At 66.1% G+C, this 55957-nt stretch carries 53 protein-coding genes and 5 pseudogenes (1 of these 58 cut by a window edge); 34 read left to right on the top strand and 24 right to left on the bottom strand.

Annotated features, from left to right (window positions below; translation table 11 throughout):
- The 6 genes from ASG92_RS08310 to ASG92_RS08285 all read left to right on the top strand — a co-directional run.
- Window positions 1–243: the final stretch of a LacI family DNA-binding transcriptional regulator gene (locus tag ASG92_RS08310; RefSeq protein ID WP_056626738.1), read on the top strand. The gene continues 753 nt to the left of window position 1, outside the view; the window shows 243 of its 996 coding nt (coding positions 754–996); the start codon falls outside the window, past its left edge; the stop codon is at window positions 241–243.
- A gap of 65 nt (window positions 244–308) precedes the next feature.
- Window positions 309–1610 (top strand): sugar ABC transporter substrate-binding protein, encoded by a 1302-nt coding sequence (locus ASG92_RS08305; RefSeq protein WP_056626736.1) that lies wholly within the window; start codon window positions 309–311, stop codon window positions 1608–1610.
- On the top strand, window positions 1607–2575 hold the full coding sequence (locus ASG92_RS08300) for a sugar ABC transporter permease (RefSeq protein WP_056626734.1): 969 nt from the start codon (window positions 1607–1609) through the stop codon (window positions 2573–2575). The genes ASG92_RS08305 and ASG92_RS08300 overlap by 4 nt, the downstream gene beginning before the upstream one ends.
- Window positions 2576–2657: 82 nt before the next feature.
- The gene (locus tag ASG92_RS08295) at window positions 2658–3455 is read left to right on the top strand and encodes a carbohydrate ABC transporter permease (protein WP_056626732.1); all 798 of its coding nucleotides are present in this window, start codon (window positions 2658–2660) and stop codon (window positions 3453–3455) included.
- 25 nt (window positions 3456–3480) lie between these two features.
- Entirely contained in the window at window positions 3481–4845 is a 1365-nt protein-coding gene (locus ASG92_RS08290; protein ID WP_056626730.1) for a glycoside hydrolase family 172 protein, read from the top strand.
- 25 nt (window positions 4846–4870) lie between these two features.
- A complete protein-coding gene (locus tag ASG92_RS08285) occupies window positions 4871–6229 on the top strand; it encodes a glycoside hydrolase family 32 protein (protein WP_056626729.1) in 1359 nt (452 codons plus the stop codon).
- On the opposite strand, the gene ASG92_RS08280 is transcribed toward ASG92_RS08285, so the two are convergent.
- From ASG92_RS08280 to ASG92_RS29670, 3 genes are all read right to left on the bottom strand, one after another.
- Entirely contained in the window at window positions 6192–7130 is a 939-nt protein-coding gene (locus tag ASG92_RS08280) for a 5'-3' exonuclease (RefSeq protein ID WP_200951915.1), read from the bottom strand. The genes ASG92_RS08285 and ASG92_RS08280 overlap by 38 nt on opposite strands.
- A 284-nt stretch (window positions 7131–7414) precedes the next feature.
- Window positions 7415–8377, bottom strand: a complete 963-nt coding sequence (locus ASG92_RS08275) for a LysR family transcriptional regulator (protein ID WP_082579381.1) — start codon at window positions 8375–8377, stop codon at window positions 7415–7417.
- A 115-nt stretch (window positions 8378–8492) separates the two neighbouring features.
- Window positions 8493–8738 (bottom strand): hypothetical protein, encoded by a 246-nt coding sequence (locus ASG92_RS29670; protein WP_240987053.1) that lies wholly within the window; start codon window positions 8736–8738, stop codon window positions 8493–8495.
- On the opposite strand from ASG92_RS29670, the gene ASG92_RS08270 reads away from it, so the two are divergent.
- On the top strand, window positions 8737–9348 hold the full coding sequence (locus ASG92_RS08270; RefSeq protein ID WP_240987052.1) for an EamA family transporter: 612 nt from the start codon (window positions 8737–8739) through the stop codon (window positions 9346–9348). The two genes, ASG92_RS29670 and ASG92_RS08270, sit on opposite strands and share 2 nt — an antisense overlap.
- A gap of 46 nt (window positions 9349–9394) precedes the next feature.
- On the opposite strand, the gene ASG92_RS08265 is transcribed toward ASG92_RS08270, so the two are convergent.
- Entirely contained in the window at window positions 9395–10630 is a 1236-nt protein-coding gene (locus tag ASG92_RS08265; RefSeq protein ID WP_082579380.1) for an ROK family transcriptional regulator, read from the bottom strand.
- Between the two features lie 146 nt (window positions 10631–10776).
- Between ASG92_RS08265 and ASG92_RS08260 the strand changes: the two genes are divergently transcribed.
- The 6 genes from ASG92_RS08260 (at window position 10777) to ASG92_RS08235 (ending at window position 17468) form a co-directional block, all read left to right on the top strand.
- Window positions 10777–11799, top strand: a complete 1023-nt coding sequence (locus ASG92_RS08260; protein ID WP_056626725.1) for a substrate-binding domain-containing protein — start codon at window positions 10777–10779, stop codon at window positions 11797–11799.
- 11 nt (window positions 11800–11810) lie between these two features.
- The gene (locus ASG92_RS08255; protein ID WP_082579379.1) at window positions 11811–12851 is read left to right on the top strand and encodes an ABC transporter permease; all 1041 of its coding nucleotides are present in this window, start codon (window positions 11811–11813) and stop codon (window positions 12849–12851) included.
- A complete protein-coding gene (locus ASG92_RS08250; RefSeq protein ID WP_056626723.1) occupies window positions 12848–13606 on the top strand; it encodes an ATP-binding cassette domain-containing protein in 759 nt (252 codons plus the stop codon). The genes ASG92_RS08255 and ASG92_RS08250 overlap by 4 nt, the downstream gene beginning before the upstream one ends.
- Before the next feature lie 35 nt (window positions 13607–13641).
- Window positions 13642–14517: a sugar phosphate isomerase/epimerase family protein gene (locus ASG92_RS08245; protein ID WP_056626721.1), complete on the top strand. Its 876-nt coding sequence runs from the start codon at window positions 13642–13644 to the stop codon at window positions 14515–14517.
- Window positions 14514–15170 carry a nucleoside/nucleotide kinase family protein gene (locus ASG92_RS08240; protein WP_056626720.1) on the top strand — a complete coding sequence of 219 codons (657 nt, stop codon included), beginning with the start codon at window positions 14514–14516 and terminating at the stop codon, window positions 15168–15170. Before ASG92_RS08245 ends, ASG92_RS08240 begins: the two co-directional genes overlap by 4 nt.
- Before the next feature lie 138 nt (window positions 15171–15308).
- Window positions 15309–17468: a transglycosylase domain-containing protein gene (locus tag ASG92_RS08235; protein ID WP_056626718.1), complete on the top strand. Its 2160-nt coding sequence runs from the start codon at window positions 15309–15311 to the stop codon at window positions 17466–17468.
- Window positions 17469–17504: 36 nt separating this feature from the next.
- Here the strand turns inward: ASG92_RS08235 and ASG92_RS08230 are convergent, their stop codons facing one another.
- From ASG92_RS08230 to ASG92_RS08215, 4 genes are all read right to left on the bottom strand, one after another.
- On the bottom strand, window positions 17505–18446 hold the full coding sequence (locus ASG92_RS08230; protein ID WP_056626716.1) for an NAD(P)-dependent oxidoreductase: 942 nt from the start codon (window positions 18444–18446) through the stop codon (window positions 17505–17507).
- A 4-nt stretch (window positions 18447–18450) separates the two neighbouring features.
- A complete protein-coding gene (locus tag ASG92_RS08225) occupies window positions 18451–20370 on the bottom strand; it encodes a TRAP transporter large permease subunit (protein WP_056626714.1) in 1920 nt (639 codons plus the stop codon).
- Between the two features lie 84 nt (window positions 20371–20454).
- Window positions 20455–21477, bottom strand: coding sequence for a DctP family TRAP transporter solute-binding subunit (locus ASG92_RS08220; RefSeq protein WP_056626713.1), 1023 nt, complete (start codon window positions 21475–21477; stop codon window positions 20455–20457).
- Between the two features lie 93 nt (window positions 21478–21570).
- Window positions 21571–22923: a Gfo/Idh/MocA family oxidoreductase gene (locus ASG92_RS08215; protein ID WP_056626711.1), complete on the bottom strand. Its 1353-nt coding sequence runs from the start codon at window positions 22921–22923 to the stop codon at window positions 21571–21573.
- A 210-nt stretch (window positions 22924–23133) separates the two neighbouring features.
- On the opposite strand from ASG92_RS08215, the gene ASG92_RS08210 reads away from it, so the two are divergent.
- The gene (locus ASG92_RS08210; RefSeq protein ID WP_056626710.1) at window positions 23134–24168 is read left to right on the top strand and encodes a LacI family DNA-binding transcriptional regulator; all 1035 of its coding nucleotides are present in this window, start codon (window positions 23134–23136) and stop codon (window positions 24166–24168) included.
- A gap of 8 nt (window positions 24169–24176) precedes the next feature.
- On the top strand, window positions 24177–24488 hold the full coding sequence (locus ASG92_RS08205) for a putative quinol monooxygenase (RefSeq protein WP_056626709.1): 312 nt from the start codon (window positions 24177–24179) through the stop codon (window positions 24486–24488).
- A 28-nt stretch (window positions 24489–24516) separates the two neighbouring features.
- On the opposite strand, the gene ASG92_RS08200 is transcribed toward ASG92_RS08205, so the two are convergent.
- A complete protein-coding gene (locus tag ASG92_RS08200; RefSeq protein WP_056626707.1) occupies window positions 24517–25854 on the bottom strand; it encodes a phosphoribosyltransferase family protein in 1338 nt (445 codons plus the stop codon).
- Window positions 25855–26120: 266 nt separating this feature from the next.
- Between ASG92_RS08200 and ASG92_RS08195 the strand changes: the two genes are divergently transcribed.
- Entirely contained in the window at window positions 26121–27137 is a 1017-nt protein-coding gene (locus ASG92_RS08195) for a CapA family protein (protein WP_056626705.1), read from the top strand.
- A 13-nt stretch (window positions 27138–27150) separates the two neighbouring features.
- Here the strand turns inward: ASG92_RS08195 and ggt are convergent, their stop codons facing one another.
- Window positions 27151–28977, bottom strand: coding sequence for a gamma-glutamyltransferase (gene ggt / locus ASG92_RS08190; RefSeq protein ID WP_056626703.1), 1827 nt, complete (start codon window positions 28975–28977; stop codon window positions 27151–27153).
- A 184-nt stretch (window positions 28978–29161) separates the two neighbouring features.
- Here ggt and ASG92_RS08185 point away from each other — a divergent pair, with 184 nt between their 5' ends.
- Window positions 29162–29953: an IclR family transcriptional regulator gene (locus ASG92_RS08185; RefSeq protein WP_056626702.1), complete on the top strand. Its 792-nt coding sequence runs from the start codon at window positions 29162–29164 to the stop codon at window positions 29951–29953.
- A gap of 24 nt (window positions 29954–29977) precedes the next feature.
- On the opposite strand, the gene ASG92_RS08180 is transcribed toward ASG92_RS08185, so the two are convergent.
- The 6 genes and pseudogenes from ASG92_RS08180 to ASG92_RS08155 all read right to left on the bottom strand — a co-directional run bounded on the left by ASG92_RS08180 (window position 29978) and on the right by ASG92_RS08155 (window position 35023).
- Window positions 29978–30964, bottom strand: a complete 987-nt coding sequence (locus tag ASG92_RS08180; RefSeq protein WP_056626700.1) for a glycerate kinase — start codon at window positions 30962–30964, stop codon at window positions 29978–29980.
- Window positions 30961–31348, bottom strand: a pseudogene (locus ASG92_RS08175) (NAD(P)-dependent oxidoreductase); the annotation flags it as partial. The gene ASG92_RS08180 and the pseudogene ASG92_RS08175, both read right to left, overlap by 4 nt.
- A 5-nt stretch (window positions 31349–31353) precedes the next feature.
- Window positions 31354–32233: pseudogene (locus tag ASG92_RS08170) on the bottom strand (D-glycerate dehydrogenase).
- Between the two features lie 71 nt (window positions 32234–32304).
- Complete coding sequence (locus tag ASG92_RS08165) at window positions 32305–32955, bottom strand: dihydrofolate reductase family protein (RefSeq protein ID WP_056626699.1); 651 nt, start codon at window positions 32953–32955, stop codon at window positions 32305–32307.
- Window positions 32952–34619: a DUF4389 domain-containing protein gene (locus ASG92_RS08160; protein ID WP_056626697.1), complete on the bottom strand. Its 1668-nt coding sequence runs from the start codon at window positions 34617–34619 to the stop codon at window positions 32952–32954. The genes ASG92_RS08165 and ASG92_RS08160 overlap by 4 nt, the downstream gene beginning before the upstream one ends.
- Entirely contained in the window at window positions 34616–35023 is a 408-nt protein-coding gene (locus ASG92_RS08155; RefSeq protein ID WP_056626695.1) for a hypothetical protein, read from the bottom strand. The genes ASG92_RS08160 and ASG92_RS08155 overlap by 4 nt, the downstream gene beginning before the upstream one ends.
- A gap of 239 nt (window positions 35024–35262) precedes the next feature.
- Here ASG92_RS08155 and ASG92_RS08150 point away from each other — a divergent pair, with 239 nt between their 5' ends.
- A complete protein-coding gene (locus ASG92_RS08150; protein WP_056626693.1) occupies window positions 35263–36753 on the top strand; it encodes an amidohydrolase family protein in 1491 nt (496 codons plus the stop codon).
- Here ASG92_RS08150 and ASG92_RS08145 read toward each other — a convergent pair.
- Complete coding sequence (locus ASG92_RS08145; RefSeq protein ID WP_056626691.1) at window positions 36750–37259, bottom strand: hypothetical protein; 510 nt, start codon at window positions 37257–37259, stop codon at window positions 36750–36752. The two genes, ASG92_RS08150 and ASG92_RS08145, sit on opposite strands and share 4 nt — an antisense overlap.
- A gap of 246 nt (window positions 37260–37505) precedes the next feature.
- Here ASG92_RS08145 and ASG92_RS08140 point away from each other — a divergent pair, with 246 nt between their 5' ends.
- Window positions 37506–38642: an IS701 family transposase gene (locus ASG92_RS08140; protein WP_056626690.1), complete on the top strand. Its 1137-nt coding sequence runs from the start codon at window positions 37506–37508 to the stop codon at window positions 38640–38642.
- Between the two features lie 357 nt (window positions 38643–38999).
- On the opposite strand, the gene ASG92_RS08135 is transcribed toward ASG92_RS08140, so the two are convergent.
- Together ASG92_RS08135 and ASG92_RS08130 are read right to left on the bottom strand one after the other, a co-directional pair.
- A complete protein-coding gene (locus ASG92_RS08135; protein ID WP_056626689.1) occupies window positions 39000–40064 on the bottom strand; it encodes an LLM class flavin-dependent oxidoreductase in 1065 nt (354 codons plus the stop codon).
- Window positions 40057–40521, bottom strand: a complete 465-nt coding sequence (locus ASG92_RS08130; RefSeq protein ID WP_240987051.1) for a hypothetical protein — start codon at window positions 40519–40521, stop codon at window positions 40057–40059. The genes ASG92_RS08135 and ASG92_RS08130 overlap by 8 nt, the downstream gene beginning before the upstream one ends.
- A gap of 14 nt (window positions 40522–40535) precedes the next feature.
- Between ASG92_RS08130 and ASG92_RS28200 the strand changes: the two genes are divergently transcribed.
- Window positions 40536–40700 carry a hypothetical protein gene (locus ASG92_RS28200; RefSeq protein ID WP_157372151.1) on the top strand — a complete coding sequence of 55 codons (165 nt, stop codon included), beginning with the start codon at window positions 40536–40538 and terminating at the stop codon, window positions 40698–40700.
- 96 nt (window positions 40701–40796) lie between these two features.
- Window positions 40797–41303, top strand: a complete 507-nt coding sequence (locus ASG92_RS08125) for a MarR family transcriptional regulator (RefSeq protein ID WP_056626688.1) — start codon at window positions 40797–40799, stop codon at window positions 41301–41303.
- A 149-nt stretch (window positions 41304–41452) separates the two neighbouring features.
- On the opposite strand, the gene ASG92_RS08120 is transcribed toward ASG92_RS08125, so the two are convergent.
- Window positions 41453–41758 carry a hypothetical protein gene (locus tag ASG92_RS08120; RefSeq protein WP_056626686.1) on the bottom strand — a complete coding sequence of 102 codons (306 nt, stop codon included), beginning with the start codon at window positions 41756–41758 and terminating at the stop codon, window positions 41453–41455.
- On the bottom strand, window positions 41731–42006 hold the full coding sequence (locus tag ASG92_RS28195) for a hypothetical protein (RefSeq protein WP_157372150.1): 276 nt from the start codon (window positions 42004–42006) through the stop codon (window positions 41731–41733). The genes ASG92_RS08120 and ASG92_RS28195 overlap by 28 nt, the downstream gene beginning before the upstream one ends.
- Window positions 42007–42250: 244 nt before the next feature.
- On the opposite strand from ASG92_RS28195, the gene ASG92_RS08115 reads away from it, so the two are divergent.
- Entirely contained in the window at window positions 42251–43162 is a 912-nt protein-coding gene (locus tag ASG92_RS08115; protein WP_056626684.1) for a helix-turn-helix transcriptional regulator, read from the top strand.
- A gap of 57 nt (window positions 43163–43219) precedes the next feature.
- On the opposite strand, the gene ASG92_RS08110 is transcribed toward ASG92_RS08115, so the two are convergent.
- Window positions 43220–43723, bottom strand: coding sequence for a MarR family transcriptional regulator (locus ASG92_RS08110; RefSeq protein ID WP_056626682.1), 504 nt, complete (start codon window positions 43721–43723; stop codon window positions 43220–43222).
- Between the two features lie 82 nt (window positions 43724–43805).
- Here ASG92_RS08110 and ASG92_RS08105 point away from each other — a divergent pair, with 82 nt between their 5' ends.
- The 4 genes from ASG92_RS08105 (at window position 43806) to ASG92_RS08090 (ending at window position 47511) form a co-directional block, all read left to right on the top strand.
- The gene (locus ASG92_RS08105; protein WP_056626680.1) at window positions 43806–44516 is read left to right on the top strand and encodes a hypothetical protein; all 711 of its coding nucleotides are present in this window, start codon (window positions 43806–43808) and stop codon (window positions 44514–44516) included.
- Window positions 44517–44796: 280 nt separating this feature from the next.
- On the top strand, window positions 44797–45591 hold the full coding sequence (locus ASG92_RS08100; protein ID WP_056626678.1) for a glycoside hydrolase family 16 protein: 795 nt from the start codon (window positions 44797–44799) through the stop codon (window positions 45589–45591).
- Window positions 45592–45892: 301 nt separating this feature from the next.
- Window positions 45893–46510: a uracil-DNA glycosylase gene (locus ASG92_RS08095; RefSeq protein WP_056626676.1), complete on the top strand. Its 618-nt coding sequence runs from the start codon at window positions 45893–45895 to the stop codon at window positions 46508–46510.
- 59 nt (window positions 46511–46569) lie between these two features.
- Complete coding sequence (locus ASG92_RS08090; protein ID WP_056626674.1) at window positions 46570–47511, top strand: hypothetical protein; 942 nt, start codon at window positions 46570–46572, stop codon at window positions 47509–47511.
- 22 nt (window positions 47512–47533) lie between these two features.
- Here the strand turns inward: ASG92_RS08090 and ASG92_RS08085 are convergent, their stop codons facing one another.
- Both ASG92_RS08085 and ASG92_RS08080 read right to left on the bottom strand, forming a co-directional pair.
- Window positions 47534–48778, bottom strand: coding sequence for a HipA domain-containing protein (locus ASG92_RS08085; RefSeq protein WP_056626673.1), 1245 nt, complete (start codon window positions 48776–48778; stop codon window positions 47534–47536).
- Window positions 48775–49101, bottom strand: a complete 327-nt coding sequence (locus ASG92_RS08080; RefSeq protein ID WP_082579378.1) for a helix-turn-helix transcriptional regulator — start codon at window positions 49099–49101, stop codon at window positions 48775–48777. Before ASG92_RS08080 ends, ASG92_RS08085 begins: the two co-directional genes overlap by 4 nt.
- Before the next feature lie 218 nt (window positions 49102–49319).
- Here ASG92_RS08080 and ASG92_RS08075 point away from each other — a divergent pair, with 218 nt between their 5' ends.
- The 8 genes and pseudogenes from ASG92_RS08075 to ASG92_RS08045 all read left to right on the top strand — a co-directional run.
- On the top strand, window positions 49320–50063 hold the full coding sequence (locus tag ASG92_RS08075; RefSeq protein ID WP_240987050.1) for a phosphatase PAP2 family protein: 744 nt from the start codon (window positions 49320–49322) through the stop codon (window positions 50061–50063).
- Window positions 50064–50132: 69 nt separating this feature from the next.
- Window positions 50133–50804 (top strand): response regulator transcription factor, encoded by a 672-nt coding sequence (locus tag ASG92_RS08070; protein ID WP_056626671.1) that lies wholly within the window; start codon window positions 50133–50135, stop codon window positions 50802–50804.
- On the top strand, window positions 50801–51772 hold the full coding sequence (locus tag ASG92_RS08065) for a HAMP domain-containing sensor histidine kinase (RefSeq protein ID WP_056626669.1): 972 nt from the start codon (window positions 50801–50803) through the stop codon (window positions 51770–51772). Before ASG92_RS08070 ends, ASG92_RS08065 begins: the two co-directional genes overlap by 4 nt.
- Window positions 51773–51886: 114 nt before the next feature.
- On the top strand, window positions 51887–52600 hold the full coding sequence (locus ASG92_RS08060; RefSeq protein WP_056626667.1) for a FadR/GntR family transcriptional regulator: 714 nt from the start codon (window positions 51887–51889) through the stop codon (window positions 52598–52600).
- Window positions 52601–52631: 31 nt separating this feature from the next.
- Complete coding sequence (locus tag ASG92_RS08055) at window positions 52632–53711, top strand: asparaginase (protein WP_056626665.1); 1080 nt, start codon at window positions 52632–52634, stop codon at window positions 53709–53711.
- Window positions 53712–53894: 183 nt separating this feature from the next.
- A pseudogene (locus ASG92_RS08050) lies at window positions 53895–55038 on the top strand (aspartate ammonia-lyase); the annotation flags it as partial.
- A 1-nt stretch (window position 55039) separates the two neighbouring features.
- Window positions 55040–55500 (top strand): annotated as a pseudogene (aspA, locus tag ASG92_RS27195) (aspartate ammonia-lyase); the annotation flags it as partial.
- Between the two features lie 256 nt (window positions 55501–55756).
- Window positions 55757–55957 (top strand): annotated as a pseudogene (locus ASG92_RS08045) (L-asparagine permease); the annotation flags it as partial.

The raw sequence follows: 55957 nt of genomic DNA, 5'->3' as shown, positions 1-55957 counted from the left end.
GGCGCCCTGAAAGCGGTACAGGACGCGAACCTCCCCATACCTGGGGCCATCGCGTTTGCAACGTTCGACGGCTTCACCTACTCGGACTTGTTCGAACCGCAGATCACAACAGTCCGGCAGCCAGCGTTCGAACTCGGCGAAACCGCCGTCGAGCTGCTCATGAACCGGATCAACGAGCCCAACAGCAGGACCCAAACCCGCCGGCTGAACTCCACCATCGAGTTCCGCCGGTCCACAGACTAGACCCCATCCGCATCAAACAGCAGGGCCTCCGCAGACAGGAGGCCCACGTGCAAAGGAGCATCACCATGAGAAAGTCCCTGCGCATCACGATGGCGGCGGCCGCCACGTCAGCGCTGCTCGCCCTCACGGCCTGTGGTGGCACGCAGACCGCGAGCGCCCCGGCTGCAGACGGGTCATACACGGCCCCGGCCAAGGACGTCACGGCTACCATTTCGGTTTCGAACTGGGGCGATCCCGGCGATAAGGCCGTCTACGACAACGTTGCCGCACGCTTCAAAGAGAAGTACCCCAACGTAACCGTGAACAACAACTTCACGCCCATCACCACCTGGACGGAGTACGTCAACAAACTCGTCACCCAGGCTGCGGCGGGGCAGGCGCCGGACGTCATCAATATCGCCACCGAAGGCGTCCAACTGGGGCTCGACAACGAGCTCTTCGCCTCCATGGACGGCTTCCTGAAGAACGATCCCGAGGCACAGTCCCTGGAGAAGGACATCGACCCGAAGCTCCTTGACGGATTCCGCAAGGACGGCTCCACGTACCTGATGCCGAACACCTTCAACACCATGGTGATCTACTACAACACCAAGATGTTCAAGGACGCCGGCATCGAGCGGCCCAGCGACGACTGGACGTGGGACGACTTCCTCGCGATCTCCAAGAAGCTGACTACCGGCTCCGGCGCTAACAAGGTCTACGGATTCGCACTGCCCTACTACTCCTTCGGCATTACGCCGTGGCTGTACTCCAACGGCACGTCCATGATGAGCGAGGACCTGAAGACATCGCAGCTCACGGATCCGAAGGTTCAGGAAACCATGGGCTGGGTCCGGGACCTCGTTACCAAGCACGGCGTGGCGCCCCAGCCGAAGGGCTCGGACCCCTATCAGCTCTTCCCGGCCGGAAAGGCTGCCATGACAGGCGCTGGACACTTTGTCACCGGCGGGTTCAAGGCCGCCGGTTTCTCCGACTACGACATCCTGCCGTGGCCGAAGAACGCCACCAAAGCCACGGTCTTCGGCGCCGGCGCCTTCGCCATCTCCAAAACATCAAAGAACCCCGGGCTTTCCTGGGAGTTCATCAAGATGCTGACGGACCAGCAGACCCAGAAGAAATGGGCCGACGCCGGCTCCGCGGTCCCGTCCACCAAGACGGCGGCGTCGTCCAAGGAATTCCTGGCCGCACCCGCGCACGCCGGCGAGTTCTACAACTCGCTTTCCTACGCCAAGCCGGTGGCCGCCCCGGGCGCCTACAACGTCCTGGATCCCGCCTTCATGCGCGCGATGGACGAAATCATGTCCGGGCAGGATGTCGCGGGCTCCCTGGAGAAAGCCAACAAGGACGTCGAGGAAGCGTTGAAGTGACAACCACCACCGAAACCCAGAGTCCCGCCGCGCGCCAGCAGGGCGCGGCGGGGCCGGGGGCTCCTGGCCGGACCAGCCGGCTCAGCGCCGTCAAACGCCAGGATGCCTTGACCGGCTACGCCTTCACCGCCCCGACGATCATCGGGTTCGTCATTTTCGTCCTGGGACCGCTGATCGCCGCCTTCTACCTGAGCCTGACGAAATACAACATCCTGACCGCACCCAAGTTCGTGGGATTCGACAACTACGTGCGCATGTTCCGGGACGAGCGGCTGGCCACCACGTACGGGAACACCGTCCTCTACGTGGGCGCCGCTGTGGTGCTGATCAACGCCTTTGCCCTGCTGTTCGCCGTCCTCATCAACCAGAGGCTGCCGAAGGGGCTGACCTACGTTTTCCGGTCTGCCTACTTCTTCCCCTACCTCGTTGCCCTCGTCTATGTGTCCATCATCTGGCAGGCCCTCTTCCAGAAGGACACCGGCATCATGAACTACTACATCGCCGGACTCGGCGGAGAAAAAATCGACTGGCTTAACAGCCCCGAATTCTCCAAGTTGTCCGTGATCATCGTCGACACGTGGCGGAACGTCGGATTCTCGATGCTCATCTTTGTTGCCGCGCTTCAGGAAGTGCCCAAGGACATGGTGGAGGCGGCCCGGATGGACGGCGCCAACGAATGGCAGGTCTTCCGGCGCATCGTCGTACCGATGATCAGCCAGGCCACCTTCTTCAACATCACGATCACGATCATCGGCGCCTTCCAGATCTACGAGTCGATCATTGTCCTCACCCGCGGAGGTCCGGGAGACGCCAGCCGCAGTGTCGTCATGTACATCGCCGAAGTCGCGTTCAACAAGTTCGACATGGGCTACGCCTCGGCCATTGCCGTAACGCTCTTCATCATCATCATGCTGGTCACGCTGCTGCAGTTCCGGCTCCGGAAATCGTGGGTGAACAATGAGTAGGCTCGACACAACCGTCCGTCCTTCCCGCTCAGGCACCGGAAAAGCCGCGCGACGGCGGCCCGGCGTCGGGAAATGCGTTTCAGTGGCGCTGCTCGTCATCGGGGCAGTCGGAATGATTGCCCCGTTCCTGTGGATGTTCACCACCTCCCTCAGGGATGCCGGCCACGCGTACGACCTGCCGCCACAGTGGCTGCCCACGGAATGGGACTGGTCCAACTACGCGGGCGCTGTCAGCGGACCTGTTCCGATCCTGAGGAACATGCTCAACAGCGCCGTCATCGCCATCGCCGTGAGCATCGGGATGATCATCACCGCGCCCATGGCCGGATATGCCTTCGCCAAGCTCGACTTCCCCGGCAAGAACTCCATCTTCGTCGGCCTGCTGTCCTCGCTCATGGTGCCGGCCCAGGTCACGATCATCCCGCTGTTCCTCCTGATGCGCACGTTCGGCCTCCTGGACAATCCGCTCAGCCTGATCCTGCCGGGCATCACCGGAGCCCTCGGGGTGTTCCTGCTCCGGCAGTTCTTCCTGGGCCTGCCGCAGGAAATCATCGACGCGGCGCGGATGGACGGTGCGAACGCATGGCAGACGTACCGGCTGATCGCCCTGCCGCTGGCCAAGAACGCTGTCAGCACCTTGGGCGTCATTACCTTCCTGGGCAGCTGGAACGCCTACTTCGCGCCGTCGATCTTCCTCAACAGCACCGACACCGCCACGCTCCCCCTGGGGCTGGTCCTCATGCTGGGCCCGTACGGCGCAGGCAACGTGGCGCAGGTGATGGCTGCAACCACCATCGCCATCGCCCCCGCACTCATCGTCTTCCTTGTGGCCCAGCGGTGGATCATCGCCAGCCTCACCCAGTCAGCCGTCAAGGGCTAACAAACTCCCGAAAGGTAACCACACAATGGCAACGTCCCACCGCTCCGGGCTGCTCTCCAGCCTGACCAAGCTCTCCACCGCCCGCACCGCCCGCGCCTCCAGCTGGGACCAGACCGGCCGCAACCGCGACAACTGGATCATCATGCCCGGCGAGGAGCGCGTGCTGGCCGACATTGAAGGGCCCGGCTCCATCACGCACATCTGGATGACCCAGTCCTGCCGGATCCAGCCCGGGCCCGGCCAGATCTCCCCCGAACTCGTGGGCGTGCCCATGCTGGAAATCCACAACGCCCTGGGCGTCAGCTGGGAAGTGGTGGACCCGGACTACTACCGGAAGATCGTCATCAGGATGTACTGGGACGGCCAGGAAACCCCCAGCGTCATCGCCCCGCTGGGTGACTTCTTCGGGCTGCTCAATTCCCTGTCCGGCTCGTACGATTCGCTGCCGCTGTCAGTGTCAGCCAAGGAAGGAGAGCTGAACACCTTCGGTGGCAGCGCCGCCTTCAACAGCTACTTCGAGATGCCCTTCAACTCCCGGGCACGGATTACGGTCGAAAACCAGAACGACATCCCCTACCTGCAGTACTTCTACATCGACTACGAGCTCTACACAGAGCCGCTGCCGGACAACACTGCATACTTCCACGCCCACTGGCGCCGGCAGAAGCCCAACGCCGGCTGGGGCCCGGACCTGCAAACCAACAGCATCGAAGTGGCCATCCCCAACCTTTCCGGCGAAGACAACTATGTGGTCCTCGAAACCGAGGGGCAGGGACATTACGTAGGCTGCAACCTGGCCGTCCGCCACTTCCAGGGTTCGTGGTGGGGCGAGGGCGACGACATGATCTTCATCGACGACGACACCTGGCCGCCCAGCCTCCACGGCACCGGCATGGAGGACTACTTCGGCCATGCCTGGGGCATGCAGCACAACGCCTATCTCATGAACGGAACCATGGTCCACGAGGAAAATGTCCCGGGATTCCACCACAGCTACCGGTTCCACATGACCGATCCGATCAGGTTCCAGAAGCGGATCAAGGTCACGTTCGAACACGGGCATGCCAACCATCTCTCCGACGACTGGTCCTCCACTGCGTACTGGTACCAGACTCTCCCGTCCCCCGTCCTGGACATCGATCCCGTGGAGGAGCGCCTGCCGTTGCGGCCCCGTGACCAGGTGGAAGAGGTACCCCTCCCCGCTTTGACGCCCGCCCAGCAGAAGGCACGCGATTCATACGCCGAGCGCATGAAGGGCTTCACCGAAATCCGCGACGCCGTCCGGGCGGAACGCCGCGCCGAAATCGACCGGTGGGAACAGGCCAACGCCACCCAGGCCCGGGAAATCCGCGAGCGGTTCCTGGCCTCCAACAGTGTCACGGCCGAATAGCCCACAACCAGCGACAAGGATCAGCATGAACGCCCAAGCCCTCCGGCCCGCCTTCCACTTCACCGCAGCCCAGGGATGGATCAACGATCCCCTCGGCCTGACCTGGACGGACGGCCAGTACCACCTCTTCTACCAGTACGTCCCCGGCCGCACCACCTGGGCCTCCAACTGCCACTGGGGCCACGCCACCTCGCCTGACATGATCGCCTGGACCGAGCAGGGTGTCGCCGTGGCTCCCGGAGAAGGTGACGACGGAGTCTGGTCCGGTTCCATCGTCACCGCAGCCGACGGCACGTCAACCATGTTCTATACCTCCGTCACCGAACCGGACATCGGCATCGGGACCGTCCGGACCGCCACCCCCGACGACGCGTCCTGGAACACCTGGACCAAAGGCCGGAAGCTGATGACCGCACCGGACCGTGACGTCGTCGCCTACCGCGACCCCTTTGTCTTCCGCGACGGTCACCTGTGGAGGATGTTCGTCGGGGCAGGGCTCGACGGCGGAACCGCCGCCGCGGTGTCCTACAGCTCGACGGACCTGGCCGAATGGACGCTGGACGGGATGGCCGCCCTGCGCTCCGGCACAGAAACGGAACCGGTCTGGACGGGGACCATGTGGGAATGCCCCCAGCTGTTCGAGATCGACGGCTCCCACGTCCTGGTCACGTCCATCTGGGAGGACGACGTGCTGCACTATGTTGCCTACGGAGTGGGCCATTACGCCGACGGAAGGTTCGAGGCCCGGTCCTGGGGCCAGCTCAGCTACGGAAAGAGCTACTACGCGCCGTCGTTCTTCCGCGACAAGGACGGCAAACCGTCCCTCATCTTCTGGGTGCGGGGTGTGGTCAGCCCGGACGGGCAGTGGGCCAGTGCGCTCAGCATCCCGCACACGCTTTCGCTCGTCGGCGACACCCTGGTGGCCGCGCCGCACGAGGACCTCAGCACGTACGGACGGCCGGCACAGCTGCAGCGCGTGGGCGAGGCTGCCTTTGAAACGGTGCTCACGGCCGGCGCCGACCTCCGGTGCACGGTGGCGGCCGGAATGACAGTACGCGTGGAGTCCCTCGACCAGACGCTCGTGACTGTCGCTTCAAGCGGGGACGGGATCCGCGTCACCGCAGACGGGAACCCTGACTTCACAGATGCGTTCTTCCCTGCAGCCGAGGGATCAGAGCTGCGCGCCATCATGGACTCCGGCATTCTGGAGCTCTCCGGCCCCGGGGGAATCATGGCCGTCCCCCTGCCCATCGTCGCCGGCCCGCTGACGCTGACAGTCGTCCGTGCTGCCGCCGAACCCGAGCTGCGGACGGTGTACCGGCCCATGACACCGGACGATCTCCCCCTCAATGACGCAGGTCGAGCGCTTCGAGGAGTCGTTTGACCGAGCCGCCGAGGTTCCAGTCGATGGCGAGACGCTCGAGTTCGGCGCGCGATTCGCCCTCGACGGGGTGGAGCTGCGCGCCCGCCTCCTCGAGTGTCGGCAGCTCGAGGTCGCGCACGATCCTCACGACGGCGGGCGCGACGGTGAGGTAGTCGGCGGCGGCGGCGAGCTTCGACCGCACGGAGGCGGACAGACCGCTTCCGGCATCCGCCGCCGCCGAGAGCAGCTCCTCGAGCGTGCCGTACTCTCCGAGCAGCGACGCGGCGGTCTTCTCGCCGATGCCGGCCACGCCCGGCAGCCCGTCGGAGGCGTCACCGCGGAGGGTCGCGTAGTCGGCGTACTGCTGGGGCAGCACCCGGTACTTGCCGACGACGACCGCGTCCGTCACGACTTCGAGGTTCCTCATGCCGCGCGCGGTGTAGATCACCCGCACCTGACGTTCGTCGTCGACGACCTGGAAAAGGTCGCGGTCGCCCGTCACCACGTCGACCGGAAGCTCTGCGTGGCTGGCGTAGGTGCCGACGACGTCGTCGGCCTCGTGTTCGGCAGCCCCCACGACGGCGATGCCGGCGAGGTCGAGCACGCGGCGGATCATCGGAATCTGCGCCTCGAGGGCGTCCGGCACGACCTCCACGTCGGGGGCACCGGCCACCACCTCTGCGACCCGGTGCGACTTGTAGGTCGGGATGAGGTCGACCCGCCACTGCGGACGCCAGTCGTTGTCCCAGCACGCAACGAGGTGCGTCGCGTCGTAGTCGGTGGTGAGCCGCGCGATCATGTCCAGCAGCCCGCGAACGGCGTTCACCGGGGTGCCGTCGGCGCGGCGGATCGTGTCGGGCACGCCGTAGAAGGCGCGAAAGTACAGCGACGCAGTGTCCAGCAGCATCAGGCGGTGGGGCATAACCGATCCTGACACGGAATCGCCCGATCTCGCTGGACCGGCACGGTTTGGCGCTTCGATGAGAAGACTCTCAGACAAGTCTCACCTCCGACTCAGACTGGGCGTTCATGATGGAACCAGTTGGCAGGACCAGTGTGTGAGGCTGAGGAAAGGAACCGGAATGCCCACCAAGTTTCAGGCCGGGGGAACAGTTGCCGGTGGCCGCGCACAGGATGCACCCGAGTCAGGCCGGGGTGCGCATGACGCTACCGGCGGCACCGCCCTTCGCGAACAGATTATCGACATCATCCTGGATGTTCTCTCGGAATCTGCACCGGTGCGTCCGGAAGTCCGTGCCGGTCTCCTGAAGCGCCTCGCGGAAAATCCCGGGAACCCGGAAAAGGCGCTGCTGGACCACCTTCAAATGCTTGCCGGGCCAGGCGCGCGAAGTCGGCAATAAGAACTGACGGGTCATCCTTCCACGACGCAAGGAACACCGATATCGGTGGTGCGTCGCGGACCAGCTTGTAGGCAACCCCGGGCCGCGGATACTGCGTCGCGGTCGCTTCGGAGGACATGTCCATGGCCTTGCCCGTGGCGATCAGCGTGAGCCAATCATCGACGCCTTCGACAAGGCGGACGGAGGAAGGCTGGGCCTCCGGGCCCCAAAGATCCTCGGCGGTGGTGCCGGTGCGGCTGTCGACGGCGATCGTCCGCCCCGAAAAGTCCGCCATGCGGAGGAACCGCCTGCGGGCCAGCGGATCCGTGGCGGCCACCGCGGCATAGCGGCGCTCCGTTCCGATCAGGGCTTCAGTGAAGCGCGGGTCGTTGAGCTGCCGGCGGACGACGGCCAGGTCGACGGATCCGCCCGCCAGCCCGGCCGTCGGGGAGCTCGACTGGACCCAGATGAGTTGAACCCCGGGGTTTGCCTCCTCCCAGCGGCGCTGCAGGGCTATGGTCCGGCCGCCCAGCGCGGACCAGGCGTAACCGACCCTGAGCTCGCCCGCATGGTCCCGTGCTGCCTCTTCCAGTAACTTCGCTTCGTCCAGGACGCGGCGTGCGTGTTCTATGATCCGTTTCCCGGCCGCCGTCGGGGTCACGCTGCGCGTGGTTCGCTGAAAAACGCACACACCCAGCGTGCGCTCCAGCGTTGCGACAGACCGGGAGACGCTTGCCTGTGAAGTTCCCAAACTGATGGCTGCGTCGGTGAATGTCCGGGCGTCGTCAACGGCTACGAGCGACCGAAGATGGCGCAGCTCAAGATTCATACGGTCATCGTATAGAACAAGCAGCGGAGGCATTTATTGGTTTGAAGATTTTCCCCCACACTTTGGGGTTATGGAGGCATACGCAGAGGAAAGCTTCGGCCACGACAGCCGTCAATCAACTCACTCCCAGTCCCGAATTCTCGGCGGCCTGCTGACCATGACGGGCAGCGGCGTCAGCAATCAGGTCGGCGCCGGTATCGGAGCCCACGCTTTTCCAGCGCTTGGACCGGCGGGGGTGGTCGCGGTGCGGCAACTCGTCGCCGCGGCGGTGCTCCTGCCCGCCGCCCGGCCTCCCCCTGCACCGCCTTACGTGGAAACAGTGGTGGCCGGCGCTCCTGCTGGGCGGAACGATCGCGCTCATGAATATTTGCCTCTATGTCGCCATACAGCGCATCGGGCTGGGCCTTGCCGTCACCTTGGAATTCCTCGGTCCGCTGGCAATCGCCCTCACGCGATCCAGGTCCAAACTCGACGTACTGTGTGCGGTGAGTGCCGGCGTCGGGGTTTACGTTCTTGTACTGCCAGGACCTTCCAGCGACTATCTCGGCATCGGATTCGCGGCGGCCGGGGCCGCCTGCTGGGCGGCGTACATCATGCTCAACAGGGTGGTCGGCCAGCGGCTGCCCGGCCTTCAGGGCCCGGCCGTTGCAACCCTGGTCTCCGTGGTGTTCTACCTGCCGGTGGCCGTCTATCTCCTCTCAGCGGGGTCACTGACCGGTCCGGCACTGCTGTTGTCGGTCCTTGCCGGGGTGCTCTGCTCCGTCATTCCCTATGCCGCGGACCTCGTGGCGCTCCGTCACGTGCGGCCGGCATTCTTCGGCGTGTACATGAGCATCAACCCCCTCCTCGCAGCCCTCTCAGGGATGATCGTGCTCGGGCAGATCCTCGCCATGCATGAATGGCTGGGCATGGTCCTGATCGTCGCCACCAACGCGGCGGCCATTCTGCTGGCCGGACATGCCCGCAGATAAGTACGGGGCCGGCACAACCGTCGAGCCCATCGGAAGACCCGAAAGCCTATGCCGGTTGCCGAATGTCCTCTGCCGCTGCATGGGCTGCTTGTAGACGTGGGAGCGGGTAGCGGGTGAATACGGCCTGGGCGACGAGAAGGGCCATGCCGATCACGCCCGCCTGGTTTCCGCGCGTCGCGCCCACTATCTCGATGCGGCGAGTAGCCAGCGGCAGCGAGCGCCTGTAGATCGCTTCCCGGATTCCTGCGAAGTAGTAGTCCTCTGCCGCTGCGAGCTGGCCGCCGATGACGATGACCTGCGGGTTGAAGAGGTTGACGGTGACCGCGATGGCTTCGCCAAGGAGCCGGCTAGCGGTCCTCGCGAGCCGCACGGCATTTCGTTCTCCGCTACGCAGGAGCCGTACGGCGTCAGCGACTGTTGCCGCATCAACTCCCAGGGCCTGGAGGTCCCTGAGTAGCGCCCATCCCCCGGCGTAGGCTTCGAGGCAGCCGGTATTGCCGCATCTGCACTCAGGCTCCCTGTCCACGCCCTCTGGTTTCGGGACGTAGTTGTGGCCGATATCGCCGGCTGCTCCGTCGGCGCCCCGGTGGAGCCGGCCGTCGGAGATGAGACCGGACCCCACGCCGGTACCGATCTTGACCATGAGAAGGTGCCGGACGTGCGGGTAGGTGGTGTGTTGTTCGCCGAAGGCCATTGCGTTGGCGTCTTTGTCCACGATGACAGGGCAGTTGTATTCGTCGCGGAACCATCCCGGAATGTCGTATCTGTCCCAGCCGGTCATGATGGGCGGATGAACGACCTGACCCGTGGCGGTGTCGACAGGTCCGGGGACGCTGATACCCACGCCCAGGACGGTTTCCCGCCCCGCACCTGCGCGCTCCAAGAGCGATGAAAATTCCTTCTTGACCAAACCCAGCACCGCAGTGGGGCCCTCTGTGACGGCGATCGTAATTTCGACCTCGTGCAGGATGGCGCCCGTGAGGTCGCAGACACCAACACGCATGCCCGTTGCCCCGATGTCCGCGACCAGAAGCTGCCCCGCTGTCTTGTTGAATGCGAAGGAACCGGCCGGCCGGCCTTTGGTTGATTCAGCACCCGAGGGAACGACCAATCCGGCATCGAGAAGTCCGTCGATGCGTTGGTTCACCGTCGAGCGCGACAAGCCTGTATGGGCTGCGATCTCCGACTTGGTCAGGATCTCCCCCGTCCGGAGCAGATCCAGGATCTCAAGGGTTCCGGTCGCCGAGGCCTCTTGCTGCGGCGCTGCTGCGTGGGGGCTCATAGCTGGGGTTCACCATCGTTTCTTGCTGGGCAGGTCATCGTGACCTCCATTATCCGTAAAGGTTGCGTGCGTCACATCCCCTAGTTATGCTACCAGCAGACGTTAGTTCGGCGTTCATATGATTTTCAAAATCAGAAGGGGCAAAGATGCCACAGCTCAAGAACTCCCTTATCTTCGTTGCTGCTGCTTCCGTGGGGGCTTTGTCCCTGGCCGGTTGCAGCACGATGGGCGGCACCCCTGCCGCAGGCGGTACCGCCAGCGCTGGCGGGGCGCAGGCCAAAACGGCCGCCGTCATCAAGGGCCTGGACAACCCGTTCTTCCAGTCCATGGAAGAAGGCATCAAGGCGGCCGATGGAAGCATCACCGTGCAGGCCGCACAGGACATCACCGACACCAGCGGCCAGGCTGATCGGCTGTCCTCGCTGGCCGGCCAGGATTACAACTGCTTCATCATCAACCCGATCAGCGGCAACAACCTGCTCCAGGGGCTGGCGCAGGTGAAGGCCGCCGGAAAGACGGTCGTCAACATTGACAGCCCTGTCGACCCCAAGGCGGCCACCGCTGCCAATGCGACTCCCGATACCTACATCGGCACCGACAACGTTTCAGCCGGAAAGCTCGCTGGCGAGCAGATGGCCAAGCTCGTCAAAGGTGGCGAAAAGGTCGCCGTCATCGGTGGCATCGCCGGTGACGTGACCAGCGGGGACCGGGTCTCCGGATTCACCGAGGGCCTGGCTGGAAAGGCCAAAGTGCTGGAGACTGTGTCCGCGGACTGGGATCGTCAGGTGGCGCTGACAAAGGCAGGCGACCTGCTTCGTTCCAACCCGGACATCAAGGGATTCTTCGTCGCCAATGACGTCATGGGCCTCGGCGTTGCGCGCGCCGTCGCCAACGCCGGCATGACGGGCAAGGTTGCGATCATCAGCGTTGACGGCGTTCCCGAAGGGCTCAAGGGCGTCGAATCCGGCGAACTCACCGCCACCGTCGCACAATACCCCTACGCCATCGGCGAGATGGGCGCCCAGGCCTGCAAGGCCGCGGCAGCCGGGCAGAAACTGCCTGCATCCGTCGAAGCCCCTGTTGCGCTGGTGACTAAGGACAACGTTGGCGAAGCGCTGAAGGCCGCGCCGGCGCCCTTTGCCCCCTACGAAAACCCCTTCAAGAAGTAGCAGGAACGGTCATGTCCTCCATTTCGCACAATCCCCCGGCCCAGGCCCAAAGAACACCGACAACGGTGAACACGCCTGAGAGTCCCCGCCCCAAGACCGCTCCCAAGTCCGGCGCCTGGCACGAGGACCTGAAGCGGATAAGCTTCTGGGCCGATCACGCGGCGATAATCGGGCTGGTGATCCTCGTGGCCGTCTTCACCGTACTGAACCCTGTGTTTCTGACGGTGGGTAATATCCAGTCAATCCTCATTGCAGCCTCGATACTCATCGTCCTCACCATCGGTCAGGCTTTCGTCATCCTCAGCGACGGCATCGACCTCTCCGTCGCGTCGACGATGACCCTCGGAGTCATCGCCTTCGGCATCGCCTACGCTCAGGGCGCAGGCCTCGTCGTGAGCATGATTTCCGCAGTTGTCGCAAGTACCCTGGTCGGCGTTCTGAACGGCGTGCTCATCGCCAAGGGGAAGATCACGGACTTCATCGTGACCCTGGGCTCGCTCTCCGTCGCGTCCGGGCTTGCCCTCGTGCTCTCCGACGGCAAGCCCACGTCCATCACCAGCGTTGAGCTGATCAATTTCTCCACACACGGGGTGCTGATCTTCGGATTCCCGTTCATCGTCGCCGCCATCCTCGCCGTACTGGCCCACGTGGTTCTGTTCAGAACCCGGTTTGGAACGCATCTGTTTGCCACGGGCGGCTCCAAGGAGGCAGCCCAGGCCACCGGCATCAGCACGGCGCGAATCAAGGTCGCCGTGTACACCATCTCCGGCGTGCTTGCCGGCGTGGCCGCGATCCTGCTGATCGCCCGGGTGGGCGCATCGGAGCCTGCTGCGAACACGACATTCCTGCTCAACTCAGTCGCCGCGGTTGTCCTGGGCGGTGTCAGCCTCACTGGAGGCCGCGGCTCGGTTTTCGGCCCCATTGTCGGCGCCCTCCTCCTCACCGTCCTTACCAACGGACTCACCCTGATGAACGTTTCGCAGTTCTATCAGCCCCTTGCCGTCGGCGTCGTGGTCATCCTCGCCGCCCTGCTTTCGAGGTTCCAAAAATGACCGCCACCCTGACCAAACACATCGTCGATGTCCAGGACGTCTCTCTCGCGTTCGGCAACGTCAAGGCCCTCCAAACCGTGAGTCTCACACTCGCCGAAGGAGAAATCACCGCTCTCGTAGGTGACAACGGCGCAGGAAAATCCACACTCGTCCGGTGCATCTCAGGAATCCACAAGCCCCAGTCCGGGACCATTTCCTTCGAAGGGACCCCGGTACACTTCCGAAACCCCGAAGACGCCCGCGAAAAGGGAATCGAGACCGTCCACCAGAACCTCGCCCTGGTCGATGATCTGACCGTGTGGCAAAACCTGTTCCTCAACAGGGAACTAACACGCGGCATCGGGCCGATCCGCTTCCTGGACCGCAAGGCCATGAAGGAGGCCGCCGACCGGATGGTCTCCACACTGGCCGTGAATGTCCCGGCGGTGAAGTCAAAGGTCCGCAGGCTCTCCGGCGGACAGCGCCAGGCGGTCTCCATCTGCAGGGCAGCAGGCTTCAGCTCCAAGCTGGTCATCATGGACGAACCCACCGCCGCCCTCGGCGTCCAGGAAACAGCCAAGGTCGAAGAACTGATCCTCAAACTCCGCAACGACGGACATTCGGTCCTGCTGATCAGCCACAACTTCAGCCAGGTCATGCGGCTCAGCGACCAGGTCTGGGTCATGCGCGCCGGCCGCTGCGTCGCCGGCCGACGGACCACCGAAACCTCAGGCGACGAAATCGTCTCCCTCATCACCGGCTCCCGCGAAAACTAACCATCCAACTGCCTACCCACGCGAAAGACAATCACATGAGCAACAGCAACGCCCTCGGAGTCCACGCCCTCGTCTGGGCCGGAGACACCTCCGAGAAATCTGTCGAGAAGATCATCAACAGCACCGCCAAAGCAGGCTATGACCTCGTCGAATTCTCGCTCCACGACTCCACCAGCCTGAACGTCCAGCACACCCGCGCCCTGCTCGAAGACAACAACCTGGGAGTCGTCTGTTCCCGGGGGCTGGCGTTCGACGCGGACGTCTCCAGCGACGACACCGCCACCGTCGAGCGGGGACAGAAACTGCTCCAGGAATCCCTGCAGCTCACCCACGAGCTCGGCGGAACCCACTTCACCGGGGCACTCTTCAGCGCCCTTGGCAAGTACGGGGCACCCATGACGGAGGCAGGGCGCGCCAACGTTGTCCGCGTTCTCAAAGAACTCGCTGACGAGGCCGGTAAGCGCTCCATGACCCTGGGCCTGGAAATCTGCAACCGGTACGAAACCAACGTCATCAACACCGCGCACGACGCGCTCCGCCTCGCAGACGACATCGGCCGGGACAACGTCCTGATCCACCTCGACACCTACCACATGAACATCGAAGAGAACGATCTGGTCTCGCCCGTGTACGAAGTCGGCGACCGGCTCGGATACGTCCACATCGGTGAGAACCACCGCGGCTACCTCGGCTCCGGCCACCTTGACTTCACCGCTTTCTTCCACGCACTCGCAGCTGTCAACTACACTGGTCCGATCACCTTCGAAAGCTTCTCCTCCGCAGTCGTGGCCCGCGGCCTGTCCAACGACCTGGCGGTCTGGCGGAACCTCTGGACCGACGGCGAGGACCTCGCCGTCCACGCCCGCGAGTTCATCTCCAATCACCTTCACGCGACCCGGGCCGCCCGATGACACTTGAAGATCTCCTGGCCCGGGTGCGCAACCTGGAAGCCTCCACCGCCGAGCCCGTCGTCATCGGCGTCGTGGGGGCGCCAGGGGCCGGCAAAACCACGCTGGTCGAGAGCCTCGTTCGGGAATTGAACAAAGACACGCCCGACTCACAGCACCAGCGGTACGCGCACGTCCCCATGGACGGTTACCACCTCTCCGACCAGGAGCTAACACGGCTGGGGCTGCTGGACCGGAAAGGTGCGCCGGAAACCTTCGACGTCCACGGCTACGCAGCCACGCTCGGGCGGCTCCGCGCCGCCCGGGACGCTGTGGTCTACGCCCCCGGCTTCGAACGCACCATCGAACAACCCATCGCAGGAGTCATTCCCGTCTACCCCTCCGCGACGACGATACTCACGGAAGGCAACTACCTCCTCCTCGACCGCCCGGAGTGGCAGCAAGTCAGAAATCAATGCAGCGAGATCTGGTATTGCGAACAGGAAAACACCCTGCGCATCCAGCGCCTCATCCAACGCCATATCCAATTCGGCAAGAGCCCTGCCCAAGCGGAACTGTGGGTGAAGACCGTAGATGAAAAGAACGCACAGCTCATCCGGGAATCACGGGCCAACGCGGACTTGGTAGTCACCCTCGAGGAAGTGGAAGCTGCTTGAGCGTACCGGTCGGCTCCCTCCGCGGTGCGATCAGGACGGCGCCTCATAACAGTCCGCAAGGACTGAATTTCCTGTCTGGATCGCGTGCTTTACAGCGCGTATTCTGGTGTCACATCGGACGGGGTGTGAGCTGCAGTGATGGCACGGAAAAGCCTGTTATCACGGTTTCGTACGTTTCTGGCAAGGATGCTCGGATTCGTGCTCCTCAGCGGGATCTGCGGCGTCCTGGTGGCAGCGTTCCTAGTTCCGCAGGTCGCCGCTGCCGGCACCGCGGCGAGCGGGTCGATCAGCTTCTTCAACGGCCTTCCTACAGAGCTTGCGGTGCCGCCGCCGGCGCAGAGCTCCAGGATGGTGACGGCGGACGGGAAGGTCATCGCAACGTTCTATGAGGAAAACCGGGTGCGGATCCCGCTCAAGGCCATGTCCCCCTACGTCAAGGATGCGATCGTCGCGATCGAGGACAGCCGCTTCTATGAGCACGGCGGCGTGGACCCCCTGGGCGTTCTCCGGGCACTGACCAGCAACCTGACCCAGGGCGGGAGGCAAGGCGCGTCTACCCTGACGCAGCAGTACGTCACCAATGTGGCCAATGAAGCCAAAATCTCCTCCGGCCGTGAAGATCAGGTGATCCTCAGCGGGCAGAAGAACATCGGCGACAAGCTGCGTGAGATGCGGCTGGCGATGGCGCTGGAGAAGAAGTTCACCAAGGACCAGATCCTCGAGGGCTACCTCAACATCGTCTTCTTCAGCCGCACTGCTTACGGTATCGAGGCCGCCGCCCAATACTTCTACAGCGTGCCGGCCAGCAAGCTCAACCTGCCCCAGGCGGCGCTGCTCGCGGGGCTGGTGAACAGCCCGAGCTTCTATGACCCCGTGACCCAACCGGCGAACTCCGTCCAACGGCGCAACCAGGTCTTGGACGCCATGCTGAAACAGGGCAAGATCAGCCAGAAACAGCATGACGTCGCCGTAGCCACCGGTGTCGGGCTGAAAATCAGGCCTTCGAGGCAGGGCTGCGCCGCGGCAGCCATGGCACCGTATTTCTGCGACTACGTTTCCCATCTGATCCTCAACAATCGCGCCTTCGGCGCAGACACGGAAGCACGGGAGCAGAAGCTGCGCCGCGGCGGGCTGACCATCACCACCACGCTGGACAGCCGGCTGCAGGCAGCGGCCCAGGCGCAGGTGAACTCCACGGCAGGGGCGAACCCGGACAAATGGGGCGCCGCGCTGGTCACGGTCCAGCCAGGTACGGGCAAAATCCTCGCGATGGCGCAAAACACGGTCTTCCTGGCGCAGCGCGGGAAGTTCGACACCCAGCTGAACTTCAATGTGGACGCCAAGGACCCCAACGGCAATGACCTCAACGGCGCCGGAGGATTCCAGCCGGGTTCCACCATGAAACCGTTCACGTTCGCCGAATGGCTGCATCAGGGACGGGCCATGACGGAGGTCGTGGATGCTTCACGGCGGGAGTACCCGCTGGGATTCCGCTGGCGGTCCTCCTGCGGGAAAGTGATCGGCGGCTACAGCACCAAGCAGCGCAGGGCAGGCCTTGAAGCAACCGATGACCTGCAGAATGCCTCCGCCGGCTACTACCGGAAGATGCCGGCCGATTACGGCCTGTATAACTCCATCAACACGGCCACGTTTGCCGAGGCGGCGCAGCTGGACTTCTGCGGGATCCAGAACATGGTCAACAGTGTGGGCCTGCGCAGCGGACTGGACGGCACTCCCATCGACATGCACCAGCTGGGTAACCTGCTGGGCGGCACTAGCGTGTCCCCGATGTCCATGGCTGCCGCCTTCGCCACCTTCGCAGCCGACGGCCGGTACTGCGCGCCGATTGCGATCCTGCGGGTGGCCGACTTCGCCGGACGGGCACTCCCAAACCAGGACCCCGACTGCAGCGACGCCGTGGACCCGAACGTGGCCCGCGGCGTGAACAAGGCACTGCAGGACATGCTCAACAAGGGCTCGGGGATCTATATCAACCCCAAGGTCCAGAGCCGCGTGCCGGTGGCGGCCAAGACCGGCACCAACAACAGCAACAGTGCCACGTGGGTGCTCGGCTACACCACGGGCCTGGCCACGGCCTCCTTCTTCGGGGACGCCCTTGAAGGGCAGCAGCGCCCCGGCAAGAACCTCACCGTCAACGGCAAGTTCTACAGCCGCATCGACGGCTACATGATCGCGGGCCCCCAGTGGGCCTACTACATGCTCAAGGTAGCCAGAATGTACCCGGCTAAAGCTTTCCCCAAACCGCCGGCGTCCATCGTCGGCAAACCTGCCAAATAGCACACGACGGCGGCCAGGAAAGAGAAGGGCGCACGTTCAGCAACGTGATCCGGCCGTCGTGGCTGCGGACGCCGCGAGGATGGTCCGGTAGATTCCGGTATGGTCCAGGTCGCCGTCACCTGCGGCGACCATGACTTCGAACGCGCCACGGACGCTTGTGGAGAGCGGCAGTTCCAGCCCGGTGTCCTTCGCCAGCTCCGCAATGAAGTTGAGGTCTTTGAGCTGGTTTTTCGCGGATCCGCCACCTTCGAAGTCCCCGTCGATCCAGCGTCCTCCCTTTTGCCTGAGCACCTCCGAGCCGGCCAGGCCGCCGGCCAGGACGGATTGAACCTTCTCCAGGTCAAGACCGGTGGCGGCCGCAACGGCCATCGCCTCGGACAAAGCGGTGACCGTTGCGGCGACGACGATCTGGTTGCACGCCTTCACGGTTGACCCCGCGCCGGTCTTGCCGAACCAGGCGACCGTCGAACTGTAGAGCCCGAAGAGCGGCGTAAGGCGCCCCACGACGTCGGAAGGGCCTCCGACCATGGTGCTCAGCCGCCCCTCCTCCGCCCCGATGGTTCCGCCGCTGAGGGGTGCGTCGATGACGCTCAGTCCGTAATCGCGCAGGCAATCCTCGGCAAACTCCGCTACAGCCACCGGCGAGACGGTCCCGTGAATGACCAGGACCGGGTTCCGGATTCCGGCGGCCGCCCATCCTGCCAGCAGGCCGTTCTCCCCGGGGAGGAGGGCCGCGACCTGGGGCAGGTCGGGCAGCACAGTCAGGACCACCTCCGCGGCGGCCTCCGCCGGGGAGCCGGCGACCTTGCCTCCGGAGATCGCCTCGGCCTTTGCTGCCGTGCGGTTCCAGACGGTAAGCGGAACCCCGCCGCTGAGGATGTTCCTGGCGATGGGAGCGCCCATCGGCCCGGTGCCGCACAGCGAGACGGACAGCGGGAAGTCGGGCAACTGCTTCTGGGTGTTGGTCAGCGTCGTCATGTGCCTAGAAGGGGATGAGTCCGGCAGCGGCGGGCAGGAACGTGCTGAACCACGGGACGGCGGCAAGCACGAGAAGCCCGAGGAAGACGGCGATGAGGTACGGCCAGAAGTGCTTGAGGCTCTTTTCCACGGTTTCGTGCCCCGTTGCACAGGCAACGTAGAAGCCGACGCCTGCCGGCGGCGCGAAGGAGCCGATGCCCATGGAAATGATCAGCACCATGGCGTACTGCACCGGGTTGACCCCGAAGTCGACGGCGATCGGCAGGAGCAGGGGTGCGAAGATCAGCACCGCCGGGAGGCCCTCGAGCAGCTGACCCATGATGATGAGCAAGACGACGGTGAACAGCATGAAGAGCACCGGCGAGTCGCCCAGCCCGGACATGAGGTCGTGGATCTGCTGGGAGACGCCGGCAAGGGCAAGCGTCTGGGCGAGCGGGGACGCGGCGGCGATGATGAAGAGGACCATGCCCGCCGTCGTCGTCGTTTCCCGCAGCGTGTCACCAAGAAGGCGCCTGCTGCCGCGCCGGTACGCGGCGGCCAGGATGAAGGCGTAGGCGACGGCCACGGAGGACACTTCGGTGGGGGTGGCGAAGCCGCTCAGGATTCCCACCACCATGCCCACGGGGAGCAGGAGCGTCGGAATGGCAAAGAAGGTTGCGGACCCCCGGGCGCGCCAGGTTGCCTTGGGGCTGGCGACGCCGCCCTGCTTGCGGGCCCGGAAGAAAACAAGCCCCATGACCACCAGGGCCAGGAAAGCGGCGGGAACGAACCCGGCCAGGAACAGGGTGGTCGTGGAGATGGTGGTGATCGATCCGAGGATGAGGAGCACGATGCTTGGCGGGATCGTCTCGCCCATGATGGCCGAGGCTGACAGGACAGCGACGACTTCGCCGCGGGGGTACTTGCGTTCCTCGAGCATGCCCCGCATCGTGGTGCCCACCGCTGCGACGTCGGCCACCTTGGAACCGGAGATGCCGGAGAAGATGTACATGGTCACCACGACCACCTGAAGGAGGCCGCCGCGCAGGTGCCCGATGAGCGCGTCGACGAGTTTGGCCAGCGGGAGGGTAAGTCCGGCGGAGTTCATGACTGTTCCGGCGAGGATGAAGAACGGGATGGCCAGGAGCACAAAGCCCTTTGCCCCTGACGCCATGCCGATCGGGATTGCGCTGACCTCGGAAATGCCGCCCAGGTAGAGGTAGATGCCGGAGGCCAGCGCGAGGACGAACGCGATCGGCAGGCCGAGGAACAGCAGCACGAACAGAACGACGAGCACCACGCCGAGAAGCAGGTTGGGTGAGGCGTAGTAGAAGAGCGGCTGTGAGACCAGAACGGCAGCGGCCAGGATTGCTGTGATGCCGGCGGCCACAAGAACAGTGCGGCGTTCCTGCCGCCAGAGTTTCAGGACCGCGAACCAGGCGATGAGCACCATGCCGATGGAGAAGGGCAGCGAGACCCAGAAGACCGGCAGCTGGAGGATCGGTGTTTTCTCCTCGATCTGCTGTACGAGGGTCGGAACGAACAGGGCAAACGCTCCGGCGCTCATGACGAAGACAAGGCAGTCGACGAGGGCCGCCAGGTAGGGCTTCCAGCTCGCCGGCAGGCGCATGATGAGTGCCTGGACGGACATATGCGCGCCCTTTGGATACGCGATGGCACCGCCGACGAAGGCGATGGACAGTAGGGCGATCTCAGATACTTCCTGGGTCCAGAGCACCGAATCACCGGTGACGAGCCTGACCATGATGTTCAGCAGGATGACGACCAGCTCGGCGAGGATCGCCGCGCCCACAATCCCTTCCAACAACTTGTCGAGCCAGGCGGCCCCGCTCCAGCGCGGTGCGACGTGACCGTGGTGGAGGATCTCTTCCGCGTCAGACGGAAGGACCTCTTCGAGTTCCCTGGGGGCGAGTGTATGTTCCATGTTCTTCCAGACTGTCAACGTTGAGAGCGGGGATGTTCGGCTGAGGTCCGGAGCGCGGCAAAACGCTCCGGACCTCAAAATGCGTTACTTGGCGGCGGCAATCGCCTGATCGAAGAATTCCTTGCCGATCAGCTCGGAGAACACCGGGTAGAGGCTCTTGGACACTTCCTTGAACTGCTCAAGACCGGCGGCGGACGGCTCGTTGGCCTTCATGCCCTTGCTGGTGAGCTCAGCCAGCTGCTTCTCGGACTGCTCCTTGTCGTAGCCGGTCTTGAAGGTCGCAGTCTCGGCCGAGGCGTCCGTGAGGGCCTTTTTCTGCTCTTCGGTGAGCGAGTCCCATTTCTTGTCGGAAAGGGCAAGGACCCAGGCGTCGTTGATGTGGTGGGTCAGCGACACGTACTTCTGCACCTCGGAGAACTTGTTGGTCCAGGGCACCTCGATCGGGTTTTCCTGGCCGTCGATCGTTCCTGTCTGCAGGCCCGTGAAGACCTCGGAGAACGCCATCGTCGTCGGGCTTGCGCCCAGCTTCCCGAAGAAGTCGGTCCACAGCGGGTTGCCGGGGACGCGGATTTTCAGGCCCTTGAGGTCGGCGGGCTTTTCAATGGGCCGCTCGGAGTTGGTGATCTGGCGTCCGGTCCGGGTGAGGAAGGAAAGCACGACCGTGTTTTTCTCGGCGAGCTTTTCCTTGAGGACCTCGCCCGGCTTCCCTTCCAGGAACGCCGCTTCCTCAGCAGTGTTGTCGAAGAGGTAAGGGATGCTGATCGCGTTCATTTCCGGCACCACGGACGCATACACGGACGTCGAGAGAATGAGTGCGTCCAGTGAACCGCCCTGCAGCCGGGTGACTGCAGCGTTCTGGTCTCCACTGAAGCTTGTTCCGTTGGGAACAACCGTGACCACGACGGAGCCGTTGGATGTCTTCTTCACCTGGTCGGCGAAGTGCTGGGCTGAAACGCCGACGGAGGAGGTGAGCGGGTCCGGGATGGACAGCTGGATCTTGGCCACGGGCCCGCCCCCGCCGGGCGCTCCGGAAGCGCAGCCGGCGAGGAGCGAGGCGGCAAGGGTGCATGTCAGCATTCCGGTGAGGGCGCGGGTCTTGGATTTCATGTGATGCCTTTCTTCATTGGAAGGAGTCTGGTTCCGGAGGCGTGAAACGACATGGTCATCTCAGGCCCGGCCCGGGATGGTGGAGCAGAGGGGTCAGAGGCTAAGGGCGGCTTCGGCCACGAGCGCTTCGGTCTCGCGGCGCAGCTCAAGGGCCTGGGACAGCGAATCGTCCATGATGACGTCTTCCCACCGGACAGTGGCGCCCTTGGCGATGTCGGCACGGAGTTCCACGTGGTGGGCGAGCGCCACCGGCAGGGCGCCAATGGCTACGGAGTGCTTTGCCGAGACAAGCTTGCCCCACACGGTGAAGCCGCCTTCGCCGTCGAGGAACTCGCCTGCCTTGAGATCCCTCTTGGCGGTCGCAACGACGTCGCCGAAGAACCCGACCGGGGAACCGGTCGCAATGCCGCGAAGTGCGGCGTTGGCGATGGAAACATTCAGTTCGAGGCCGACGTAGTGGTACGGGCGGTACAGCGCCGCGTACTGGCCGGTCGGGTCCGGGTGCCAGGGGTATTCAGTGAAGCAGCCGGACACGTACCCGTTGGTGGCCTTGACGACGACGAACACGCCCTCCTGGGTGTTGTGGCTGATCCAGCTTCCGTCGCGGTTGACGCTGGACATGACGTCGACGCTTCCTTCGTGGGCGAGGGCACCGCCGACGTCGGCCGGGCGGCAGATCGTGGCGATTTCCTCCACATCACCCGGGGTGAAGGTCAGCCCGTTGTCGGAAGGGGTCAGGCCTGCACCGTTGGCGACGGCCGCCATCTCGATGGAGGCCTTGGTGCCGTCGCGGAACGACGTGTGCATGTAGGGGTTCAGCTGCCCGGAGTCGGTGAGTTCCTTGGAGAACTCCCAGTTCTCCCAGACGTTGTCCGGGTTCATCTCGTGATAGTGCTCAAGGTACTTTGCGCCCTTGCCTGCGCACACGACGTCGAACCCACTGGTCCGCGCCCAGTCGACAAGTTCCATGATGAGGGCCGGCTGGTCGCCGTACGCCATGGAGTAGACCACGCCGGCTTCTTCTGCGCGCCTGGCCAGGGCCGGGCCGGCCAGGGCGTCTGCCTCCACCGTGACCATGATGATGTGCTTCTTCGTTTCAATGGCGCGCAGTGCGTGCTTCACCCCGACGATGGGGTTTCCCGTTGCCTCGACGATGACGTCGATGTCGACGTCGAACAATTCGTCCGCATTCGCAACGATGGCGGTCGAACGGTTCTTCAGCGCCGTGGCGATGTCGGGCGCGATCTGGTTCTGGGGCCACCCGACCAGCGCGAACGCGCCTTCGGCGCGCTTGACGTTGATGTCGGCGATGGCGACGACGTGGATGCCCGGACTGTTGTTGGCCTGGGCCAGGTACATGGTGCCGTAGCGGCCAGCTCCGATGAGTCCGACTCGAATCGGGCGGCCCTGCTGCTCGCGATCGCTAAGAAGTTTGTGGAGGTTCATGTGGATCTCTCTGGTTGACGTTTCGCGCCGGAGAGGAGCTCTCCACCTCAGGGGCGGAGCAACTTCTTCGTCGCGGTTGAGCTGATTCGGGGCCAAGTGGAACCGGTTCCACTTTTGTACCAGTCGGTGTTAGGCTGTGTCAACAGGTCCGGTGAGACGGAGCATGACCGGCAATGCAGGGTCGAGGCAGGACCTCAAGGAGGAGGAGACATGAAGAAGGCCCCAACTATTCGCGATGTCGCGGCGGCGGCGGGGGTATCGGTCTCCGTGGTGTCCCGGGTCCTGAATCCCGAATCAGGGCCCGTCGCGCCGGCAAAGCGCGAACAAGTGTTGCGGGTGATCGGAGAGCTTGGGTACCGGCCACGCGCCGCGGCCCGGGAGCTCAGCGCCGGCCACGCACTCACAGTTGGGCTCGTGGTTGCGGATCTGGCCAACCCCTTCTTCGCCCATCTTGCCGACCGTGTTGTGTGGGAGGCCCGCAGCCACGGGGTGCAGGTGGTGGTCATGACCACCCAGGAGGACCCGCACCTTGAGGCAGACTCCCTTGACACGCTGCTTGACCGCTCGGTCGGCGGCGTCATCGCGACCCCCACCGGGGGGAACATCGAGAAGTGGGAGCGCCTGCGTGACCTCGGCGTCAACGTCGTCTTCGTCGACCGGACCATCCCGGAACTTGAAGATGTGGATGTTGTCAGCATCGAGAACTCCGACTCGGCCCGCCGCGCCACCGAGCACCTCATCGCCCTCGGCCACACACGCATCGGCCTCATAACCGGCCCCACGAGCACGTCCACCGGCCAGGCGCGGATCGAAGGCTACCGAACCGCCCTCGAAAACGCCTCCATCGTGGTGGACCCCATGCTGATCCGGGACGTGCCGTTCCGCGGAGACGGGGGCGGCGACGCCGTCGGGTCCCTCCTGGCGCTTCCGGACAGTCCCACGGGACTCATCGTGGCGAACACCGCCCAGGTGCAGAGCTCTGTCCGCCGCCTCGTTCAGGTCGGCGTGCGGATACCCGACGAACTCTCGGTCATCGTCTTCGACGACAATCCGTGGACCGAACTGACGAACCCGCCGCTAAACGTGATCCGCCAACCGATCGATATGCTGGCCGTGCACTCCATCGAACTCGTCCTCGGACGGATGCAGGGCCGGCTCCCGGCCGGCGCCCGGCGCATCGAGGTCAAGGCGGACTTCGTGCCGCGCAACAGTTCTGCCCCTCTTATCCGCTCCGCCGCAAGTTAAGGAAACCCATGCCCGTCGTTGTTACCGCTGTGTTCACGCCGAAGGAAGGCGCCTTCGACCACGTCGTCGCGGCCCTCTCCCCCGCCATCGCCGAAGTTCATGAAGAACCGGGCTGCCTGCTCTACGCCATCCATGAGGATCCGAACGGCCAGATCCTCATGATCGAAAAATGGGAAACCGCGGAGCTGCTCGACGCCCACGGCGAGGGGGATGCCGTCAAGCGCCTGAACGCGTCGCTCGAGGGACTCCTGAAGGAGCCGGTTGAAGTGACCCGCCTGGCGCCGATCCTTGCGGGGACAGAACACCAGGGAATGCTCTAACCACTGCAGTCGGGTCCCCGGGCGTTGGTCATCGGCCGGGCTCGGGTCCCGGCGCACCGTGCCCCCGCAGCAGGTACTGCACAAACCAGTCCCTGGCCAGGACGGCTGCCTGCTCCAATGTCCCGGGTTCTTCGAAGAGGTGGGTTGCACCCTGGACAAGCTCCAGCCGGGTGGGGCAGCGCATCAGGGCCTGCGCCCCGCGGTTGAGCTCGAGCACCCGGTGATCTGCGCTGCCGACAATCAAGAGCGTCGGGGCGCGGACGAGGGAAAGCCACGGGCCGGCCAGATCCGGACGGCCTCCCCTTGAGACGACTGCGCCGATCTTCTCCCCTTGCTCGGCCGCCGCCCACAACGCGGCACCTGCTCCTGTACTCGCGCCGAAGTATCCCACGCTGCATGAGTCCGTGTCCGGCCGGCTGCCGAGCCAGCCCGTTGCCGCGGTTAGCCGGCGCGCAAGCAGTTCGATGTTGAACACGTTGGCGCGATCGAGCTCTTCCCCGGGGCTGAGCAGGTCCAGAAGCAAGGTGCCCAGCCCGGCCTGCTGGAGCACCGAGGCGACGAACCGGTTCCGCGGACTGTGGCGGCCGCTGCCGCTGCCGTGGGCGAACACCACCACTCCCGCAGCCGGTCGGGGAAGGTTTAGGTGTCCTCGCAGCTGCACCCCGTCCGACTGGATCTGCACGTCTTCATCGAGGCCAGGGTTGCCGGTGGCCGAAGACGCTCGCTGCGCACGCTTGGCGGCAGCTTCGAGCAGCCACACCACTTCGTCGTCGCTCGTCGGGGAGAAGTCACGGTAGTGCTGGCTGACAGCCGTGAGTTGCCGAGGCGTGGCGAGGCACACCACCTCGTCCGCCTCCGTAAATGTTCGGAGGGTGTCAGCAGGGGCAACGGGAACGGCCAGAATCACCCTCGCGGCCCCCAGTTTGCGCGCGATGCTGCACGCTACGCGGGCAGTTGACCCGGTAGCGACCCCGTCATCGACAATCACGGCGGTGCGGCCGCTCAGATCCATGAGCGGCCTGCCAGCCCGGACTCGTGCCACCCGGTCATCAAGCAGGCGCCGCTCCCGTTGTTCAACAGCCCACAGGTCTTTATCCTTGACCCTTGCGAGTGAGAGGACGCGTTTGTCCAGGGCGAATGCCCCGTTTTCCCCGATGGCTCCCATCGCGAGTTCGGGCTGAGACGGTACTCCCAGCTTGCGCACGACGATCACATCGAGCTGGGCGTCGAGTGCCCCCGCAACCTCGAAGGCCACCGGAACTCCGCCGCGGGGCACGCCCAGAACGACGGCGTCCGCCCCGCGCAGATACTCCAGCCGCAGCCCCAACTGCCGCCCTGCATCAGCCCTGTCCGCGAAAATGCCCATCACCGAGACGTTCCCATCAACACGGCGGCCGCAGACCCCTTCCGGACCGGAGAATCAGCCGCCCAGGGAATGGAGGCGCTGCGGCCTACTGCTCCTGCTCCCACTATCCCTCACGAAGCCGGACCCTGCGAGGCCTTTTTGCGGCGAGAAACCGGTGAAGTTCCGTGCGCCGGTTCGACGGCGGATATCGCCTCGCCGGTTGATTGGCACCGGGCCAGGAAGCGGTGCATCCTGATAGCAGGGGCCTTGCAAGTTGGAGGTGGGGCATGCGGATCGCGCTCCTGGGGGACGTCATGCTGGGCCGGCTGGTCAACGACCACCTGAAGACGGCCGATCCCGCCTATCCCTGGGGCGATATCCTCCCTGTCCTGCGACAGGCCGACTTCACGTTCGCCAACCTCGAATGCGTCCTGGCGGACGGCGGAACACCTATGGTCGGCAAGGTGTACCACTTCCGCTCGGACGTCAAGAACGTGGCGAGCCTGAGGTCCGCGGCGATCGATGTGGTCTCGCTGGCCAACAACCATGTGCTGGACTTCGGAGTTGATGCGCTGCGGGAGATGCTGGCGGCTCTCGATCAGCACGGGATCCTGCGGGCCGGGGCAGGGATGGACCTGGAAACGGCCCGGCGGCCGGTGGTCCGGCGGGTGGGTCCGCATGCGGTCGGCTTCATTGCCTTTACTGACAATCAGCCGGACTGGGAGGCAACCGGCCGCGATCCAGGAATTTACTACGTCCCCGTGGACCCTGGTGACCGCCGGGTGGCGGATTTGTTGGAACTGGTCCGGCAGACGAAGGGCCGGGTCCAGCTGCTGATCGTCTCGGCACATTGGGGCGCCAACTGGGGATCCGAGGTCCCGCCTGCCCATCGAAGGTTGGCCCGGGCGCTGATAGCGGCCGGGGCCGACGTCGTGTTCGGGCATTCGGCCCACATTTTCCGCGGCGTAGAAATTTACAGGAACCGGCCCATTGTCTACAGCGCCGGCGACTTTGTGGATGACTACGCCGTGGACCCGGATGAACGCAATGACCAGTCATTCGTCTTCCTCCTGGAAACCAGGGGAAGCGCACCCCGCAGGTTGCGTCTGCATCCGACGGAAATCACGCGCTTCCAGACCCGGCTTGCGCGTCGGAGCGCGGGGAAAATTGCCGAGCGGATGGAACGGCTGAGCACGCAGCTCGGCACCCGGAGCAGCTGGATCGAGGGCGATAGCGTCTTGGACATACCGATCGGCACAGACCAGCCCGACGGCCCAGACCAGCCGGACGGCGGATCACCCTAGCGCCGCACAGGCCTCACCGCGACGGTGTGACCACCATCGCCGAGCCGCCCCCTCGCCTGACCGGCTCGGCCGCGGCGACCATGCGGCCGTCGGACCTGAACTCGATGGCGGTGGCCGCGCCGATTTCTGCCGCCGAGGTGAAGGCGTCACCCGACGGAGTGAACTCGTGACCGTACGGCGTGAGCTGTTTTTTATATGCCTTGATGAAGGCTGGCTCGGCCGTGACCTTGGCAGCGTTCCGCTGCGCCGCGCGCGGTGCCGCGATCGCGTCGGAGATGCTCATGCCCAGGTCCACCCGGTTGAGGATCGTCTGCAGGACGGTGGTGATGATCGTCGATCCGCCGGGCGAGCCGAGGGCGAGGAACGGCTTGCCGTCGTCGAGGATGATGGTCGGCGACATTGAGGAGCGCGGGCGCTTCCCCGGCTGGATCCGGTTCGGGTCGTTCGCGTCAAACACGGTCGAGAAGTCGGTCAGCTCGTTGTTGAGCAGGAATCCGCGGCCCGGCACCACCATGCCGGACCCGCCCGTCTGCTCGATGGTGAGCGTGTACTCCACCACGTTGCCCCACTTGTCCGCGACCGTCAGGTTGGTGGTCGAGATGTTCTCGGTGTCCCTCTCGTCGGCGGGGGCCGCCTCGGCTGCCGGGCACGCGCCGTCGTAATTGGCCACATCCCCCGGTGCCACGGGCTTCACGGCCGCGTGCTTCGGATCGATCTCGCACGAGCGTTCCTTCCCGAACAGCGGGTCCGTCAGGGCGTCCGTGGGAACGTCGACGAACGCGGGGTCGCCCACGTACTTGCCGCGGTCCGCGAACGCGAGGGCGCTGGCCTCAAGGTAGTGGTGCAGGGCGTCGGGCGCGGACATCTCCGCAAGGTTGAACGTGTCCAGAATGTTCAGCGCCTCGCCGACTGTGGTGCCACCGCTGCTCGACGGTGCCATGCCGTAGACGTCCAGGTCGCGGTATGCCACATGCGTGGGCGCCTGGTCCAGGGTGCCGTAAGCGGCGAGGTCCGCCGTCGTCAGGTGGCCCGCCGGGACGGGCAGCGTGGTGGTTTTGGTCTTCGGCGGAGCCTGGACGGTGGCCGCGATCTCTTCGGCGAGCGGGCCGCGGTAGAAGCCGCGCGTTCCCTTGTCGGCGAGGAGCCGGTACGTTTCGGCGAGGTCGGGGTTCTTGAAGACACTGCCGACGGCGGGCGCGTCGCCGCCGGGGAGGAACAGGCTGCTCGTCGAAGCGAACGCCTCAAAGCGGAGCTTGTTGTCGAGGGTCTGCTGGCGGAAGGTTTGGTCGACCTCGAAGCCGCGGTCCGCAACCTCAATGGCAGGCTCGAGGGCATCGTCAAGGCCCAATGTGCCCCAGCGCTTGAGTGCACGCTCCCAGGTGGCCGGCGTGCCGGGGACGCCCACGGAGACGCCGCTCGTGACGAGCTCCGGCGTGAAGTTGTAGGGCTTGCCGGTCGCGGGGTCGATGAACGCGTCGCGCGGCATTGCTTCCGGTGCCGTCTCACGGCCGTCGATGGTGCCCACCCGGCCGGTCTCGGCGTTGTAGAACAGGAAGTAGCCGCCCCCGCCGATCCCGGCGCTGTACGGCTCGGTCACGCCGAGGGTCGCGGCGGCGGCGACGGCCGCGTCCGCCGCGTTGCCGCCCTTGCGGAGGATCTCAATCGCCGCGGCGGAGGCCTCAGGGTCCACGGTGCTTACCGCGCCGCCGTACCCCGTGGCGGTCGCGGTCTTTTCCGTCTCCCGCGGATCGGCGAACGCAGGACTGGCGACGGCGCCGCCGGTCACGCTCAAAGCCAGGGCCGCCGTGGCGGCCGCCAGTTGACGTCTCAGATGTGGCATGGTCGCTCCCCCTCGGTGCGATGTGACGGTACTGCCACGCTACCCCGCCGGCGGAGGACACTCAACGCTTCCCTGGTCAACCCGAGCGTCCCCCATTGGCCACGACGTCGGCTTCTCCAACCTGTCCAACTCCCAGCGGGGAGGCGAGTGGATTCGGCTGCCGCCAGCGTCTAGCGTGAGTTCTATGTCGGCGTCCGATGCTCTTGCGAAGTCCAGCAGCAACCCATTGCTTGTTCTCGGAAAAATAACCTCCATCCTGGATGCTTTCTCCCTCTCCAAGCCGGTATTGTCGCTGAGCGACATCCGCGAGTACACGGGAATGCCGACGTCCACAGTCCAGCGGCTTGTCACGAACCTGACCTCTCAGGGATTCCTGGACCGGGAGGAAGATGCCTACCGCATCGGCATTCGAATGGCGTACTGGGCGGCTCCGGCAACCCGCGGAATGGAAGTCATCGACATCCTGAGCCCGCTGCTCAAGTCGCTGCGCGACACCACGGGCGAGACGGCGTGTTTCTTCAAGGCGGAGCAGCATTACCGCGTCTGCGTGGCCATGGCAGACACACGCCATGCGCTTCGCCGCGAGATGCATCTTGGCAAGGTTCTGCCGCTCCACGCCGGCTCAGCCGGGCGGGTGCTTTTGGCCTGGGATCCGGACCTGATGGACGCCGTCCTGCGGGATCCCTTGGAGCCCATCACGGAGTCCACCATCACCAGCTCCGAGGATCTGGAAGCCGCAGTCAAGAAGACCCGGGTCGACGGGTTTGCGATAACGGTGGGTGAGCGCGAGGACGGAGCCTCGGGTCTATCCGCTCCCGTGTTCGACTCGGCGGCCGGATTGGTGGGGGCGGTGACCATCAGCGGACCCACCCTGCGGATGCCGTTGGAGACCTGTGAAGCCTGGCTGGAGCCCCTGCTTGCCACAGCGGAGCATATGACGAGATTAATTGGCGGCCGGTTTCCCGGCGAGTCGTAACGCCCGCCGGGAAACGCGGGCCGGCTAGTGCCGCCGGAGCTTCGAGTAGCCGGCCACCGACTTTCCGGCCGCCTGCATCTCAGCAGCATCGGTGGCTATGAGGATCTCCGTGAAGTGCTCTGCGTAGGCACCCAGGTCCGCCGCAACGGATCCCACGACGGCCACCACAGGGATGCGCCGGCCGGATTTCCGCACTCTTCCCAGGATGGCCGAGATGATCTTGCCCTCCCCGGTCTGGGAATCGAGGCGCCCCTCCCCGACCACGACGGCGTCGGCTGACTCCACGTGTTCGTCGAACTTTGCCGCGTCAAGGACAGCGTCCGCCCCGGACACAAGTTCTGCCCCGAAGTGTGCCCACAACCCGCCGGAGAGGCCGCCCGCCGCGCCGGTGCGCGGCACTCCCGCCGGGCTGCGGGGATATGAACCGGCAAGCAGGGCCAGGCGTTCTTCCAGGAGCCTGACGCTGTCCGGGTCGGCCCCTTTCTGGGGTCCGAAAACGCGGGGAGCATCAAGGAACGTCGTGGTCACATCGGAGAGTACCGTGATCCGGGCGCCGCGAAGTCCGCCGTGGTCGTGGATCGCCTGCACGGCGCCGGCTCCGCCGTCGGTGGTGGCCGAACCGCCGGCCGCCACCAGGATGTGCGTGGCACCGTGATTCACGGCGGCCGCGACCAGCATGCCGGTTCCGTAGGTGCTGGCCGATACTGCATCCAGGGGGCTCCTTGCCGCCGAGAGACCGCTGGCCTGGGCGACCTCGACGACGGCGGTTCCGTCCGCGGCGAGCCCAATGGTCGCGGACAGGGGCTCGCCAAAGGAATTCAGCACTTCCACCGTTACCGCCGACGTCTGGAGGCTGCGGCAGAGGACGTCGAACGTCCCCTCGCCCCCGTCGGCAACGGGCAGCTGGACGGCCCTGCCGCCGCCGTCCTTGATGCCGGCGCCGATTGCCGTGGCGACGTCCGCCGCCGAGTACGTCCCCTTGAAACTGTCCGGGGCAACCAGAATGGTCATGCTCCGGCGAGGTGGTTGACGGGGTGGGGAGGTATGCGGCCTTCGGCGATGGCGACGGCGTTGAGCGCGCTGAGCCGGGCCATTTCGCTGCGGACCGGCACGGTGGCGCTGCCCACGTGCGGCAGGAGGACCGTGTTGGGCAGTTGGGCCAGGCCGGGTGCCAGCGTCGGTTCGTCCTCGAAGACGTCCAGTCCGGCGCCGGCAATGACCCGGTTGCGGAGGGCGTACACGAGGGCGGCCTCGTCCACGATCGGCCCGCGGGCGGTGTTGATCAGGATGGCACCGGGTTTCATCCGCTCCAGCACGCCGGCGTCCACGAGGTGCCGGGTCTGGTCGTTGAGCGGCACGTGCAGGGACAGGAAGTCGCTGCGCTCCACGAGCCCGNGCCTTCATTCCGTCGCCGCGCTGAGCCGGGCCATTTCGCTGCGGACCGGCACGGTGGCGCTSCCCACGTGCGGCAGGAGGACCGTGTTGGGCAGTTGGGCCAGGCCGGGTGCCAGCGTCGGTTCGTCCTCGAAGACGTCCAGTCCGGCGCCGGCAATGACCCGGTTGCGGAGGGCGTACACGAGGGCGGCCTCGTCCACGATCGGCCCGCGGGCGGTGTTGATCAGGATGGCATCGGGTTTCATCCGCTCCAGCACGCCGGCGTCGACCAGGTGCCGGGTCTGGTCGTTGAGCGGCACGTGCAGGGACAGGAAGTCGCTGCGCTCCACGAGCCCGTCCCACGGGACCTGCCGGACCCTGCCCGCGAACTCGCCGAGTTCCGCCGCGCTGACGGGGCGGTCCCCCGGCGGCCGSGGCGMGAAGAGCACCTCCGGCCAGGCCCAGCACCGCGCCGGAGACGTCCCGGCCCAGCAGGAGCTCCGGTTCCCAGCCCAGGAACTTGCCGTCGCGGACCAGCCGGTCGGCCTCGAYCACGCGGCGGGCGGTGCCGAGGATGAGCAGCATGGCGATGTCCGCCGTCGCGTCCGTCAGSACGCCGGGGGTGTTGCCCACCAGGATGCCGTGGCGGGTGGCGGCGTCGACGTCGATGTTGTTGTACCCSACCGCGAAGTTGGACACGCCCCGCASGCGGGCGCCGGCCAGCAGCGGCGCGTCGATGACGTCGCGCAGCTGGGTGAGGACGACGTCGAAATCGCCCGAGGCGCACAGCGCCGCGAGGGTCCGGTAGTCCGGCGGTTCGGGCAGCACGGTGACCCGGCCGGCGTCGGACAGCAGTTGAAGTCCGGGTTCCGGAATGGCGGTGGTGACCAGGAAACTGTTGCCCACGCTCGGGGCTCCTCTCGCTGACGGGGTGGCTGCACCCACCCTATCGGCCCGATCCCAGGTGCGTGGGTGGCTCAGTCCCGGACTCTCTCCTGCCCGTCCCGCACTTCGAACTCCCCCACTTCCAGCTCGCCGGCACCGAACGCCGTGGGCAGGAGGGTCAGGTATGCGGCACCGGCCGACGTGGTCTTGCTTCCGGCCAGGGTGAATGCGGACGGCGCAGCCCCGGTTTCAAAGAGCCGCTTGCCCTGGCCAAGCACCAGCGGAAAGATGAGCAGCCGGTACTCGTCCACCAGGCCGGCGTCGTGCAGCGCGCGGGCAAGCCGGTGGCTGCCGTGGACCTGGAGTTCCCGGCCAGGGCCGGACTTGAGGTCGTCGATGGCCTCCAGGAAGTTGCCGGAGAGGATTGTGGTGTTGTTCCACGTGGCGTCCGTGAGGGTGTTCGAGACGACATACTTCGGCAGGCTGTTGAGCGCGGCAGCCACGGCGTTGCCCGGGTCCGTGACCTGCTCCCAGTAGGGTTGGAACATCTGGTACGTGGTGCGGCCCAGGAGGATGGCGTCGGCTTCGGCGAACCAGCCGTCCACGATCCTGCCCATGTCGTCGTCGTAGTGCGGGACCAGCCAGCCGCCGAATTCGAAGCCGCCGGACGGGTCCTCTTCCCTGCCGCCTGGCCCCTGCATAACGCCGTCGAGGGTCAGGAACGTGTTGACAGTGAGTTTCATGATGGGCCTTTCGGAAGAGTGCCGGTTTGGGCTTCTCCGGGATCGGCCGGGCCCATGTCGAGGCGGAACGGCGGATACTCGTCCCGCATGAGTGCCACGTAAGCGGCGACGCGGTAGACCCAGCGGTTCAGGCCGAGAAGCAGGTCAAAAAGGCTCCCGAGATATCTGCCCGTGAACAGCAGTATGACGCCGGCAATGAAGGCCAGGAGCGAGATCAGCGCAACGCCGCCGCCTGTTGAGTACCGGGCAGCGCCGCCCGCGAAGTCATCGTCTGACGCTGCCCAGCCGCGGGAATTGCTGGCGAGGATGGCCACTATCAGCAGGTGCGGGATGGCCAGCAGCCAGGACTTGACCAGCACCAGGCCGCGGGAGAGGTGGTCCGGGTAGTCGACGTCGAAGTCCGCCGGGTAGTCCGTGCGGGCCAGGGTGAAGGGCGGGTAGCGGTCGGTTCCGATCGCCGAGAAGGCGTAGAAGGACACCCGCCAGCTCCAGCGCAGGACGCCCACGTTGAAGTTGAACAGCGAGTGCGGATAGCGGGCAGTGAACAGGATCGCGAACCAGGCCACGATGGTGGTGACGATCAGGGCGAACCAGAGGAAGAACAGGACGATCAGGTGCGGGATGGCTAGGAACCACTTGACCAGCCACATCCAGCGGGACAGCGCCGGGTCCAGGTGCCCGCTGAGGCGCGCCGGGTACGGGACGTTGCCGAAGATGCCGACGCCGGCCGGCGGCACCGCGGTGCCGGGAGGCAGTCCGCCCGCACCGGCGCCCGGGACGCCGGGAGGCAGCCCGCCCGCACCGGCGCCCGGGACGCCCGGAGTCGGGGCGCCCGCGCCCGGGACGCCGGAAGTCGGGGTGCCCGGGGGGCCCGGGGGGCCCGCCGGGACTCCTGCGCTGCCCGGTGCGCCTGGGGCGGCCGCGCTGGCGAGCGGCGCGTGTGCGCCGGGGCCGGGAGGTCCCCCCGCCGGATAGTGCGGCGGCGGCCCGTGCCGTCCGAGTCCCGCGGCGCCGGCGACGATCAGCGGTACGCCGATGGCCAGGAGCACGATGCCCGAGATCAGCAGCCACAGGAAGAGCGGCCAGAGCAGCTCGGAGCGGACTCCGGCCTGGAGGTCCGCGGCAACGGGCGTGCTGGCGTCAGCGTTCATCACCACGAATGTCCAGCTGCCGGGCCGGACGTCCCACCTGAGTTCCTGGGTGCCGGTGCCTTCGGCTGAGGCGGCCCAGAAGCCCTGGCCGCCGGGGGCAGCCGGAGTCCTGGTGCCGGGGATTTCGCTGTAGTCGACCCTGAAGGGCCGGAGTTCAAGGTCCCTGATCTCTGACCTCTTGACGCCGTCGAGGTACCGGGCCGCGTCCTCCTGCGGGGCGACGCCGATGAAGATTCCCTTGCCCGGAGTGGCTGCGGCGCCGCGTAGGAGGATACTGCCCGCGATGTCTGGAGGAATGACGTTCGGCAGCCTTCCGCCCACCATGACGTCCAGGCCGGCGGAGGTGATGGCGTACGAGCCGACTTCGAACCGGTGCGTTTGCGTGGTGAAGTAGCCTTCGTCGCGCTGCTGGAAGTTGAGCCAGCCCACGCCAAATGCCCCGGCAAGCAGCCCCAGGCCCAGGAGGGCGGAGAGCGTGCCAAGGACGAGCATCACAATGCGGCCGGGTTTCATGCGTGCTCCTTGGGTCGGGCGCCGATGTGCGGATGGACGCCGTGGGGATGGGCGCCGTGCGTTTGCGCGCCGCGGGGATGCGCGCCGTGCGTTTGGGCGGCGGCGGGCCGCGGATCCAGGATGCTGAGCCGGCACGGATGCTCGGACGTTCCCTCGCCGCTGAGCTCTGTGAGCTGGGCAGGGTCATGGAGCGCCGTGATGGCTTCCTCCACGGCGCGCGCCCTGGTCAGGTCAAGGACGATTTCCCGGCCCGGCAGGAGGGTCCTGGCCCGGCGCGCGATGATGTACAGCGCCCTGATGTTGGCTGCGGTGACGGTTCCGCGCACTTCGATCCGGGCACGTTCCATGTTGGAATCGATGTGCACCAGGACCTTGAGCCGGTGGTGCGTTGCGGTGCGGTCCATCGCACTCACGTCCCCCCGGGCGGCTGCGGCAATGACACAGGAATTCCAGCGGCCCCGATGTAAAAGCTCATGCCGACGCCTCCCCCGACTTCGTTGTCAGATCCGTGTCACGTCCAGAATGCACCTTCTTATCTGCGCTGGGAAGAGGGCGTAATCACGCGTGCTGGGGGCGTGGAGTGCACCGCCGAATGAGTGCAGAGTGAATTGGCGAAGACGCGATCCGCCCCTAGCCTGTTCCTATGCTTTCCAGTGCAGCGGACCGTGCTTTGCCTGACATTGTGCTGGCTTCCGTGAGGCAGCCCGGCGACGCAGCCTTCTCCAACATTCACGTCCGCGGCGGCCTCGTGTCCCGGATCAGCGCCACGGACGAGCTGCCTCGGGGTGTCCATGTTGTGGACTTCGACGGGCGGTATGCCATCCCTGGCCTCTGGGACGAGCACGTCCACATGACGCAGTGGGCGCTTGCGGCCAACCGGATTGACCTCTCCCCGGCGGAGTCGGCGCGGGGCGCCGTGGACCTCGTTCGTTCCCGCATTTCCGGCGCCGGGCCGGACCTGACAGTGGTGGGGGTCGGCTTCCGTGATGCGGTGTGGGATGACGTCCCCGGACTGGAACTGCTCGACGCCGCGACCCAGGGCGTGCCGACGGCCCTGATCAGCCACGATCTTCACTGTGTGTGGCTGAACTCCGCGGCGGCCGAGCGCTACGGCGTCCGGCCCGATGAAGACGGCCTGCTCCGGGAGGACGCGGCGTTTGCGCTGACCCGCGAGCTGGGCCGCCTGCCCGATGACGTGGTGGACGGCTGGGTCAGCGCTGCTTCCGGCGAGGCCGCGGCCCGCGGAATCGTGGGTGTGGTCGACTTCGAGATGACCTGGAACCGCGACGTCTGGCTGCGCCGGATTGCCGGCGGCTTCGACGCGTTCCGGGTGGACGCAGGGGTCTATCCGGAGGACCTGGAACGTGCAGCAGCTGCGCGAATGCGGACCGGGCAACTGCTCGACGGCGGTGCGGGGCTGCTGAGCGTGGGCCCGCTAAAGGTGCTGATCGACGGGTCCCTCAACACCCGCACTGCGTACTGCGTGGATCCGTATCCACACGGCGGCCGCGGCATCCTGACGGTAAGCGAAACGGAGCTGCTGGCGCTGCTGGTGCGGGCCAAGGAGTCCGGATTCGTTCCGGCCGTTCATGCGATCGGCGACGCCGCCAACCAGGTGGCGCTGGACGCCTTCGCCGCAGCCGGCATCCGCGGGCGCGTCGAGCATGCCCAGTTTGTGCGCCACGAGGACTTCGTCCGTTTTGGCGAGCTGGGCCTGACGGCCAGCGTCCAGCCGGCCCACGCCCTCGACGACCGTGACGCCGCGGACGCCAACTGGGTCGGCCGCACCGACCGGGCCTTCCCGCTGCGTTCGCTGCTGGAAGCCGGAGCATCCCTTGCGCTCGGATCCGATGCGCCGGTGGCACCGCTGGATCCGTGGCTGGCAATGTCGGCGGCGGCCACCCGGTCCCGGCGGGACGGGCGCGGGCCGTGGCACCCGGAGCAGGCCATCACCCGCCAGGAGGCGCTCGTCGCCTCAACCCGGGGACGCGGGCGCATACGTGTCGGGGAAGCGGCGGACATTGCGGTGCTCGACGGCGATCCGCTGGCCGTGCCGGATTCGGTGTTCGCAGAAATGCCGGTCGCCGCAACGCTGGTGGCGGGCCGGTTCACGTACCGAGGCTCAGGCGTTTAGGCCCCTTTGACCCTGGCCTGGACGAGATTGGCGAACGGCAACCTGCCGTACAGCTCACGGAAATCAGCGTGGTACTTGGCTTCCGCTGGATTCACCTCGGCTGCCGGGAGCTCTTTCCAGGCGATCACCAGGGACTGCGAATCGGCGAGGTGCCAAATCAATCGGCCGTCCCAATGCCCCGGCGGCTTGCCCCTGCCGAAGTCGACGAACTCCTGTATTTGCCTGCGAAGTCCCCGGTTGCCCTTGCTTCCGGGGCCGGCCTTCCCCAGATACAGGACATCCGCATCGTCGATCCATTCCGCCACCAGGGCTGCCTCGCGCAGCGACGGGTCCTTCTTCTTGAATACTCCGGCCGTGCTCTTCGCCAGGAACCGCGGCTCAAAGCCTTCGGGCTTCAGCACCGCGAATATCCCGGGAGCCTGCGGGACCCTGGTGATTTCGAGCCTGGCGAGCGGCCGGAACCCGGCGAACCCGTCCGCTCGGAGCGATTGTTTGTTGATCGGCAATGGGTTCCTTACATTCACTGGACCCTGTCAACCGGGCGGACCGTTGAGCGGGTTCCCGAATATGGCCGGCCAATCCGGTAGGTCCGTTCATCCCCGCTGTGGAAGGCATTCATCGAGTGTAGTGGAGGAGCGGGCGTCGGGATCGGCCTAGTACTACAGTCGCGTTTAATTTAGGCTTCATCGGCGTTTTAACCGGACTTTCCGCTCGTGGCCTGTTAATCGTGGGTGGTGAGTGATGATATTTGTGTGGCGGACGTAGAAGAGTGGGCCGAAGGTCTGGAAGAAATCGGCGATCTTATTGGGCCGCGGTTTGTCCGGTCCGAACCACGGCGGAATGCTGTTGGGTATGTGCGCGGGCTGCTTTCGGATGAGGAACGCAAAAACTCCTGGACGCTGTCTGAACGCGCCGGGCACAGCACCCCGGATGGCATGCAACGGCTGCTCTCGACCACCGACTGGGACCCGGACGCTGTGCGGGATGACCTGTTCACATACGTCAACCGCCACCTGGGCGATCCCGACGGAATCCTGATCATCGACGAGACCGGATTCCTCAAGAAGGGCGCCGCCTCAGCCGGGGTCGCACGCCAGTATTCGGGCACCGCCGGGCGGGTGGAGAACTGCCAGATCGGGGTGTTCCTGACGTACTCCGCCCCGGCCGGGCGCACTCTGCTGGACCGGGAACTCTACCTGCCCAAAACCTGGGCCGATGACCGGGAAAGATGCGCCCGGGCCGGGATCCCCAAAACCAGGGAATTCGCCACGAAACCGGTACTGGCCGCGGACATGATCGACCGCGCCCTGGATGCCGGAATCCCTGCCCGCTGGGCCACCGGGGACGCGGTCTACGGCCAGCATTCGGGGCTGCGCCGCCGGCTGGAAGCCAGAGGTTTACACTACGTGCTGGCCGTTCCCATGAACCAAAACATCATCACCCCCACCGCCTGGCCGGGCGAGCAATGGCGCGCGGATAAACTCACCGCTTCCCTGCGCGCCAATGCCTGGCGGACCCGCACGGCCGGGGCCGGAACCAAGGGCGACCGCCGCTACTCCTGGGCACGGACCCGCATCAACGGACCCGCCGAAACCGGAGAACACTGGCTGCTGGCCCGCCGCTCCCTGAAGGACCCGACCGACCTGGCCTACTACATCTGCCACGGCCCCAACCGGGTCTCACTGGCCGAGCTGGTCCGGATCGCCGGCGCCCGCTGGGCGATCGAGGAAACCTTCCAAACCTCCAAGGGCGAAACGGGGCTGGACCACTACCAGGTCCGCCAATACACGGGCTGGTACCGGCACATCACCCTCTCCATGTTCGCCCAGGCCTTCCTGACCGTGATCCGCTCCAAAAAAGGGGCGCTGCCGCCGCAGACGGGGAACTGATCCGGCTCTCGCTGCCCGAAATCAGGCGGCTCCTCGTCCGGCTCGTCTGGCACCGCACCACCAGCCCGGACCACGTCTTGGAACACTCAACCTGGCGACGAAAACACCAACACCGCGCCCGATGCTGTCATTACAAGGCCCGCGGACACACCCCATAAACGCGACTGTAGTACTAGGGGGGGAATGGTCTCTGCGCTTAGCCTCGCTGAAAGAACTCGAACGGGGGCCGGAACCACCGGAAGGGTGCGGGCGGCTTCTGCTGCGCAACGCTCAGTACGCGCCCATCAGGCCTGGCTGGAGCCCGCGGCCCGGGATGTAGCGGATCAGCTGCCCCGGGACCATCCGCTGCTCGGGTGCCTACGCCATCATGTCGCGCACTAACGGACCCACTTGGGATCCGAAGAGCTCGATGCTGGTCATTATTTGGGACTGGTGCACCCCGGGCATGCCGTACTTCAGGTCAAAGCGGCTTGCCCCGAGTGTCTTGAGCGTCTCGGTGATTTTTCGGGCTACCGTTTCGGGCGAGCCCACGTAGAGTGCTCCGCCCGGGCCGACATCCCGGAGGAAGTTTTGCATCGTCGGGGGCCTGAATCCCCGCACCCTGGCGGCTTCAGCGAACGCGGTTTCATAGTGGGGCCAGAACTCTTCGATGGCGCGTTCGTCTGTGGCGGCAACGTGCCCGGGCGAATGCACGCCGACGGGGCGTTCGGGCTGACCGAACTCGGCCAGGGCCCGCTGGAACAGTCCGGCGAAAGGCGCAAAGCGTGCTGTTTCGCCGCCGATGATGGCAATCATGAGGGAGAAACCGTACCGTGCGGCGCGCACCACCGACTCCGGACTGCCGCCGACCCCGATCCAGACCGAGAGGTGACCCGACTCCGTACGGGGATAAATGGTCACTCCGTGCAGGGCGGCCCTGGTATTTCCGCTCCAGGTGACGGGCCTTTCCTTGAGCAGCTCGGCGAACAGGTTGACCTTCTCTTCAAACAGTTCGTCATAGTTATTGAGGTCGTATCCGAACAGCGGAAAGGATTCGGTGCTTGATCCTCGTCCGAGGATGACTTCGGCGCGGCCGTTGGACAGTGAGTCCAGGGTGGAATAGCGCTGGAATACCCGAACGGGGTCATCGGAACTGATGACCGTGACCGCGGATCCAAGGCGGATGCGTGAGGTGCGGGCCGCGATCGCGGCGAGAACGACGTCGCCGGCGGAGAGCGGAAAGGTTTCGGTATGGTGTTCGCCGATCCCGAAGTAGTCCACACCGGTCGCCTCGGCGAGCACACCCTCGTCGACGAGATTCCGGATGGTCTGGGCATCCGAAAGCCGCGTCCCGGAACCGTCGGTGTGGACGTCACCAAAAGTATCGAGCCCGAGCGTGATGGCCGGGTTGTGTACCTCAGGGTCCACCGGGTATTCAGTCATCGTTGTGACGCTTTCGGCCTTGGACGGCCCCGGGTTGCCGGGTTGCATCTCCAGGCTTGGGCTTGCGGTCCAGCACGAGGGCCGCGGCAATCCCGAGCATCCAGATGTCCTTTGCGAGCCCGGTTCCCTGCGGGCTGGGGCGGATGCCGTCCTCCAGCGTCATGCCGGGCGTCCTGAGGTACATGGTGAACAGGGACCCGGAGAAGATCCCGAGACCGAAACCGGCCAGGCGGCTGGGCACGAAGGGTGTCAGCAGTGCCGCGCCCAGCATCATTTCCGCGTAGCTGAGCATCTTGCCGAACTTCTCGGCGTCGATTCTGCTGACCGTCGGAATAACCCTGGCTGCCATGGCCCGAAGGCCCGCCGCACTGTCTTTGTCCAGCTTACGTTTTCCCCACCCGGTATTCAGGATGAATGCTCCCGTGGTCAGGCGGAGAGGGATGTTGTTGAGTAGCATGGTCGACTCCTTTCATGAAAAATCGTCATAGTTCGGCCCGGGGCCAGGCCTTCACGCGTTCCCCTGACGCCGAGGACCTTACGGTCGCGGCAAATGAGCCCGTGGCGGGCGGCGGCGTCGGCCAAGTCAGGGACGGTGTGGGCCGTGTTCCCGATGTTTGCCGCGAACGCCTCGGCTGAATGCCCTGTCGAGGCCGAGTTGGACTTCACTCATGAGACGGCCCTCATCACCGCTCCCAAGGTGCTTGCGATTGCAAATACCTGTGGAGTTAACTGGTGGACGTGCACGAAAATTCCACCCCCGACGTGGCCGCCCTCTTCGACCGGCTTGTCGAGGGCTCGCTGCCGGGGCGGCGCGGGGAGCCGGCTTGGAGGGCTTTGCTGCAGGCGCACGCGACCCTCATGCGCCAGCTCGACACCGACCTCAGAGCGAACACCGGCCTGCGCCTCGCCGACTTCGACGTATTGGCTCAGCTCGCAGACGCGGGCGGTCAGCTCCGGATGACGGAACTCGCCGCCCGCGCACTCCTCTCACGTTCGGGGTTGACCCGCCGCGTGGCGAGGTTGGTTGAAGAGGGTCTGGTAGGTCGAGCCAGCGCCTCTGAAGACGGGCGCGGCGTGGTTGTCACGTTGACCGACGCCGGTATCGCGCGGTTGACCGAAACAGTGCCGGCCCACCTGCACGACGTGTCCAAACTTTTTGTCGAACGGCTCGACGATCAGGAACTGAACGTTCTCGAGACCGCTCTGGGGAAAGTCATCGTCCACTGCACGTTCGGCTGAGGACACGAGCGAGTGAGCAGAGCTGCCAGGGCATCTTGGCCATGTGGTCCCGCCCTGCTACCCGGCGCAGGTCGCGGGCCCATTCAGACCCGGCGGCGTGGCGGCGGACCGCCGCCACTCTACCGATATCGTGTGTGGGTGCGCGGGCGTCAGATCTCTTCCTCCAGGACGAGGAGACCGATCCCGTCCCCGGCGTGCACGATCCGCCGGCCGCCGCCCCCGGCCAGCCAGACCCAGACGGTGCCCCCATCTGCCGTCACCATGTCCAGCCAGCCCCGGGCAATGACGCGGCCTTGGCTGACAAGGCCCACGTAGCTACCTACCAGGAGCTGTACCAGCAGCGGCGAGCTGAGGACCTCGATCCCGCCAGGTATTGGAACATGGTCCTCCCCCCGAACGGCGTTTGTGGTGACCGGGGGCTCCCCCGTCACCAGCTGCGTGATCTGGTTTTGCATTGTGGGACGGCAGGGCTGAGGGCGGCCGCGCTCAGGTATCGGGGTCCGGTTTCAGTTCTCGGTTCAGGCTCAATTGCCCAGGCAGCCTGGTGCAGAATATTCGCCAGCCGTCCCTTCAGGCGGGCCAGCCGTCTGCGCGTGCGCCCGGTGAGTCGTGGCGCCACTACGGGCGCATCCGGCAACGCACTGCGGGCTTCGTGGTTGATGGTGTTGATGGCGTAGGCGGCCATCGCCAGGGAAAATTCCATGGTTCTCTTCTTGTCTTGTCATCGAACGTGGACGGGCTGGTAGGCCGCATCACGGTTGCTCTGCTGGGGGTAGCCTGCACGGGTAAGTCCGGTGGGAACCGGATTTCGTGGTGGTGGCTACGAAATAGACGCTATGCGGTGCGGGAGGCCATGTCAGCAGGCGTGCCATTCCCTGCTTTTCCTAGGACTGGCTGTCCTACCTTCGGCGTAGAACGGGGGGCGGCGGCCGTGCACAATGGAAGACATGGGTCAGAGCGCGGAGTTCGGAAAATTCCTGAAGGTAATGCGCTCACGCATGACCCCAGAGCAGGCTGGAATTCCATCGGGTCCGGGTGCCCGGCGGGTACCCGGACTGCGACGCGAAGAAATTGCACTACTGGCCGACGTCAGCACCGACTATTACACCAGGCTGGAGCAGGGCCGGAACATCCACCCCTCCCGGGCGGTGCTGAATTCCGTTGCTCGCGCACTGAACCTGGATCCGGGCGAACAGGCCCACATGCTCGACCTGCTGGAAAACTGCGCGACGTCCCGGCGTTCACACATTCCCGCACAGGCCGTGCGGCCCGCGCTGCGCCAGCTCCTGGATGCTGCCGGGAATGTGCCCGCCCTTATCCTGGGCCGCCGCGCCGACGTCCTTGCCGGAAACCGGCTGGCTTTCCTCCTGCTTGCCGACTTCCCCGCCATGCCCGCGGCCGAGCGTAACCTCACCCGCTGGATCCTCCTCGATCCGCTCGCACGCGAGCTCTTCAGCGACTGGAAAGCTGTCGCCTCCGACGCAGTCGGAAGCCTTCGCGTGGACATCGGGCGGCACCCCGACGACGGCGGGTCCAACCAGCTCGTCGGCGAACTCGCAGTGCAAAGCGAACACTTCCGCCGCTGGTGGGCCGGACACCGCGTGGCCACGGCATCCGCCGGCACCGTCCGACTGCGCCACCCCGTCGTCGGAGACTTGGAATTGAACGTCGAAAACCTCGTTCTGCCCGATGACCCAGATCAGGTGCTGCGCATGTTCTCCGCGAAACCGGGCTCTCCCTCGGCCGATTCCCTCACGTTGCTCGGCAGCTATGGTGCCCCGGCTGCGGGCGCCCCGGAACCCACTCGGGCTAGAGAAAACACCAACAATTCCGACGCCACCCGGGCCCCTGACATCTGACGGCATCCCACAGGGGCCACGCACGGAACCCGTGAGCAGAGTACCGGCGCGGTGGTCTTAACTCGCGTCTCCGGTCACTCTGCGGGTGGTTCTATCCACGCTCATGTCCCGATGAAGCTCCGTGTCGAGCGCGTGGGCGCTGGCCAACCTTGACAGCAGGCTCTCGAGCTGCGCAGACTCCTCGCGGGTGAGCGGGGCCAGGAGCTCGGCTTCATGCCGTTCGGCGACCCCGCGCAGCGTGCCCAGCGCTTTCGTACCCTCGGCCGTCAGCCGAAGCTCGTAGTTCCGCCGGTCGGCGCGGCTGCGCACGCGCGCGACGAGGCCTCGCGTTTCCAGCGAGTCGATGAGTGGAACAACCCGGCTCGGCACCGCTCCCAGACGGTCCGCGAGGGACCGCTGGCTCAGCCCGGGGGTACGGCCCAGCAAGCGGAGTACGCCCGCGTCGCTCGGGGTCAGCCCGAGCTCGCGTGTGCGCTCGGCAAAGCGTGCCGATGCCAGCGCCCCAAGTTGGGACAGCAGGAAAGCGGTTCGCTTCGACCGTGACGGATCCGGTGAGTCCATCCCTCAATATTATGCTATTGACAGAATCATTCAACAAGTGAATCATTTTAGTTATGACGTAATTCATCGGAAAGAAGCGATCATGACTGACCTGTCCCCACACCACACCTCTTCGGCAACGCGATCCGGCGGCCCCAACCCGGGCATCCTGGCGGCAGTGAGTCTGGGACTCACGATCGGCGGCTTGCTCAGCAGTGCGATGCTCTCTGGCGGCCAGACCTTTGTCTCGCCGTTCTCGCCTGCCGGTCAGGTCGCGGCATATTTTCGCGGGAACCCCGATGCGGTGCGGCTCGCCAGCCTGTTCCAATTCGGTTCAGCGGTGCCGCTGGGTATCTACGCGGCCACCGTCTACGCCCGGCAGCTCCGGCTTGGCGTGCGCGTCCCCGGGCCCGCTATCGGTTTCTTCGGCGGCATCACCGCCGCGATATTCCTCATGCTCTCGGCCGCGCTGGGGTGGGTCCTGAGCCGCCCGGAAATCACCACCGACCTGACGCTGACCCACGCGCTGTCGTTTCTCGCGTTCATCACCGGCGGCGTCGCCTATGTGGTCGGCATGGGGCTTCTCGTGGCCGGAATCGCCGTCCCGGCCCTTGTCCTGCGCTTCGTGCCGCGTTGGCTGGCCTGGGCCGGCCTCATCATCGCTGCCATTTCCGAGCTGAGCTTCCTCTCGCTGGCCCTCGAACCGCTCCAGTACCTGCTGCCCATCGGGCGGTTCGGCGGACTCCTCTGGCTGGTCGCGGTCGGATTCCTGTTGCCGCGGAGCCGGGCCGCAGCTAACCGTCAGGAACCTTGAGGCTCCGCCCTCCCCTGCGGCGAGCCCGGCCCCGACACGGTCAGGCCGCCAGCGGTTTTTGGCCGTGCGGACGCAGTTGGCCGGTGGGTGACAGGTGCCGGTTACTGGATTTGGCGCACAGAGATTGCTGACTTTGGTGCCCGGCTTTCCCGTGGCCTGCAGGCGAGGCGCAGCCTTTCCGGGATCATTTTTGAACGGGCGTCCTTCTGTCCGGCTCCGGGCCCACGATCCGGTGACAACATCCGGACGGAGGAGGAAAATACAGGGCAGAGGAGAGCTCATGCTTTTGAAGCGAAAGCTGCCCGCGGCAGCCATTGCCGCGGCAGTGTTGACCCTGGCCGTAGGAAACCTCACCGTACGCCCAACCGAGCCCGCGCAGATTCCGGCGCTGCACCCGGAACTCGCCGTGATCGCGGCCCCCAACGGCCTCCAGGCCGCAGTCCTGCGGGGATGGGGCCCGGTGGTGGCGGGTGACGAGTTTTCCTACACGGGGGCGCCCAACCCCCGAAAATGGAAGGTCTACGACGGCGCCGGCCACGCGGGCAAAGGAATCCGCAGCCCGAAGGCGTGGAAAGTCGCCAACGGAGTGGCCACCGTCAGCGGAACCGCATACGGCACCACGGGAGGGATGGGGGCAAAATTCGCCCTGCAAAAATACGGCCGATGGGAAACACGGATGAGAACCAGTGTGCGGGACCCGAAGTATCACCCCGTGCTGCTCCTGTGGCCCAACGGCAACACCTCCCCAAACTGTGCGGAGGTCGACTACGCCGAATCTCTCACCGACACCACCCTGATCAAGTTCGCCCTGCACTACGCGTGCGCCGGACCGCGGAGTTATCAGACCCGGGCTGAACGGAAAATCGACACCACCCAGTGGCACAACTACGCCGTGCAGTGGACCCCGACCGGCATCACCGGATACATTGACGGCGCCCTATGGTTCACGGACACCAACCGGGCACACCTGCCGCCGGTCGGAATGCACCAAACCCTCCAACTCGACTGGTTCCCGACCGGAAAGCCCACCAAACCAAGTTGGATGCAGGTCGACTGGGTCCGCGTATACCGATGACGCCAGCGATGCCTGCCCGTCCCGGTGAGATCGGCTGGGCAGAAGTTCGCCGAAATGTAGCGCGCGACGGAAAGATTACCGAAGGCCGGGAGCTCTACGAAGACACCGCCCGGGGGGACGCCTTCTGGGCGTAACCCCAGACCAGGAGGCCCAGCCGTTCCCTCAGAGAACGCGCTGGGTCCTCCCCAGGCCCGTGTCCCGGGTTGCTCGTTAACATCCGCACCTGCCCGCCCACCGCGCCAAAAGCGTACAGTGGAACAAGACGCCTGATTCTGGACGCCGTGCTGCTGAGGGAGAGATCGTGACGATTGACTGGGACGAAAAAAAGGCCCTGCTACAGGAACCGAACATCGCGGCGGTGACGCAGCTTTGCGACGAACTCATGGAAAAGAAGCCGGGATCCACCGTCCCCTACATCGACCCCGTCCATGACGAGGACGAATGCAGGATCGTCAGCCTCCACGTGAGCCCTGGCAAGGGCACCGAATCCGGGTTCGTCTCCCATTTCAACGACGACGAGGCCGCCCGCCGGGCCACCCAGATCTATGAACTCGCCGAACTTGACCCCCGCTACGTCATGCCCTGGAACGCGTACCCCTGGGTGCGGGATCCGGACATGCCGTCGGCCCTGAACGTCCAGGAAAAAACGGACGGCCTGCGCCCCTTCCGCCAGTTCCTGAAAATCAACAGACGCGTCTCGGCCGTCATCGCCCACGGCACAGACGCCGCCACCTTCCTTACGCTTTTCGAGAAGACCTACCACTCCTCGTTGAAGAACAGCGGCATCAAAATCTACAAGGCCAGCGCGCTCGGCGGGCGGGCCTTTGCTGTTTCCGAGGCCAAGCAGGAGGAACTCCTCACCAAGAGCGTCGACATCTACAAAGACGCCATGCAGCGGGCAGGCATCCAGCACCTGTAGATCCGGCTCAGCCCGAAAACGCCACTCCATTGCGGCCCGCACGGATGCTAGCTTGAGGAATGGACGTGCTCGGCTGGCTGCTCGACTCTGACCCTTCGATCCGCTGGCAGGTCCTGCGCGACCTCACCGACGCCCCGGCGGAGGACGTGCACGCCGAGCGGGCCCGGGTGGCCACCGAAGGCTGGGGCGCCCGGCTTCTCGCGCTGCAAGGCGACGACGGACAGTGGGACGGGGGCACGTTCTTCCCGTCGCCGTACGATAACTCCGAGAACGGCCAGCCCTGGACGGCCACGACGTTCACCCTGCTGCTCCTGCGCGAGTTCGGGCTCGAGCCCCAAAGTAACGAGGCCCGCCGCTCGGTCAAACTCGTCCGCGAGAACAGCCGCTGGGAAGAGGGCGGTCAGCCGTTCTTCGAAGGCGAAGTGGAGCCATGCATCAACGGCAAGGCCGTGGCCATTGGAGCCTACTTCGGCGAAAACGTCGACAGCGTGGTCGCGCGGCTGCTCGGCGAACAGCTCGCGGACGGCGGCTGGAACTGCGAGGCGGAACAGGGCTCAACCCGGTCATCCTTCGCCACCACGATCAACGTGCTCGAAGGCCTGCTGGAACATGAACGCGCCAATGGCGGGACGCCGGCATCGATCGCCGCCCGCCAACGCGGCGAGGAGTACCTGCTCGAGCGCGCACTCCTCCGGCGCAAGAGCACCGGCGAGCTGATCAACGCGGACTGGCTGCACTTCTCGTACCCGACACGGTGGTTCTACGACGTCCTCCGCGGCCTGGACTACTTCCGGGACGCCGGCGGCGCCCCGGACCAACGCCTCGCCGAAGCGATCGGGGTGCTGCGCTCGAAACGGCAACCCGACGGCACCTGGCTGCTGGAAAACACCCATCCCGGACGGATCCACTTCGCCCTGGAGGACGGCGATGGATACCCGAGCAGGTGGAACACCCTCAGGGCACTGCGCGTGCTCAAGTGGAACGAGCGTCCGCAGCCGTGAAGGTCGGTATGAGTCCGAGCAGTCACCCTTCCAGCAGCCTCCGCCGGTGTTTGAGTTCCTTGACCCATGCCCGGGTGACCATGTCCGGGAAGGGCGAGGCGCCGCCGTCGTGCGCTGACGCGAACGCCGTGCCCGCCTCCAGGTCCGCGAGCAGCGGGCCGGCCGCTTTCATGGCCAGCTCCACCACCTGCGTGGCCGTACGTTCCGTCAGTCCGAGATCCCTGGCCCAGCCCAGGAAATGCCTCCGCGAGATGCCGCTCCGCTTGCCTCCGAGCGTCAGGGCGAGCGTTTTGTCGCCGTAGACCACTGTGGAGGGGATGTCGTACACGGGCGCGATGGACCACTCCTCCGACGGCTGCTGCACCATGGACACGTTCTTGGCATGCAGGTCCCCGTTGCCGCTCAGCCATGCGAAAGCCACCTGGATCGCGAGGTTTCGCAGGGCCGGCAGCGGCGCCGCGCAGTACTCCGCGAGCGCCGTGCACACGGTCCCGAACCCCACGTTGTACTTGTCCGCCGGGTACAGCTTCAGCACCTGCGCGCCGTCCTCGACGGCGAGGCGCTGCACGGCGTCCGGCCCACCCGCCGCTGCAGGCAGGCCCGCCAGCGGCACCCGGTCGAAGCGCTCCACGAGCAGCCCCGGCCGGCCGGCCACGTCCCGCATCAGCTGCACCCGGCTCAGCGGAATCCGCAGCTTCGCCGCATACCGGAACATGATGAGCTCGTTCTCCACCACGTGCGGAAACTCCGGCGCGTTGAGCTTGAGGATGAACCGCCGGCCGGCGCTGGCCACGGGCATGGAGATCATCCCGGCGGACAGCTTGTCCTGCACGCCCGCCAGTGCCACCGGATCGATCAGGCCCGAGTCCCCCAGCAGTTCGTCGAAGTCCACCGGTTTCCGCGGATCCACCTCCACGGCGTGCTCCTCGGGATCCAGCGGCTCGCCGTGCCCCACGATCTGCACGTCCCCCACCGGGTTCCCGCCCGCGGCGATGAGCAGGGACAGGTCGTCGTCGGCGCTGGTCTTGATGGACCGGCGCAATGCGTTCAGCCGGCGGCCCTCCGGCAGCAGCCCGGTGAAGTACGGCGGGGCGGCGCCTGCCGCGGACAGCACCGGCTCCGGGGTCAGCGGCAGGGAACTCGCGACGGCGGGCCTGCCCGACTGCAGGTAGCCCGGCAGGTAACTGAACTTCGTGCCGCCGTCGTGCCGTTCCAGCCGCGCGGCAAGCACGCCCCGTTTGTAGATGTCGGCGACGCGGTGCCTCATGGCCGGGCGCTTCTTTCGGAGGCGGCGTCCGACGCCGGCACGTCCGACGGGCTGCCGTCCGATGAGCTGACGTCCGACGGCGGCTGACGCACCAGAGCGCGCGCCGCTGCCCGGGACCTTGTACTGAGCTGCAGTTCGAGGCCGAGCGTTTCCAGGACCGCCAGCAGCGAGTCCAGCTGCACACTCGGTTTGCCCTGCTCCACGAAGCGGACAAACCGCTCGGAGACGCCGGCCATGTCGGCGACGTCCTGCTGGCTCAAGCGCAGGGCGGCCCTGCGCGCACGGACTTCATCGGCAAGGTGGTCAGCGAAAGCAGTGGCCATGCCTGGACTCCCCAATAGGAACGAACGTACCGAAATGAGCTCAGAATCAGTCTAGTCTGCTCCATATGGAGCAGACAAGGGGATTTCGGTACGAACGTACCGCCTCACGCCGCAGACGGGAACGCACGGCACCCAGGTTCTTAGAAACTTCTTAGCAGCCCCCTTCCAGACTGGATCGAGGCACCATGCCACACCAGCACATCAGGGAGACGTAACTCGTGAGCAGCACAGAACTATCCGAAGTCCTCACGGCGGCGCGCACGCGGATGGCCACCCTCCCGCAGCTGCGCCACTGGATCGTGGTGCCGCTTGCCTCCGCCGCGCTGATCGCGGCCGCCGGCCTCGGCCTCGGATCGGCGCCCGCCGTCACGGCGGTGGACTTGTCCGTCGATGCGGCATTGAGCCACGAACATTCCGCACCGCTGACGGCAATCGCCCTGTTCATCAACGCGGTGTTCAGCCCGGCTGGCGGCGTGCTGATGATCGCCGCAGTGAGCCTGTTCCTACTGATCGTCCGCCGGAGCCCGGTGAATGCCATGGCCACCGGGCTGGTCGCTGCGGCCGCGTGGGTCAGCTGCGAGCTGTTCAAGATGGTGGTGGCCCGCCACCGGCCGGACGCGAGCGCACTCTTCGACCCCCTGATCCAGGAGCCGGGAACCGACAGCTTTCCCAGCGGACACACCTCCCTTGCCGTTGCCCTGGCTATCGCGGCGTTCCTGCTCGCCCGGGGCACGCGCTGGCAGTGGCCGGCACTGGCGGGCGGCGCCGTCGCGGCCGTTGCGGTGGCCCTGTCCCGCCTGTATCTGGGCGTCCACTACCCAACTGACGTGGCGGCGTCGTTCCTCACATCGCTGACCGGTGCGGCCTTCACCACCGGATTGTGGAACACCTATGGACTGGCAGCACTGGCCAGGCTCCCGCTGCTGGCCCGCCTGGGTCCGGTCCCGGCCCCTGGCTCCTGAGGACCCCGCCAGCCAGTAACCCTGCTCCCCACGCATGCGGAGCCGCCGGAGTTGGCAGAATGGACGGTAATGGACGCGAACCCCAAGAAGCGCGTGCTGCTGGTGGAGGACGACCGGCAGCTCGGTCCCCTCATCGTTGACCTCATCGGTGATGACTTCGACGTGACCCTCGCCCGGGACGGGCAGCAGGGCCTGCACCTTGGCCTGTCGCAGGAATGGGACGTGCTGGTGGTGGACCGGGGACTGCCGCTCCTGGACGGCGCCGCGCTCGTCACGGCGCTCCGGGGCAAGGGCGTCAGCACGCCCGTGCTGATCCTCACCGCACTGGGCACGGTCCAGGACAGAGTGGACGGGCTCGACGCCGGCGCCAATGACTACCTCGTGAAGCCGTTCGACGCCGATGAGCTCGCCGCCCGGCTCCGCGCCCTGACGCGCACCTATGCGCCGGCCCCGCAGACGGTGACGCTCGGGGACTGGACGTACGACGCCGGGTCGCGGCTCCTGCTGTCGCCCTACGGCCACCGCGTGGCACTTTCCCCCAAGGAGGGGGCGCTGCTCACGGCGCTGGCCGCCGAACCGGAACGGGTGTTCTCCCGTGCTGAGCTGCTTGCGAAGGTGTTCAGCGACGGCGACCAGCCCGGCGCCGTCGACACCTACGTGCACTACGTGCGCCGGAAGGCGGGCCGGGACGTCATCCGCACCGTTCACGGCACCGGCTACCAGTTGGGAGAACCGTCATGACCCCGTCCGACGCCGACCGGCGGATCCTGCGCGCCGCTGAGCGCAAGGTCAGCACCCAGATCGCCCTCGTGTGTGCCGCGGCCCTTGCCGTGGTGATCGGGGCCCTGGTCCTGTTCGCACTGTTCCGGTCCCAACCGGCGGAGCTCGCCGAGCACCCCGCGGGCACCGGCCGGATCTACATTGACGAGGCGGACGCGCTGCTGGCCCTGATCCTCGGCGGCGCCCTGGCGGTGGTTCTGGCTGCTGCGGCAGGACTCGTCAGCGCCCGGAGCGCGGTGAAACCGCTGGGCGAGGCCCTGGCGGCGCAGCGGCGCTTCGTGCAGGACGCCAGCCACGAACTGCGCACTCCGCTGGCCATTCTGGATGCCCGGCTGCAGCTCGCCCAGCGCAAGGCGGGGCCGGACAGCGCCGCCACGCCCACGCTCGCACGCCTCCGCGAGGACAGTGCCGGGCTGGCGGAACTCGTGGACGATCTGCTGCTGATGTCCGCGGCCACCGCCGGAGAAACAGCCGAACCGGTCAACGCCACCGCCCTTGTTGCGGAAGTGGCGGATGACCTCAGGCTCCTCGCCAGCACTGCGACCGTCCGGCTGGACTACTCCGCCACAGGCGAGGCGCAGGTACGTGTTCCCGCGCACCTGCTGCGGCGCATGGTGACCGCCTTGCTAGATAACGCCGTCTCGCATACCCCGCAGTCCGGCCAGATCGGGATATCCGTCGACACTGCGGGCCGCACCGTGCGGATCAGCGTCCGGGACACCGGCCCGGGCATCACCGGCATCTCACCGGACCGCGTCTTCGACCGGTTTGCCCGCGGCTTGCCTGCGGACCATGAGGCAGCCCGGCAGGGCTACGGGATCGGCCTGGCACTGGTCAAGGATGCTGCCCTGCGCCACGGCGGGAACGTAAGGGTTGCCGGCACAGGGCCGGACGGAACCTCGCTCTGCCTCGAGTTGCCCGCGGCATAGGTCCCTGGTGCGGCCGGTTCGCGCGGCCCTCGGGTGGCTCCGCCGCGTCCCCGAACGGGCTTCTCACCGCCTACCCAGTTGACATCACCGTGTGACCCGTGCCATATTTCTAGGGTGAACCTGTCAGACAGCCGGACAGCCGGACAGCAAAGCGGAGGAGCCACTCCGCTTGCCCGCCTCAGCGCCGCCGAGGCTGTCTTCAACGCCATCCGCGGCGACATCGAAAGCGGCCGGGTGGCCGTGGGCGCCAAGCTCAACTCCGAGGCAGCGCTGGCCCAGCAGTACGGCGTCAGCCGCTCGGTGATCCGCGAGGCCCTCCGGTCCTGCACCGCCCTCGGCCTGACCGTGACCCGCACCGGCCGCGGCACGTTCGTCGTCGCCGACCACGTGGCCAATGACCTCGTGCTCGGCCAGTTCTCCGCCCGTGACCTGACCGAGGCGCGGCCGCACATCGAAGTCCCCGCCGCAGGACTCGCCGCCGAGCGCCGGACCGCCGAGGACCTGGACATCCTCCGTGCGATGGTGGCCTCCATGTCCGGGGAAACCGATCCCGAAGCCTGGGTGGTGCTCGATGCCGGCTTCCATGCCGCCATTGCCCGGGCGAGCGGCAACAAGGTCTTCGAAAGCGTCGTGGCGGACATCCGTGACGCCCTGACCCACCAGTCCGAAACCCTGAACCTGGTGACCGACCGCCAGCACGCCTCCGACGTCGAACACCAGCGCATCCTCGATGCGATCGAAGCGGGATCCGCCGCAGACGCCAGTGCCGCCATGAGCGCTCACCTCCGCGCAGTGGGCGACGCCCTCGACTCCATCCTCAGCCAGTAACCGCCCAGCCAGATAACAGCCCAAGGACTCCATGCTCTCCCCTGCCTTGCCCGTCCATGCCCACGCCCGGGACCACACAGCCCCGGACCCCACGGCCACCGGCTTCCCGGCCCTGCCCCGGCACGCCGCACTGGCAGTCCAGACCCGCGACGGCCTCGTGGAAAGCATCCACTACGGCTCGCTCATCGCCACCGCGCCCGACGGCGGCATCCTGCTTTCCGCCGGGGAGCCGCTGGCGGCGTTCTATCCGCGCTCCTCGCTCAAGCCCCTGCAGGCCGTGGCCATGGTCCGGGCGGGGCTCGACCTCCCCGCCGATCTCCTGGCCCTCACCGCCGCGAGCCACTCCGGAGCCGCCGAGCACCGCGACGGCGCCCTCCGCATCCTCCAGCTCCACGGGCTCACGGCATCGGCCCTGGAAAACAGCACGGACCTCCCCTACGGCGTCCCCGAGCGCGAAGAATGGCTGCGCGAGGGCGGGCTCCCCACCCGGATCACCCAGAACTGCTCCGGCAAGCACGCCGCCATGGCCGCCACGTGCGTCATCAACGGCTGGCCGGTGCGAGGCTACCTCGACCCCGGGCACCCGCTGCAGGAGCTCGTGGCGCGGACCGTGGCGGAGCTGACCGGCGAGGAACCGTCCGGCACCAGCACCGACGGCTGCGGCACCCCGTTGTTCGCCCTGACCCTCGCCGGCATGGCCCGCGCCTTCGGCCGCCTCGCCGCCGCGGAACTTCCGGACGGCGCGTCCGCCCGGGAGAGTCCGGAAGCCGCCGTCGCGCATGCCATGCGGAACCATCCGGAGATGGTGGCGGGCGAAGGCCGCGACGTCACCGACCTCATGCGCCTCATGCCGGGCCTGCTCGCGAAGGACGGTTTTGAGGGCATCCAGCTGGTGGGCCTGACGGACGGCCGCGCCGTTGCGGTCAAGATTTCCGACGGCGGCGACCGCGCCCGCATGCCCGTCACGGTGCGTGCGCTGGAAGCGCTCGACGTCGACACCGCCCCGCTCGCGGGCATCGCCACCGGCGCTGTCCTCGGCGGCGGCATGCCGGTGGGCCTGCTGCAGGCCGCAGATTTTTCCTCCCTTGTCCCTGCCAACGACGCCAAATAAGGACTGCACCCATGACCGAAACCCAGACCCTCCCGGACGTCCGGTCCGAGCACGATCTCCTCGGCGACCGGGACGTTCCCGCGGCCGCCTACTGGGGCGTGCACACCCTCCGCGCCGTGGAAAACTTCCCCATNACGATGGATCCGAAGCTGGGCAGCGCCGAGGCAAATAAGGACTGCACCCATGACCGAAACCCAGACCCTCCCGGACGTCCGGTCCGAGCACGATCTCCTCGGCGACCGGGACGTTCCCGCGGCCGCCTACTGGGGCGTGCACACCCTCCGCGCCGTGGAAAACTTCCCCATCACCGGCCAGCCGCTCTCCACCAACATGCACCTGGTCCGSGGCCTSGCCGCGGTGAAACTCGCCGCCGCCCGCACCAACCTCGAACTCGGRCTCCTGGACGCCGARCGCGCCGCCGCCATCGAAGCCGCCTGCACCGACATCCTGAACGGGCACCTCGGCGAGCAGTTCGTCGTGGACGTCATCCAGGGCGGCGCCGGAACCTCCTCGAACATGAACGCCAACGAGGTCATCGCCAACCGCGCCCTGGAAATCCTCGGCCACCCCAAAGGCGACTACGCCCGCMTGCACCCCAACGACCACGTCAACCTCAGCCAGTCCACCAACGACGTCTACCCCACCGCGGTCAAACTCGGCACCATCTTCGCCGCCCGCGAACTSCTCGCCGCCCTGGCCGAACTCGAAGACGCCTTCGCCGCCAAAGCCGCCGAATTCCGCACCGTSGTCAAAATGGGCCGCACCCAGCTCCAGGACGCCGTRCCCATGACCCTGGGCCAGGAATTCGGCACCTACGCCATCACCATCGGCGAGGACCGGCTCCGGCTCGCCGAAGCGGACCTGCTSATCCACGAAATCAACCTCGGCGCCACCGCCATCGGCACCGGCCTGAACGCCCCTCCCGGCTACGCCGCCACCGCCTGCCGGCACCTGGCCGARATCACCGGCCTGCCCCTGGTCACCGCCGTCGACCTGATCGAGGCMACCCAGGACGTCGGCGCCTTCGTGCACCTCTCCGGCGTGCTCAAACGCGTCGCCGTSAAGCTCTCCAAGATCTGCAACGACCTGCGCCTGCTGTCCTCCGGCCCGCGCGCCGGCTTCGGCGAGATCAACCTCCCCGCCGTCCAGTCCGGATCCTCCATCATGCCCGGCAAGATCAACCCGGTCATCCCGGAAGTCGTCAGCCAGGTCGCCTACGAAGTCATCGGCAACGACGTCACCATCACCATGGCCGCCGAAGCCGGACAGCTCCAGCTCAACGCCTTCGAACCCATCATCGTCCACAGCCTCCACAAGAGCATCTCCCNCGCCGTTGAGGTTGATGTTGATCATCATGCCCGGCAAGATCAACCCCGTCATCCCGGAAGTCGTCAGCCAGGTCGCCTACGAAGTCATCGGCAACGACGTCACCATCACCATGGCCGCCGAAGCCGGACAGCTCCAGCTCAACGCCTTCGAACCCATCATCGTCCACAGCCTCCACAAGAGCATCTCCCACCTCGAAGCCGCCTGCCGCACCCTCACSGCACGCTGCGTCCGCGGCATCACCGCCAACACCGAACACCTCCGCCTCACCGTGGAACAATCCATCGGCCTGGTCACCGCCCTGAACCCCCACCTCGGCTACGCCACCGCCACCGCCATCGCCCAGGAAGCCCTCGCCACCGGCCGCGGCGTCGCCGAACTCGTCCTCGAACACGGCCTCCTCACCACCGAACAACTCCAGGAACTCCTCAGCCCCGAACGCCTGGCCAACCTCAGCAAATAAGCCCCACCACCGGTCGAGCCCGCCGGTTGTTTCCGCCCAGGACGCCGAAGAAGATGAACGTCCAGACGGCACCNGCCGAACTCGTCCTCGAACACGGCCTCCTCACCACCGAACAACTCCAGGAACTCCTCAGCCCCGAACGCCTGGCCAACCTCAGCAAATAAGCCCCACCGGTTGAGCCCGCCGAAACCAGATCCCCAACGCTCGACCAGCCACCACCGCTGTTCCCCCGAACCCGGAAACCAAAGGATCCCCCATGTCCAATCCCCAGCAGGGCACCGCGACCCAGACGGCCATCACGGACCACACGGTCCCGGCCCAGGCGCACGCCACCGAATCCCTCCTTCACGCGGAAGACAAGGGCTACCACAAGAGCCTGAAACCGCGGCAGATCCAAATGATCGCGATCGGCGGCGCCATCGGCACCGGCCTGTTCCTCGGCGCCGGCGGCCGGCTC

It is taken from the genome of Arthrobacter sp. Soil736, assembly GCF_001428005.1.
GTDB lineage: Bacteria > Actinomycetota > Actinomycetes > Actinomycetales > Micrococcaceae > Arthrobacter.
Note: the sequence above shows the minus strand (reverse complement) of the source record. Positions and strands in the feature narration are given on the sequence as shown.

Coding starts and splice junctions, on each gene's coding strand:
- ASG92_RS08305 (WP_056626736.1), top strand. CDS start 309: ATGAGAAAGTCCCTGCGCATCACGATGGCGGCGGCCGCCACGTCAGCG.
- ASG92_RS08290 (WP_056626730.1), top strand. CDS start 3,481: ATGGCAACGTCCCACCGCTCCGGGCTGCTCTCCAGCCTGACCAAGCTC.
- ASG92_RS08285 (WP_056626729.1), top strand. CDS start 4,871: ATGAACGCCCAAGCCCTCCGGCCCGCCTTCCACTTCACCGCAGCCCAG.
- ASG92_RS08280 (WP_200951915.1), bottom strand. CDS start 7,130: ATGCCCCACCGCCTGATGCTGCTGGACACTGCGTCGCTGTACTTTCGC.
- ASG92_RS08275 (WP_082579381.1), bottom strand. CDS start 8,377: ATGAATCTTGAGCTGCGCCATCTTCGGTCGCTCGTAGCCGTTGACGAC.
- ASG92_RS08270 (WP_240987052.1), top strand. CDS start 8,737: ATGAATATTTGCCTCTATGTCGCCATACAGCGCATCGGGCTGGGCCTT.
- ASG92_RS29670 (WP_240987053.1), bottom strand. CDS start 8,738: ATGAGCGCGATCGTTCCGCCCAGCAGGAGCGCCGGCCACCACTGTTTC.
- ASG92_RS08265 (WP_082579380.1), bottom strand. CDS start 10,630: ATGAGCCCCCACGCAGCAGCGCCGCAGCAAGAGGCCTCGGCGACCGGA.
- ASG92_RS08260 (WP_056626725.1), top strand. CDS start 10,777: ATGCCACAGCTCAAGAACTCCCTTATCTTCGTTGCTGCTGCTTCCGTG.
- ASG92_RS08255 (WP_082579379.1), top strand. CDS start 11,811: ATGTCCTCCATTTCGCACAATCCCCCGGCCCAGGCCCAAAGAACACCG.
- ASG92_RS08250 (WP_056626723.1), top strand. CDS start 12,848: ATGACCGCCACCCTGACCAAACACATCGTCGATGTCCAGGACGTCTCT.
- ASG92_RS08245 (WP_056626721.1), top strand. CDS start 13,642: ATGAGCAACAGCAACGCCCTCGGAGTCCACGCCCTCGTCTGGGCCGGA.
- ASG92_RS08240 (WP_056626720.1), top strand. CDS start 14,514: ATGACACTTGAAGATCTCCTGGCCCGGGTGCGCAACCTGGAAGCCTCC.
- ASG92_RS08235 (WP_056626718.1), top strand. CDS start 15,309: ATGGCACGGAAAAGCCTGTTATCACGGTTTCGTACGTTTCTGGCAAGG.
- ASG92_RS08230 (WP_056626716.1), bottom strand. CDS start 18,446: ATGACGACGCTGACCAACACCCAGAAGCAGTTGCCCGACTTCCCGCTG.
- ASG92_RS08225 (WP_056626714.1), bottom strand. CDS start 20,370: ATGGAACATACACTCGCCCCCAGGGAACTCGAAGAGGTCCTTCCGTCT.
- ASG92_RS08220 (WP_056626713.1), bottom strand. CDS start 21,477: ATGAAATCCAAGACCCGCGCCCTCACCGGAATGCTGACATGCACCCTT.
- ASG92_RS08215 (WP_056626711.1), bottom strand. CDS start 22,923: ATGAACCTCCACAAACTTCTTAGCGATCGCGAGCAGCAGGGCCGCCCG.
- ASG92_RS08210 (WP_056626710.1), top strand. CDS start 23,134: ATGAAGAAGGCCCCAACTATTCGCGATGTCGCGGCGGCGGCGGGGGTA.
- ASG92_RS08205 (WP_056626709.1), top strand. CDS start 24,177: ATGCCCGTCGTTGTTACCGCTGTGTTCACGCCGAAGGAAGGCGCCTTC.
- ASG92_RS08200 (WP_056626707.1), bottom strand. CDS start 25,854: ATGGGCATTTTCGCGGACAGGGCTGATGCAGGGCGGCAGTTGGGGCTG.
- ASG92_RS08195 (WP_056626705.1), top strand. CDS start 26,121: ATGCGGATCGCGCTCCTGGGGGACGTCATGCTGGGCCGGCTGGTCAAC.
- ggt (WP_056626703.1), bottom strand. CDS start 28,977: ATGCCACATCTGAGACGTCAACTGGCGGCCGCCACGGCGGCCCTGGCT.
- ASG92_RS08185 (WP_056626702.1), top strand. CDS start 29,162: ATGTCGGCGTCCGATGCTCTTGCGAAGTCCAGCAGCAACCCATTGCTT.
- ASG92_RS08180 (WP_056626700.1), bottom strand. CDS start 30,964: ATGACCATTCTGGTTGCCCCGGACAGTTTCAAGGGGACGTACTCGGCG.
- ASG92_RS08165 (WP_056626699.1), bottom strand. CDS start 32,955: ATGAAACTCACTGTCAACACGTTCCTGACCCTCGACGGCGTTATGCAG.
- ASG92_RS08160 (WP_056626697.1), bottom strand. CDS start 34,619: ATGAAACCCGGCCGCATTGTGATGCTCGTCCTTGGCACGCTCTCCGCC.
- ASG92_RS08155 (WP_056626695.1), bottom strand. CDS start 35,023: ATGGACCGCACCGCAACGCACCACCGGCTCAAGGTCCTGGTGCACATC.
- ASG92_RS08150 (WP_056626693.1), top strand. CDS start 35,263: ATGCTTTCCAGTGCAGCGGACCGTGCTTTGCCTGACATTGTGCTGGCT.
- ASG92_RS08135 (WP_056626689.1), bottom strand. CDS start 40,064: ATGACTGAATACCCGGTGGACCCTGAGGTACACAACCCGGCCATCACG.
- ASG92_RS08130 (WP_240987051.1), bottom strand. CDS start 40,521: ATGCTACTCAACAACATCCCTCTCCGCCTGACCACGGGAGCATTCATC.
- ASG92_RS28200 (WP_157372151.1), top strand. CDS start 40,536: ATGAAAAATCGTCATAGTTCGGCCCGGGGCCAGGCCTTCACGCGTTCC.
- ASG92_RS08120 (WP_056626686.1), bottom strand. CDS start 41,758: ATGCAAAACCAGATCACGCAGCTGGTGACGGGGGAGCCCCCGGTCACC.
- ASG92_RS28195 (WP_157372150.1), bottom strand. CDS start 42,006: ATGGAATTTTCCCTGGCGATGGCCGCCTACGCCATCAACACCATCAAC.
- ASG92_RS08115 (WP_056626684.1), top strand. CDS start 42,251: ATGGGTCAGAGCGCGGAGTTCGGAAAATTCCTGAAGGTAATGCGCTCA.
- ASG92_RS08110 (WP_056626682.1), bottom strand. CDS start 43,723: ATGGACTCACCGGATCCGTCACGGTCGAAGCGAACCGCTTTCCTGCTG.
- ASG92_RS08105 (WP_056626680.1), top strand. CDS start 43,806: ATGACTGACCTGTCCCCACACCACACCTCTTCGGCAACGCGATCCGGC.
- ASG92_RS08100 (WP_056626678.1), top strand. CDS start 44,797: ATGCTTTTGAAGCGAAAGCTGCCCGCGGCAGCCATTGCCGCGGCAGTG.
- ASG92_RS08090 (WP_056626674.1), top strand. CDS start 46,570: ATGGACGTGCTCGGCTGGCTGCTCGACTCTGACCCTTCGATCCGCTGG.
- ASG92_RS08085 (WP_056626673.1), bottom strand. CDS start 48,778: ATGAGGCACCGCGTCGCCGACATCTACAAACGGGGCGTGCTTGCCGCG.
- ASG92_RS08080 (WP_082579378.1), bottom strand. CDS start 49,101: ATGGCCACTGCTTTCGCTGACCACCTTGCCGATGAAGTCCGTGCGCGC.
- ASG92_RS08070 (WP_056626671.1), top strand. CDS start 50,133: ATGGACGCGAACCCCAAGAAGCGCGTGCTGCTGGTGGAGGACGACCGG.
- ASG92_RS08065 (WP_056626669.1), top strand. CDS start 50,801: ATGACCCCGTCCGACGCCGACCGGCGGATCCTGCGCGCCGCTGAGCGC.
- ASG92_RS08055 (WP_056626665.1), top strand. CDS start 52,632: ATGCTCTCCCCTGCCTTGCCCGTCCATGCCCACGCCCGGGACCACACA.